Raw genomic sequence first — 57,632 nt, forward strand, 5'->3', positions numbered from 1 at the left:
TATAATTTGGGGGAGGAAATGTATGATAAAATTAATAGCAACAGACTTAGATGGAACTTTGTTAGATGAAAAGAGCGAAATAAATCCAGAATTCTATAAAGTATTTAAAAAATTAAGAGAGAGGGGAATAATGTTTTCTGCTGCAAGTGGCAGGCAGTATCAAAATCTTATAAAAAAATTTGAAGATATAAAAGATGATATGATGTTTATCTCAGAGAATGGAACATTAGTAGTATATAAAGGAGAAGAAATATTATCAAATCCTTTGGATAAAGAGTTAGTAAATGAAATCATAGAGACAACAAGAAGTATAAAAGGGAAAAAAATTGTAATGAGTGGTAAAAAATACGCCTATATAGAGAGCAAAGATGAAGCTTTTATAGAAGAAGTTAATACTTACTATGCAAAGTTTAAAATTGTAGATGACTTGACTGAAGTAGAAGGTGATATATTAAAGATAGCTATACATGATTTCAAAGGTGCAGAACATAACAATAGTATCTACTTTGATAAGTTTTCTGATAGAGCTCAAGTATGTATTTCTGGGGTAGAGTGGCTTGACTTAACTGCAAAAGGTGCGAATAAAGGAAGTGCCATAAAAAAAGTACAAAGAATGTTAGATATAAAATATGAAGAAACTATGGTATTTGGTGACCAATTGAATGATGTGGAAATGATGAAGAGTGCTTATCATAGCTATGCCATGGAGAATGCAAATGAGTATTTGAAAGAAATTGCTAGATTTAGAGCAAAAAGAAATACTGAAAATGGTGTTGTAGATAAGATAAAAGAAGTCATAAAAATTGGATAGCCATCTATGATGGTGGTCTAAATGAAAAAGATTATTTTGGCTGGTATAAATGATAAGTTAAAGGAAGCATATAAATTACAGCTTGAAGAAGTATTGGGAGAAATTGCAGAAATAGAAACTAACTAACTATATGATATGTCTGGTGGATATACATTAGCATGGATGACATACTTAGTATTGACTGTAATTATGGTCGATTTGATATTAATAAGTTTAGTTTTAGGAAAAAAGAGAAATATAAATATCAAAGAGGGTTAAATGATACTAATTGAATAAATAAAAAATATCAATGTAATTTTTGATAAAATAAATTTATTTATATAAAAATTACATTGATATTTAATAAACATCAATAAAGATATTTATTTTTTTATGATACTCAGTATTTTGTCCTCTATTTGAGATGCATTTTCTGCGGAAATCAAATAAACATATTTACCTGCTTTTTCAACAATAGTACTGTTTGCTATTTCAGAATTGTTTTTTTCTCCATGTCCTTCTCCAAAAGGTGCTTGAATCATGTCTCTTTTATAATTTTCTAGAGTTTTATAGATTTTATTTACATCGTCAGTTTTTATGACAATGATATCTTCTAGATATAATTTTTCAGAAGAATTGATTACAAAACCTTGTGTAATGTCTTCTTCTACATCGTTAAAATAATTAAATTCTTTTGCATCAAAAAATTTTGATTCTTTTATAAGCAAATCAGAAGACTTTAATGCTTTTTCAATTTTTGATGTAGAAACGTTTTTATAATCGCTACTTGAAGAACAACTAACCATTCCAAAGGATAAGATTATTGAAAAAAACAACATTAAAATTTTTTTCATGAGAAACCTCCAAGTTTTTTTAACTCTATCTTAATTTAGTTTACTACATAATTATATAAAAATAAATGTATTTAATGTTACAGTTTTGATTAATAATGTAAGAATTTGATAATAATACCTATTAAGAGGTGATTAAAAATGAGAGTACCAAAACATGTAGGAATTATCCCAGATGGAAACAGAAGATGGGCAAGTCAAAATGGAATGACAAAGGATAGAGGATATGAAAGTGGAATAAATCCTGGACTAGAATCTTATAGATTATGTAGAGATTTAGGTTGTGAAGAAGTAACTTTTTATGGATTTACAACTGATAATACAAGACGTCCATCAGTCCAGACAAAAGCGTTTACAAAAGCATGTATTGATGCAGCAAATATATTGATAGAAGAAGGTGCAGCTTTACTAGTTGTTGGAAACACAAAATCTCCAATGTTCCCAGAAGAATTATTACCATATACAAATCGAATTCAAGCTAAAGATGGACAGATAAGAGCAAATTTACTGGTAAATTATGGGTGGTATTGGGATTTAAATAATATATCAGGAGTAGAAAATGTAAATAAGAATAACATACAGGATTACATACAGTCATTTGATGTGTCAAGACTGGATTTGATAATTAGATGGGGAGGAAGACGCAGATTAAGCGGTTTCTTGCCTGTGCAATCAATTTATGCAGACTTTTATGTTATAGATAATTATTGGCCAGATTTCAAAGGTGATGATATAAAAGATGCCTTTAGTTGGTATGATACACAAGATGTCACTTTAGGCGGATAATTAAGAAATTTCAGTTTTTAGATTGTAGAGTATTTTAAATTATTGAAAAAAAAACTTCTTGGTGGTAAAATAACACTAATAATATGAAAAAATGTAAAAATCTATACCAAGAAGGGTGAAGAAATGTCGAAAAGCAATAATAACAATAATTCAAGAAACAAATCTAAAAATACCAGCTATCTAAATAGAAAAAAAAGAAAAATAAATAAAAAAAAGTTAGTAGTACTGATTTGCTTTACAGCGTTATTTTTATTTATTGCATTTAAGGCTACTCAAGGTGTAGTAGCTTTGGTCAAAGGGATGGATAAAAATAATAAAGCAAATCAACAACAAAAAGTTGACTCAGAACAATTTGACCTTGGTGATGAAAACGAAAATAAAAACAAAAAATATACTGTCTTTATAGACCCAGGTCATGGAGGAAATGATAAAGGAACTCAAAGTAAAACTAGTAACAGATATGAAAAAGACCTCACTTTACAAATTTCAAAGAAATTAGCAAATAAATTAGCTAAGCAAAAGGACATTCAAGTAGTTGTATCTAGAACTGATGATACATATGTATCATTGATGGATAGAGTAAACTTAGCAAAAAATAGCTCTGCTGATGTACTTGTTTCTATACACTTAAATGCAGAAAAAAATGGAAATACAGCAACGGGTATAGAAACATGGTATAGAAATAAAGCTACAGATGGCTCAAAAGAATTTGCACAAACAGTTCAAAGTACAATAGCATCTTATGTTAAAGTAAGGGATAGGGGAATAATTGAAAATAATTTTGAAGTACTTAGAGAATCAAATATGCCAGCTATATTAATAGAGTGTGGTTTTTTAACAACGCCTTCAGAAGAGCAAAAAATAATAAATGCGAAATATCAAGAGCAACTTACAGAGGGAATTGTTCAAGGTATACTTTCATATTTGGATTCTAAGGGAAACAAATAATTTAATTATTATCTAAATGTAAAAGTTAAATTAAAAATGCAAAGGTGTGAATTATATTAAAAGTATGATTTCATACTGAAAAGATTATTTAGATTCAAGAACTATGAAACTACAGACTGTTTTATGTATGTCTGTCTTCATAGTTTTTTTTGTCAAAATTAGTTGGTATTTGAAAAAAATAGAGAAATAAAATCGTAGAAATAGAGTTATTTATATGTGATTTTAAGTTAGATTGATTTACTAGCAATTGTGCCTTATAATTAATATATAATATAAAAAAAGTTTGATTGTAAAATAATTTAAAAATAATATAGGGGAATTTATATGAATAAAAAAAGTATAATGAAAATTTGTTGGTTAAATAAAATAGTTTTTATTATAATTGGTGTTTTGGGAATAGTTTTACTTACAAAGCATATTGGAATAGACATTAAGAGTCAAATTTTGCTTTTATTAATCTTATTTAGCATAAGTATGTTTATTTCATACCTTAAGGTTAAGGCATATGAAGACGAAATTAATTTAGATATTAAAAGTAATTTGGATAAACTTATAAACATCACTAAGGATGATGACTTTTTACAACATATTCAAAGCTATATATTTGCTAATAAGAGAGAAAATTGTGTGTTAGCATGCTTTGATTTATGCAGACTTAAACTTATAAATGAGATATATGGTTATAAGCTAGGGGATGAAGCATTAGACAATATCTCAAACAACTTAAAAAATTATTTTGGAAATGAAGCTATTTATGGAAAGTTAAAAAGCGATGTCTTTTTATTAATAATAAAACTTGAAGATAGAGATGAAAAGATTCCTAATTTGGCAAACCTTATTAAAAATAAAATTGTGACCTTGAGTCAGATAGATAGTTTTAAAATGAATATAAACATTGAAGCTTCTATTGGTATTTATAAATTTAATAATGATGAAATTGACATAAAAAAAGCCATAGATAATGCTGATATGGCAAGAATTAAATCAAAAGGATTAAAGCATATAGAATATGTTGAATTTGATGATGCTATGGAAAAAGAAATAAAATCACTTATGAAAATAGAACAAGATTTATTTTTAGCTATTAAAAACAAAGAGTTCATAATTCACTACCAACCTAAATTTGATTCAAGTACAAATAAAATTATAGGTTCAGAAGCATTAATAAGATGGATTCATCCAACCTTAGGTATGGTTGCTCCAAATAATTTTATACCTATAGCTGAGAAAAGTGGTTTGATAAATAATATTGGTAGATGGGTGATTGAAGAAGTTTTTATTACTATTGATAAATGGATTTCAGAAGGGATAAATGTTTTACCAGTTTCAATAAATTTATCTAGAGTAGAACTTTATAAGAATGATTTAGTAGATTTTTTTAAGTCGATGTTTGATACATATAATGTTCCTAGAAAACTTGTAGAAATAGAAATAACAGAAACAACAGCTTTAAATGATGTAAAATTTATTAGTGAGAGACTTTATGAAATTAAATCTTTAGGTATGAATATATCATTGGATGACTTTGGCATAGGGAACTCAAATTTTATCAATCTTAAGGGGATACCAGTAGATGTTATAAAAATTGATAGGTCACTTATATTAGATATAGTAACCAACTCAAAAACAAAGGTTATGATAAAAGCCATTGTTAATCTTTCGCACGATTTAAATCTAGCTGTTATATGTGAAGGTGTAGAGGATATGGAACAAGTTAAAGTTTTAAATAATATGGGATGTAATTTTATACAAGGTTATGTATTTTCTAAGCCAATAGAAGAATGTAGTTACAAGGAACTTCTTACTGGAAGAAGTAATATAAGTTTAGAAGAGAGTCTTTTGAAAGAATATATGGCAGTTGAGGAGGTGGAATAATGATTTCAGAAGACGTAGATTATGCAATAAGAATTGTAAGAGCTATATTTAATAATGGAGAAAATAATCCAATAGATGTCAAAACAATATTAAAGAATGAAGATATACCAATATTAACACTATATAAACTACTTAGAAAACTTTGTGCAAATAATTTACTTACTTTTAATAAAGAAGATGGAAAGAAATACATGTTAAATGTATCATTGGATACAATAAGTTTGAGAACAATTGTAGAAATAATTGATGGGAAAATATATATAAATAAATGTACTAGATATGTATCTAATTGTAGTAATTGTTTAAAAGGTTGCAAGGTAAATCAGGAATTACTAGAGATAGAAAAAGAAATCTATAAACTTTTATCAAGAAAATCTATAAGACAGATATTAGAATAATAAATTTTTAGCTTAGCTAATAGTTGGAGGTTTTCAGTTATGGATGATATATCTCAAGATAATTTTCTATTATCTAAAGAGTATGAGAATAGTTTAGATGTAGATACTAAAAAAGCAGGTGGAATATACTATACACCTAAAATCATTGTCGATTATATTGTTAAAAAAACCTTGAGAAATCACGATATAATTAAAAATCCATATCCGAGAATTCTTGACATATCTTGTGGATGTGGGAACTTTCTTTTAGAAGTATATGATATTTTATATGACTTATTTGAAAAAAATATTTATGAATTAAAAAATAAATATGATGAAAATTATTGGCAGATTGATAATATACACAATCATATATTGAACTATTGTATATATGGTGCTGATATCGATGAAAATGCTATAAATATACTAAAGGATAGCTTAAAAAACAAAAAGACAACGAATGATTTAGAAGATGAAGGTATTAAAATCAACCTATTTTGTTGTGATAGTCTAAAGAAAAACTGGCGATATAAGTTTGATTACATAGTTGGTAATCCTCCGTATATTGGACATAAAAAACTTGAAAAAAAATATAAAAAATTTCTTTTAGAAAAGTACAGTGAAGTTTATAAAGATAAAGCTGACTTATATTTTTGTTTTTATAAAAAGATTATAGATATCTTAAAATGTGGAGGAACTGGAAGTGTTATAACGCCGAGATATTTCTTAGAAAGTTTGTCAGGAAAAGATTTGAGAGATTATATTAAGTCAAATGTTAATATTAAAGAAATAGTAGATTTTTTGGGTGCAAATATATTTAAAAATATAGGTGTTTCTAGTTGTATTCTTACTTTTAATAAAAAAAAATTGAATGATACGCCTATAGATATATTTAGAATAAAGAATGAAGATGTATCTATAAATAAATTTGAAACACTAGAAGAACTTTTAAATAGTAGTAAATTTGAATATTTTAATATAAATCAAAACTTGCTTTCTGATGAATGGATAATTGTAAATAAGGATAATGAATCTTTTTATAATAAAATACAAGAAAAAGGTAAATATAGCCTAGAAGACATAGCTGTAAGCTTTCAAGGCATAATTACAGGATGTGATAAGGCTTTTATTTTAAGTGAAGGGGATTTAAAATTAAATTTTGTAGATGAGAAGCTTTTAAAAGATTGGATAAAAAGCAAAAATATAAACAAGTATGTAGTAGAGAAAAGTAAATATAAGTTAATATACTCAAATGATATAGATGACGAGGTTAAAAACAAAAAAATACTTGATGAAATTATAGGTGTGTATAAGACTAAATTAGAAAACAGAAGAGAATGTAAAAGTGGAATAAGAAAGTGGTATGAGCTTCAATGGGGTAGAGAAAAGCTTTTTTTCGAAAGAAAAAAGATAATGTATCCATATAAATCCAAAGAAAATAGGTTTGCTATAGATTATGATAATAATTTTTCAAGTGCAGATGTATATTCTTTTTTCATAAAAGATGAGTATTTAGATAAATTTTCATATGAATATTTAGTTGGAATTTTAAATTCTAGTGTATATGATAAATACTTTAAAATAACAGCTAAAAAAATGAGTAAAAATATATATGATTATTATCCTAATAAGGTTATGAAGATAAGAATTTTTAGAGATAATAATTATGAAGCAATAGAGGATTTATCAAAACAAATAATATCAATTTTATTAAATGAAACAATAGACAAAGACAGAGTAGAAAAATTGCAGATAAAAATAGATAAATTAGTAATAGATTCTTTGGGAATATAAATAAGTATGGATATGAAAAAATATGTTGAATGTTAATAATTTATCTAAATTGATAAAGAAAAAGTTAACCATATAAAAAATATTAAAAATATATACTTTTGAATATTTTTTTGATAAAATAAAAATAAATTTGTACAATTTTATTTTTCTCCAATAGCTAAAAGTAGTTTTTTGAATTAATATTTGCTGAGGAATATAAATTAGGAACGCTTTAAATAGTAGGTGATAATATGAAAGGATTAGTTTTAGAAGGTGGAGGAACAAAAGGAGCTTATCAAATAGGTGCGTATAAAGCTTTAAGAGAACTTGGTATAGAATTTCAAGGAGTAACAGGAACATCAATTGGGGCTTTGAATGGAGCATATATAATTCAAAACGATATTGAGGTAATGGAAGATATATGGCTAAACTATGATTATACTCATTTTATGAATATTGACAAAGAAAGCTATGAGAGATTTAAAAATGTAGATTTTACTACGAAAAATATCAATGCAGTTTTTGAACTTATAAATAAAGCCAGAAAAAATGAAGGTATAGATATAAGCCCATTAAGACACTTGATGGAAACTACATTAAATGAAGATATAATAAGAAAATCAAAAAAAGACTTTGGACTTGTTACGGTTTGGTGGGATAAAAAAATTAATCCTCATCCATTGTATATAGAAGATATGCCACAAGGTAGATTGGTTGATTATTTAATTGCTAGTTCTAGTTTGCCTATTTTCCAAACAAATGTAATGGATGATAAATTGTATTTGGATGGAATGTTTTGTGATAATATGCCAATAGGGCTTTTAGAAGATAAAGGATATGAAGATGTTGTTGTAATTAGGTTAATTGATGATTTTCTTGGAAAAATGAACCTAAATAAACATCAAAATATAAATATAAAAACCATAATACCATCAGAATATTTAGGCGGTTCTCTTAATAAAGATAGAGATAATGTAGAAAAAAATATTCGATTAGGATATTTAGATACTATGAAAGCTTATGAAAGATGCGATGGTATTAAGTATTACTTTGATGTAGAGTATAAGTATGATGAAGAGTATTGTTTTGATAGATTTAGAAGAATGAGTAATGAAACAATACAATGTATTTGTAACTTATTGAATATAAAAAGAGATGTTTCGCTTAGAACTGTTATGGAAAATGTAATACCAAAGCTTGGTGAGACACTTGGTTTACCCAAAAATTTTTCATATAAAGATTTATTTTACTGTGTATATGAGAAAAAACTTGAAGAAAATAGTATAAATAGGGTAAAATTATATGATTTTAATAAGGTTATAGATGTTGTAAATACAAATATTGATTCTAATAAGAATTTAGCATCAAATTTTGAAGTTAGACCTAAAATCAGTATTAAAAAGAACAAAAACACAAAATTATTGACAAATTGTATTATAAAAGACTTAAAAAGTCAAAGTTAAATAAAAAACAAAAAAAAATTTGTAATTATACTCGAAAAAAGTGTATATTAGTAGTATAATATTTTTGTAGCACTAGTGGGAACAAAAAATGACCATAGGACAAAAAAGTACCACTAAGTGCCATTAAAGTAAAAAATAGGAAAACAATTTTAAAAAATATAAAATGTTAGGTTTATAGGAGGATTTAAAAAATGGAAAAAGTAGTTAGTATCAAAAATGCAAGTGGATTACATGCTAGACCAGCAGGAATGTTTGTTAAGAAGGCTGCTGAGTTTAAATCAACAGTAGAAGTTGTGGCAAAAGACAAAACTGTAAATGCAAAATCAATCATGGGAATAATGAGTTTAGGTTTAGCTCAAGGAGAAGAATTAAAATTAGTTGTAAATGGAGAAGATGAAGAAGTAGCTTTAGCAGCAATGGTTGAATTAGTTGAAAGTGGATTTGGAGAGTAGATATAATAATTTCTAAAAATTTGGTATTTATAATCTAATCATTGCTTAGAGTAAAAGTAACAGAGAAACATTAAAAATATACAGACAAAAGTTTGTAAATATTTAGTTTCTTTGTTACTTTCATGTTTATTTAATCAGAAGATTAAGATTATTATTAATTGGGTATGAAAATATAAATATTTTAAATGATGAAATAAGTAAGATATTTTTAATTATAAATTTGGAATCAAAATACAGAAGATATTTTTAGGAGGTAGGGTTATGGCTTACAAAGGAATAGGAGCTTCTCCTGGTATTGCTTTAGGGAAAGCGTTAGTAGTTGAGCATAGTGAATTAGTAATTGAGAAAAAAACTATAGATAATGTTGAAGCGGAAGTTGCTAAATTAGAAAATGCAGTTGTAGTTTCTAAAGAAGAATTAATAAAAGTTAAGGAAAAAGCTTCTCAAGAATTAGGAGAAGAAGAGGCAGAAATATTTGAAGCACATTTATTAGTTTTAGAAGACCCAGAGTTAATTGGTTCTGCAATTGATAAAATCAAAACTGAAAATGTAAATGCAGAATATGCTTTAAATGAAATAAAAGAAATGTTTGTTAGTATGTTTGAGTCTATGGACAATGAATATATGAAAGAAAGAGCAGCAGACATAAAGGACGTTACAAATAGAATACTTAGACATATACTAGGAATCAAAGTTGTTGATTTATCTGCTTTAAGTGAAGAAGTAGTATTAATAGCACATGATTTAACTCCATCAGATACAGCAACTATGAACAAAAAAATGGTTTTAGGATTTTTAACTGACATAGGTGGAAGAACTTCTCATACAGCTATAATGTCTAGAACTTTAGAAATCGCTGCAATCGTTGGACTAAGTGATATAACTTCAAATGTTAAAGATGGAGATTTTGTAGTTTTCAATGGAGATACTGGTGAAGTAATCGTTAATCCAGATGAAGAAACTATAAGCAAATACACTGAGTTAAAAGCTAAGTATGAAGAGGAAAGAAAAGCATTACAATTATTAAAAGGAAAGCAATCAGTAACTCTTGATGGGAAACACGTTGAATTAGCTGGTAATATAGGAACTCCTAATGATATAGAAGGTCTAATAAAGAATGATGCTGAAGGTGTTGGTCTTTATAGAACAGAATTTTTATATATGGATAGAGATTCTTTCCCAACTGAGGAAATACAATATGAAGCTTATAAAGCTGTATTAGAAGGAATGGAAGGTAAACCTATAGTTATAAGAACATTAGATATAGGTGGAGATAAAGAGTTAAGTTACTTGACTATGGAACCTGAAATGAATCCATTTTTAGGTTACAGAGCAATAAGACTTTGTTTAGATAGAACAGATATATTTAAGACTCAATTAAGAGCTTTATATAGAGCAAGTGTTCATGGAAGATTGAGAATAATGTTCCCTATGATTTCATCTTTAGAAGAATTATTACAAGCTAAAGAAGTTGTAAAAGAAGTTTTAGCAGAACTTGATTCTGAAGGTATAGCTTATGCTAAAGATGTAGAAATTGGTATGATGATAGAAGTGCCATCTGCTGCTGTAATATCTGATGTACTTGCTAAACATGTAGATTTCTTCTCAATAGGAACTAATGATTTAATACAATATACTTGTGCAGTTGATAGAATGAATCAAAAGATAAGCTATCTTTACAATCAATTTAATCCAGCTGTTTTAAGACTTATAAAGACAGTTATAGATAATGCACATAAAGAAGGTAAATGGGCAGGTATGTGTGGAGAATCTGCTGGAGACCAAAAAATGATACCAATACTTTTAGGTATGGGATTAGACGAGTTTTCTATGTCTCCAATATCAATACTTCCTGCTAGAAAATTAATAACTTCAGTTAAAGAAGCTGATATGAAAAAATTAGCTGATGAAGTGCTTAATATGGGTACTGCGGAAGAAATAAAAAGATATATTGAAACAACTTTTAACATGTAATTTATAAATTATATAATATGTAATTTACAAACTTATATTATATAAAATATCCATGTAGATATATTATAAATAATATGAATAACTCAATAAGTAAAGAAAAGCCATAGTTTATTTTATACGCTATGGCTTTTTTATTATTATAAATTAAAATTTATAATACCTTAATTATAGTTTGTGTTTTTTGTAGACTTATTTTTTAGGTAATTGCACCTGAATATGTATTAATGTTATGTGGATGTACTCTTGAAATATGGTAATATATATTAAGGGTGAATGGTTTAAAGAGTATATATTTAACCTCCTATGGCGAAATTCCTCTTCCTCGTCATAGGAGATGGAGGATGTAAGCCTAACCGATAGGTTATTTATTTTACTTGATTTTCAAAAAATGTATTGTATTATAAAATCAGTAGTAAAAACTGAAAGGAAGTAACTACAATGAAATTAGATAGTAATAATCATTAAGTATTTTTGTTACACTATCACTTAGTTATGTGTATAAAATATAGAAGAAAAGTAATAGATAACTCTATATCAGATAGACTAAAAGATATATTTGTAGATATCTCCCCAAATTATGGAGTGGAGTTGCTAGAATGGAATCATGATATTGACCATGTGCACTTGTTATTCAAAGCAAAACCAAATACAGAGATATCTAAACTCCTAAATGCTTATAAATCAGCATCAAGTAGAAGAATAAAGAATGAATTTCCAAGTATTCGTAAGTCTTTATAGAAAGAATACTTTTGGATGTAGCAGACTTATATATAATCTTATGTTATCCGATAGGATTAAAGCATATGAGGAAAACAAGGACTTAGATATTAAAAAAATAAAATATCCTACACCTGCACATTACAAAAAGAAATATGAGTTCCTAAAAGAAGTTGATAGTTTAGCACTAGCAAATGAACAAATGAATTTAGATAAAGCCTATAAAAACTTTTTTAGAGATAAATCAGTAGGTTTTCCTAAATTCAAATCTAAGAAAATGAACTATCATAGTTATACTACTAACAACCAAAAAGGTACTGTAAGGATTGAAAATGGATATATAAAATTACCTAAACTAAAATCGATGGTTAGGATAAAACAACATAGAATGTTTGATGGAGAAATAAAGAGTTGTACTATATCGAGAATACCAGGTAATAGATATTATATTTCTATATTAGCAGAAACTGAAATAGAGAAACTAAAAACTATTGATAAGAAAATAGGTGTAGATGTTGGATTGAAAGAATTTGCAATATGTAGCGATGGATTTAGAGTAGATAATCCTAAACACTTTAGAAAATCAGAGAAAAGATTAACTAAACTACAAAAGGACTTATCAAGAAAACAAAAAGGAAGCAATAATAGATATAAAGCAAGATTGAAGGTAGCAAGGTTGCATCAAAAGATATCAGACCAAAGAGCAGATTTCCTAAATAAGTTATCAACTAAACTAATACACGAAAACCAAGTTATAGTTATTGAGGACTTGAAGGTAAAGAATATGGTGAAAAATCATAAGTTAGCGAAAGCTATAAGCGAAGCAAGTTGGTCGGAGTTCAGAAGAATGTTAGAATATAAAGCTAATTGGTATGGTAGAGAAATAATAGTAGCAGATAAGAATTTCGCATCTAGTCAATTATGTTCTAAATGTGGATATAAAAATCCATTAGTGAAGAACTTAGGACTAAGAGAATGGGAATGTCCAGAGTGTGGAGCATTCCACGATAGAGATATCAATGCAAGTATCAATCTACTAAACTTAGCCATATAAATGGTAATCATAAGGGTTAGGAACTAGCCCAATAGCTTGGAGATACTGATAACAATAGTTATCTTGACCAAGAAGCCACCACTTCAAACATTACCGTAGGTAGTTAAGTGGATGGTAGTTCACTGATACTAGATTTGAAATGAATTTACCAGATTATATTAATAGCGATACAATTGTATATATAGAAAAAATGGATTTAGGAGAAGAAAAAGATAAAAGAAGTTATAATGTAATATTTGCCAATGATGGGGTAGAAAAAGCTGGTGGGAAGTTAGGTTTTTCTGATATTAATATTGATGTTATAAATGATGGTGGAGTGTGGAAAGTATCTGGATTTACGAAATAAATTTAAACTTAAAATTATTAATGTTAAAATTTGATATTGTATTGAAAAATAATTAAAAGTATTTAATAATAGAATTAAGGGTAAAATAAATTAAGAACTTAAGATATTGAATATGAATGTATAATTCTAATGTGATATCCAGATAAATCCTGAATTTAATTTGAGTTTTAATATATATGGTCTAAGGTTTGATTATTAAAGATTTAATTGTAAGTGTTACAGTTGATGATATTGATGTAGAGATTAAAGTTTAGAGTAGAAAGTGCACCTTAAATTTTAAAATGTAAATTTAAAAATGTAAGCTAGTACAATCTAAAAATTATAATCACTCAATAGATTCAGGGATTTATTTGTTTATTATAAATAAGTGGGAGTAGATTTTTCTACTCCCACTTTGTATATTATTATTTAATCAAAAATTATCACATTAAAATCCTAAGATTAGTTGATATTTCCTGCTTTATTAGCAAATAACTCCTTAATAACATTGTTTCTAGTAGCTAAATCTCCATTAGAATTATTTGTTTTTTTCATAATTACAGAATAACGCTTTTTATTTATAAAAAATATTAAAATCTTATCATCATCAAAGTTATATTCTTTGTATCTATCAATAGATTCATAACCTAAATTTAAGATGTTTTTATCTTTTATGCTATCTACATCCAAAACATATGATGGGTCAGCCTTTAGTAATATATTAATTAAACATTTTTCTTCACCAGCACAAAATAAATCAACCTTATTTGATATAGACTTAGATTGTTCTGAAGTTATTTTTACAGGAATAAGATTACTATTGCTATCTCTTAAAAGAGAACCATATGTGTCTTGTTGATATACTAAATTAACTTTTTTCTTAGGAACACTTACCATCTTATCCAAATGTACATAATGATGATTTTCAACAAAGCCTTCATTTAATATTTCAACAAAGTTGTCAATTTTACCTAAACAAAAAGATTCTATAGATTCTTTACAGAATTTATTTGTAAATGGTATAATGTTTACGTTTTCCTCGTCTATATTCCATGCTATAGCATAATCCAATGAATATACTTCTTCCTCTATATCTGCAAAATTATATTGTACTATGTTTCCTTTCAAAATTACTCAACCTCCATCTTATAATATATTTAATATACTTTATAAAACTTATATTATACTTAAATAATATCATAAATTAAATGAATATGATATAGTAAATGATGAAAAAATTGAAAAAAATAACTATAAATGAGTATTAAATATAAATAGTATATACTAATGGGATGAAAAATGTCCACTATTAACTTTATTACCCCGCATGTTTATAATTAAATTATTAATATAAAATAGAATCTATCGACAATGAATGGACTTTTAAAAGAACTTAATATAAAATTAATTAAATAAATACTTAAAAATGATTTACTTTAATGATAAAATCGTATTAAAGGAGGTTAATTTTATGGATATAAAAAATAAAATTAAATCTATGTTTTTGCCAGATAAAGATGACTATTTAGATGATGAAGAATTTGAGGATGATATAAAAATTAATGAGGATAATTCAGAAGAAGATAATAATGTACATTTAAATGACTTAAGCAGAGTGAAATATGACTATAGAGAATTAAAAGACATAGAAAATCAAACTGAAGAAATGTGTTTACTAGCAGTAAGGCAAGATGGTACAATAATAGAATTTGTAAAAGATAAGACTGATAGGGTGTGCATGGAGGCAGTAAAGCAGACTTATAAAGCTCTCAAATACATAACAAATCAAACCGAAGCTATATGTATAGAGGCCGTAAAACAGAATTATAGAGCATTATATTACGTAAACGACAAGACAGAAAATATATTAATTGAAGCTATAAGAAGTGCATCAACTCATGATGTTATGGAAGTTTTTAGATTTGTTGAAGAGCAGACAGAAGAGGTATGCTTAGAATTAATAGAAAGGGCATCAAAAAATGATGTGGCAGAAATATTAAAGGATATAAAAGAACAGACTCCAACAATATGCTTAGAAGCAGTAAAAAAAGATGGAAAGTCTTTAGCTTATGTTAAGGAACAAAATAATAGTATATGTTTAGAAGCAGTAAAGGAAAACTACAGTGCATTGCCTTGTGTAGAAGAACAGACAGAAGAAATATGTATAGAAGCAGTAAAGCAAAATGATTTTGCCTTGTATTATGTAAATGAACAGACAGAAAAAATATGTATAGAAGCAGTAAGACGAAGTTATATGGCTCTTCAATATGTAAATAAGCAGACGGAAGAAATCTGTTTAGAGGCAGTAAGAAATGATGGAAGAGCACTACAATATGTAAAAGAGCAGACAGAGAATATTTGTTTAGAGGCAGTAAGACAAAATGGAAAAGTATTACAATATGTAAAGAAACAGACAGAAGAAATATGTATAGAAGCTATAAGGGGATCATTTAAAGATTTTGAAATAAAAGAAATATTGACCTATATAAAGATACTAACAGAAAAAGTATGTTTAGAGGCAGTAAAGCAAAATGGAAATATTCTTAAATATATAGAAGAGCAAACAGAATCAATGTGTATAGAGGCGGTAAAAGAAAATTACAGTGCTATACAATATGTAAAAGAGCAAACAGAAAAGGTTTGTTTGGAAGCAGTAAATCAAAGTTTTGAGGCACTTAAATATGTAAAAGAACAAACAGAGGATATTTGTTTAAGGGCAGTAAGACAAGATTATAGAATGATAAAATATGTTAAAAATCAAACAGAAAAGATATGTTTAGAAGCAGTAAAACAGAATTATAGAGCTTTGGAATATGTAGAAAATCAAACAGAAAAAGTTTGTTTAGAGGCAGTAAAACAGAATAGAAAAGCACTTCAATATGTGAAGCAAAAACAAAGTTAAACATATATATTACGAAAATAAAAGCAAAACTAAGGTATATCATAAAAATAAATATAAAATTAAGGATTTATAATAAAAATAAAAGCACATAACTTATATGCTATAAGTTATGTGCTTTTATGCATATAAAGCTTAATAAAACTCTTTTATTATAACTTTTTTATTATATAAAAAATAACAAAATGATTATATAGGTCTTTTTTTGACCAGTTTTACAATTTCAATAACTAGTTTTGAAAAATATATTGAATTTTCTCAAAAAAGACGCTATTCTATATATGTAAAATTTTTTTCTGGAGGTAATAATGTTTAAGAGATATGCTGATAAAATGACATCTGTTTTAATTTATAACAACATGATAGATAACCATGAATCTAGGGTGTATTCTTATGGATTTGAAATATTAATTGCTTTTATAGTTAATATAACGACCATACTACTCTTAGGTTTTTTATTTGGGAAATTTACATATATATTATTTTTTTTAATATGTTACTGTCCAATAAGACAATTTTCTGGAGGGTATCATGCAAATAACTATTTTAGATGTCTATTAACCTTTATTTTTATAATCTTATCTACAATATTTATTATAGAAAATCTAAATGTATATTTATTTAAAAATATTATTATGATTATTGCTAGTATTAGTTGGATTGGAATTTGCATCATGTGTCCAGTAGAGCATAAAAGTAATCCTATAAGTGAGATAGAAAAGTTAACTTATAAAAAAATTGCTATATCTATGTCTACAGTAGTCTTGTTAATGACAGTTTCAAGTTTTTCATCAAATGTATTTATGGATTACTTTATATATAGTGCTTTTGCAATGTTTTGGATTTGTATAATGCTAGTATTAGGTAAATTAAAATCTAAAAAGAATATAAGTAAAATGTGTACGAGGGAGAATTAAATTATGAAAAAGTTTATTGTGAAAATTATGAAGTGTGCTAGTTCATTAGCACTGAGTACTGCAATTTTGTCAGCAAATAGCACTTGTCCATGGATTATACATCAACCCAAGGTACCAAAAGAAATTAAGAATTTAAAAAAGATAAATTAAAAACAAGCAATTATTTATATGAAATAATTATAAGAAATATTATGGTTTAATAAATACAAAATAAGCAAATTATTTATATAGAATTATTATAAAAAGAACTTATTATACTTTTAATAAATATAAAATAAGTAATTAGATACAAAAATTTTATTTTATGAGTACATAATATACTTTATTTTGTAATGTATAAGTGTGCTAATTTAGGGGGATATAGTGTATCCATTGAAATGACTTACGAGTAGTAAGTCATTTTTGTATTGTATGTATTTTAAGCAAACTGTATGATATAATGAAGGGTAAAGTTTAATTAAAACAGTAAAAAACTTTAGTATAGATAGTAGTTTAGGAGGTAGGTTATGAGTATAATACATAAATTTTCTATGAATGGATATAATATCGTTTTAGATGTGAATGGAGGAGCTGTTCATGTATTAGATGATGTTGCATACGATTTATTAGATTTTTATAAAGAAAAAAGTAAAGAAGAAGTACTAGATATATTAAAATCTAAATATCAAGAAGAAAAAATAAATGAAGCATATGAAGAAATATTAAATTTAGAAAAAGAAGGTCTTTTATATACAGAAGATACATATCAATATCATCCAAGCTTTGTACATAGAGAGCCTGTAGTAAAAGCATTATGTTTAAATGTAGCACATGATTGTAATTTGAAATGTAAGTATTGCTTTGCAGCTCAAGGGGATTTTGGTGGAGAAAAAGAACTTATGAGTTTTGAAGTCGGTAAAGCAGCAATAGATTATTTGATTGCCAATTCTGGAAGTAGAAAAAACTTAGAGATAGATTTCTTTGGTGGAGAGCCTCTAATGAACTTTGAAGTTGTAAAGCAATTAGTTGAATATGGAAAAAGTATTGAAAAGGATTATAATAAAAATATAAGATTTACAATAACTACAAATGGTGTTCTGTTAAATGATGAAATTATAGATTATATAAATGAAAATATGCATAATGTAGTTTTAAGTTTAGATGGAAGAAAAGAAGTCAATGATAATATGAGACCAACTTTAAATGACAAAGGTAGTTATGATATTACATTGCCAAGATTTAAAAAACTTGTAGAAGGAAGAGCAAAAGATAAGTATTACTATATAAGAGGTACATTCACAAGAGATAACTTAGATTTTTCTAAAGATGTTATGCATTTTGCAGATTTAGGGTTTAAATTAACATCTGTAGAGCCAGTTGTTGGAGATGAAAGTAATCCATATGCACTTAGAGAGGAAGATTTACCAAAAATATTTGATGAATATGAAAAATTTGCGGTGGAGTATGCAGATAGACAGTTACAAGGAGATGGATTTAAATTTTTCCATTTTATGATAGATTTAAATCAAGGACCATGCGTAATAAAGAGAATAACTGGATGTGGTGCTGGAAATGAGTATCTTTCTGTAACACCAAGTGGAGACATATACCCATGTCATCAATTTGTTGGAAATGAAGAATTTAAAATGGCAAATATATTGGATAAAGAAATTGTACTTCCAGAAAAGTTAAAAAATACATTTAGAGAAGCTCATGTATATACTAAGGAAGAGTGTAAAAAATGTTGGAATAAGTTCTATTGTTCAGGTGGATGTCATGCAAATGCAATAAACTTCAACAATGATATATCAAAACCATATGAGTTGGGCTGTGAAATGCAAAGAAAGCGTACAGAATGTTCTATTATGATACAAGCAAAATTAATGTTAGAAGGAGCAAATAATTAAATTTATATCTTAAAGGAGTTGTTTATATATGATTAGAGATTATTTAGAAGATAAACCTTTAATTGATGAAAGTGTCTTTGTAGCAAAATCAGCAGATATAATTGGAAATGTTAAAATCGGTAAAGATTCAAGTGTATGGTACAATGCAGTAGTTAGAGGAGATGAAGGACCAATAACTATTGGAGAAAATACTAATATACAAGACTGTTCAATAGTACATGGAGATGAAAATACTGTAATTGGGAATAATGTAACAGTAGGGCATAGGTCAATAGTTCATGGTTGCAAAATTAGTGACAATGTTTTAATTGGAATGGGTTCAATAATACTAGATAATGCTGAAATAGGAGAATACACTTTAATTGGAGCAGGTACATTAATTACATCTAATAAAAAGTTCCCACCAGGAGTTTTAATAATGGGCTCTCCCGGAAAAGTAGTTAGAGAACTTACTGAAGAAGATAAAAAATATATTGATGAGTCATATCAATGGTATTTAGAAGCAGCACAAAATCAAAAATAACAATTAAAGAGTGGTTGTTTCAAAACATGCTTAAATTTGTTTTGAGGCAACCACTAATTTATTTTATTAGGTTAGTTGGTATTTTAATTTTGAGAAAGCAGTTGTTTAGAATAGGTATGAAATGTCAAAAATAAAAATTAACTGAGTTAAAGAAATTTAATAAAATTACTAGTATATGTGATAAAATTAAATATTAAAGAGGATATAAGATATTAGAGTATCAATTAGTAAAATAATGTCGTAGACAGAGATAAATTAAGGTGTAAGTTTTTGGGTATACCTATTCTAGGAGTGAAAAAATTTGAGAATAAGTTATAGGAATTTAAAGAGATATAGAGAAATTGGATATATTTTGATAAAGTATGGTTTTAGTTTTATTGTAGAAAGATTAAATATAGAGGGCATAGCATATAAAATACCACTATTTGACCCACCAGAAGAAATAAAAAATATGACAACTGGTGAGAGAATGAAAAGAGTCTTAGAAGAACTAGGACCTACATATGTAAAAATAGGTCAAATATTGAGTACAAGAAAAGACTTGTTAGACCAAGATATAATTGATGAAATATCAAAGCTTAGAGATGATGTAGAAAAATTTGATTCAAATATAGCCATTGAAATATTTAAAGAAGAAGTAGGCTTAAGCATAGAAGAAGTATTCTCAGAATTTAAAGAAGAACCAATAGCAGCAGCTTCAATTGGTCAAGTTTATGAAGGAATACTTAAAACAGGAGAAGAAGTGATTGTAAAAATTCAAAGGCCAAATATAGAGAAGATAATAAAATCTGACTTGGAGATTCTTAGAACTATTGCACATACATTAAAAGACTTAAAAAAAGATTTTAATTTAGATTTAGAGCAAATGATAGAAGAATTTCAAACTCAATTAATGAGAGAACTTGACTACAATTTTGAATCTATAAATGCAACTAAATTTTCTAGGATATTTAAAAATAGTGATGAAGTATATATACCAAAAGTATATTCAGAATATAACAGTAAGAGAATTTTAGTAATGGAGAAAGTTAATGGCACAAAGTTAAGTGATGTAGAAAAAATAAGAAAATTAGGCTACAATACAAAAACTATTGTCGAAATAGGTGTTAGGTCTTTTTTTATACAGGTATTGTCACATGGTTTTTTTCATGCAGACCCACATCCAGGTAATATATTTATAGTTGGCAGAAACAAGATAGCATATATAGACTTTGGAATGATTGGAATTATTGATAATAGAACTTTGAACCAATTAAATGAAATTGCATTAGCAGGTGTAGAAAAAAATGTTGATAAAATAATTTACTTATTAATAGAAATGGATGCATTAAATGGAGAAGCTGATGTTAAAGGTCTTAGACAGGATTTATTGTATCTCATACATTACTACTATGATATCTCTATAGAAAAGATAAATGTGACAGATATATTAAATGAATTGTTTAGATTTTTTAGACAGTATAAGATAATTATGCCTGCACAGTTTGTAACACTTGCAAAGACTATTATAACATTAGAGGGTACAAGTAGAACCTTGAATACAGATTTTTCTCTTGGCTCTATGGGAAAAGAGTTTATGAAGCATCATTATAAAAGTAAATTCAATCCTAAGAATGTAGTTTTAAATTCAAGACAAAATGTGGAAGAGATATTGCTTGACGTAAAAACTATTCCAAAACAGTTAAAAGCAATCTTAAGAAATGTAGAAAGAAATAATATAAAAATGCAAATTGAAGATGTTAAAATGACAAAATTAGAAATTTGTATAACAGAATTAACTTCTCAAATGTCATTAAGTTTAGTATTAGCATCCATCATAGTAGGTTCTTCACTTATAATTGCATCACCAAATATAGAAAATAATATATGGATAAAATTTACTGCTATAGCAGGGTTCTTTATTTCTTTTATAATAGGGCTATGCTTAGTTATAAAAAGTATTAGGTCAAAATACAAAAAAGATTAGGGGGAATTAAATTTGAAAAAATGGACACTGAAATATAAAGGGAAGATAGAGGAAAGTGAATTTAGCAAAAAACTTAATATTTCCCCGGAAATCTGCCAAATTTTAAAAAATAGAGGTATATATACTGAAAAAGATTCAGAAATATTCATGAATCCATCTTTAGACTATTTAAGAGACCCTTTATTAATGAAAGATATGCAAAAGGCTGTAGATAGAATAAAGTCAGCTATTGATAAAAAAGAAAAAATTTGGATTTATGGAGATTATGATGTTGATGGTGTATCTTCTACTTCTATTTTATGCTTATATTTTAATAGTATAGGATATCATGTGGATTACTACATTCCAAATAGACTAGAAGAAGGCTATGGTATAAATGAAGAGGCTATAAAGCTTATAAGCTCTAGGGGATGTGACTTGATTATAAGTGTTGATTGTGGAATTACATCAGTATCTGAGGTTAACCTAGCAAATAATTTGGGTATAGATGTTATAATAACAGACCATCATGAATGCCAAAATGAAATTCCCTCAGCTTTTGCAGTAATAAATCCAAAGCAAGAAGATTGTAACTATCCATTTGATGCATTATGTGGATGCGGTGTAGCATTTAAAATGATACAAGCACTTACTCCAGAAGAAGATTTTAAGACTAGTATGTATGATTATTTAGAAATAGTAACATTGGCAACTATTTGTGATATTGTTCCACTTGTGGATGAAAATAGAATAATTGTAAAAAATGGTTTAAAATTAATGAAAGAAGGCAAAAATATTGGATTAAGAGAGCTTATAAAAGTTTGTGGTGTAGAAAGTGAAAAAATAGGTTCTTCTCATATAGGCTTTGCAATTGGGCCTAGAATAAATGCATCAGGACGTTTAGGATATTCTTATTTGGGTGTTGAGTTATTTACTACTCAATCTAAAGATGAAGCTGTTGAAATAGCTAATATATTGGAAGAAAAAAATAATGAAAGACAGATGATTGAGGCTCAGATGTATCATGAAGCTGAGGAAATATTAAAGTCCAATAGTAGATATAATGAAGATAAAGTATTGGTTTTAGCTAAAGAAGGTTGGCAACATGGGATAATAGGAATTGTAGCATCTAAGTTGACTGAAAAATACTATAAACCAACGATTCTTTTAGGTGTAGAAGGTGGAGAAGCTACTGGCTCAGCAAGGTCAATAAAAGGATTTAATATATTTGAGGCTCTTGTAAAGTGCAAAGACTTAATGACTAGGTTTGGTGGACATGAGCAAGCAGCTGGATTGTCTTTAAATTCAGAAAATGTGGAAGCTTTGGCTAATGAAATAAATAAGTTTGCAGATTATAATTTGACTGAAGATGATATGATAGAAAATGTAAATGTTGAATTTGAACTACAAGAAAATGTAATAAGTTTAAATCTTGTGGAGGAATTACATAAGTTAGAACCATTTGGATTAAATAATCCTAATCCTAGATTTATAGTTAGGAACTATATTCTAAAAGACTTAAAAATCATAGGTAAAAATCAACAACATTTGAAATTAAGCATAGAAAATGAAAAGTGCTATGAATGTATAGGATTTAACATGAGTCATTTAAAATCATTATTCAAAGTAGGAGATAAAGTAGATGTATTGTTCCAACTAGATGAGAACAACTATATGGGAAATAGGAAAGTGCAGTTTCTACTTAAAGATATTAGATTAGCTCGACCTAAAAGTGCAAGTAATGACAAACTTTCGCTAAAATTAATGTCAAAAATAATACCAAAAGATTCACAAAGCTTGTATAATATATCTGAGTCTGGTTTTGAATTATTTGATGGAAATACAGATATAAATATATTTGATTATTTTGAAAAAGAGACATTGATAATATCTAATTCTATAAATGGATTCTATAGAGCAATATCAGATGTATCACTTATAGATTTGGATTTTAACATAAATTACAATATTATTGAAGATATTAACAAAAATACTGATAAATTAGAGCTTATATTTTCTCCTAATATTGATAAAATAGACTTAAAAAGATATAATAATATTATTCTTTATGATTATTTATACAATAAAGGCGAATATTCGTATATATATGAGAATAAAAGAGAAGAAAGTGAAATTATAAAATATTATAATAAAACAGACCTATTATATTTAAAGAATGTAGTTAGTAATATAGTTCCATCAAGAGATGAATTTATAACAATTTATAAACAAGCACTTATAAAAAAAGAAATTGATTTGGATATGGTAAATATAAAGGGAACTTTTAATGTAATTCCATTAAAGTTTTTTACGATATTGAATGTGTTTAGAGAATTAAATTTACTTGACTTTAATTTAAATTATGAAAAAAATTCTGTACTCATAAGAATATTGCCAAAACCACAGAAAAAATTAGACTTAAATGAGAGTTTAATACTCAATAATCTAAAAAAATTAGAAAAACAATACAATAGCAGTTATTAGGAGGCGTTTCCCATGGATTTAAAAAACTTTATAAGGAATATTGATGATTTCCCAAAGCCAGGTATAGATTTTAAAGATGTTACAACTCTATTTAAAGACGGCGAGGCATTTAAATATGCAGTAGATTCTATGGCTGAAGAATTGAAAAGCAAGGGTGTGGATTTAGTAGTAGGTCCAGAAGCAAGAGGATTTTTGATGGGTACACCTGTAGCATATGCACTAGGAGTAGGATTTGTTCCAATTAGAAAACCTGGAAAGTTACCAGGAGAAGTTGAGAGTTATGAGTATGGATTAGAGTATGGTACGGATACTTTAGAAATACATAAAGATGCAATTAAAAAAGGTCAAAAAGTGGCAATAGTAGACGATTTATTGGCTACTGGTGGAACTATGGAAGCTGCTGCTAAGCTTGTAGAAAAATTAGGTGGAGAAGTAGTTTCTATGCAATTTTTAATTGAGCTAGAATTCTTAAATGGGAGAGAAAAGTTATCTAACTATGATGTTAATTCTCTTATAAAATACTAGTACTTTTACAATAGTTGGTATAGCACCAACTATTTTCATATATATTAAAATTTTATACAAAATAGGTGGTTATATGCATGATAAAGAATTACAAGAAATAATTGAAAAGATAAAAGTTTATGCACCTAATGCAAATTTTGAAAAGGTTGAAAAAGCCTACAATCTTGCAAAAAAAGCGCATGATGGACAATATAGAAAATCTGGGGAACCATACTTTATTCATCCATTGGCAGTGGCAAATATTTTAATAGAGATGGAATTAGATATTGAAACTATAACAGCAGGTTTGCTTCACGATGTTGTAGAAGATACAGAATATACCTATGAAGACATAACAAAAGAATTTGGAAAAGAAGTAGCGGATTTAGTTGATGGAGTAACAAAACTTGGTCAGATAAAATATCGTTCAAAAGAAGAAACTCAATCTGAAAATTTAAGAAAAATGTTTCTAGCAATGGCAAAAGATATAAGGGTTATACTTATAAAGCTTGCTGATAGATTGCATAATATGAGAACGTTAAAATACATGCCTCCAGAAAAAGCAAAGTATAAAGCAAAAGAAACTTTAGAGATTTATGGAGGTATAGCCCACAGATTAGGTATATCTAAGATAAAGTGGGAATTAGAAGACAGAGCATTAAGGTTTATGGACCCAGAAGGGTACTATGAATTAGTTGATAGAGTGTCAATGAAGAGAAGTCAAAGAGAAGACTATATACAAGGGATTGTTGAGCTTCTTAAAGATAAGTTTAAAGATTTAAGTATACCATGTGATGTATATGGTAGACCAAAGCATTTTTACAGTATTTATAGAAAGATGCAGAAAAAACACAAGACTTTTGAAGAAATTTTTGATTTAACAGCTGTAAGAATACTAGTAGATAATGTGAAAGACTGTTATGCTGTACTTGGTATAGTTCATACATTATGGAGACCTATCCCAGGCAGATTTAAAGACTATATAGCAATGCCAAAGCCAAATATGTACCAATCATTACACACTACTGTTGTAGGGCCTGATGGAGAGCCTTTAGAGATACAAATAAGGACTCATGAAATGCATAATATAGCAGAAAATGGTATTGCAGCACACTGGAAATACAAAGAAGGTATTTCTGGCAAAGAAGTAAAAGTTGAAGAGAAACTTCAGTGGTTAAGACAAATGATGGAGTGGGAAAAAGATTTAAAAGACCCACAAGAATTTATGGATGCACTTAAAGAAGATGTATTTAATAGTCAGGTTTATGTATTTACTCCACGAGGAGATGTAATTGAATTACCAGCAGAATCAACTCCTATAGATTTTGCCTATAGAGTCCATACAAATGTAGGAAATAAATGTGTTGGAGCAAAAATTGATGGAAGAATAGTACCTATTGATTATAAGCTTCAAAATGGTAACATTGTTGAAGTACTTACATCATCTAATTCTAATGGTCCAAGTAGAGACTGGCTTAACATAGTAAAAACACCAAATGCAAAAAGTAGAATTAGACAATTTTTCAAAAAAGAAAGAAGAGAAGAAAATGTTGACCGTGGGAATACCATATTAGAAAGAGAGTTTAAGAAACATGATATACCACAGAAAGACCCTCTTGTTGAAAAATACATGGCATTAGTTGCCAAGAAGTTTAATCAGCCAAGTGTTGAAGACTTAGTTGCCACTGTGGGTTATGGTGGTATAATGTCATCTCAAGTTGTATCTAAAGTAAAAGACTTGTATTTAAAAGAAATTAAAAAAGTAAAAAAAGAACAACAGATGCAAGAAGAAGATTTAAATAAACACAATATGAGCGAAACAGAATACAGCAAAAAGAGAAAGAAAAATTCATCACAAGGTATTGTAGTAAAAGGACTTGATAATATCTTAGTAAGGTTTGCTAAATGTTGTAATCCACTTCCAGGAGATGAGATTGTAGGATATATCACTAAAGGTAGAGGTGTAGCTATACACAGAGCGGATTGCCCAAATGCAAATAACAATGGAGACTTCTTCCAAAATAGATTAGTGGAAGTGTCATGGAGTTCAGCAGGTAAAGGCAAGTTTGAAGCAGAGATTCAAATAAAGGCTGTCGACAGAAGAGGAATTGTTAATGAAATAACTCATATTGTTGCAATGGATAAACTTAGCTTAAATGGAATAAATGCAAGAAAAGGAAAAGATAGTATTGTAAGTATAAATCTACTTGTAGAAGTTAATGACACTGAGGAATTGAAAATTCTAATGAAAAAATTAAAAGCAATTCCTGGTGTAGAAAGTATTTATAGAATGACAAATTAGAGTTAAAATAATAGGGAGGAAAATATGAGAGCAGTAGTACAAAGAGTATCTTCATCTAAAGTTACAGTAGATGAAAACATTATAGGTCAAGTAAATAAGGGGTTGCTAGTACTGTTGGGAGTGACTCATGATGATAAAGCAAGTGATGTAGACTACATGATTGATAAAATATTAAACCTAAGAATTTTTGAAGATGAAAATGATAAGATGAATTTATCTCTAATGGACATAGGTGGAGAACTTTTAGTAGTATCTCAATTTACTTTATATGGAGACTGTAGAAAAGGAAGAAGACCTGGATTTAGTAACGCAGCTAGACCAGAACTTGCAAATGATTTGTATGAAGAATTTGTAAAAAAAGCCAAAGATAAAGGTGTAACAGTAGGTACAGGTCAATTTGCAGCTCATATGATGGTAGAATTAACTAATGATGGACCAGTAACAATACTATTAGACTCAAGTAAATCTTTTTAAGGGGGAAAACTTTAATGGTTATAAAAAAATTTGTAGATAGTTATTTTGGAGTAAACACTTATGTGTTAGGTGATGAAAAAACTAAAAAATGTGCAGTTATAGACCCAGGAGGAAGTTTAGTAGATACATTAAGCTTTGTCAAAGAAAATGGATTGAATGTTGAATATATAATTCTTACTCATGGACATGGTGACCATATAGGGTATGTTAAAGATATTAAAGATAAGACTGGTGCTAAGGTAGTTGCACATACTGATGAAAAAGAATTATTAAATGATAAAAATAAAAACTTAAGTTACACAATGAGATGTGGCGCACAAGAATTTGATGCAGATATATATGTAAATGATAAAGATAAAATGGAACTTGGTGAATTAAAAATGACTTTCTTGCATACACCAGGTCATACACAAGGATGTATGTGTATAAGAGTTGAAGATGACATGTTCACAGGAGATACTTTGTTTGCTGGAAGTATTGGTAGAACTGATTTATATAGTGGAGATTTCCACCAAATGGAGAAATCACTTAAAAAATTATGTAAATATGAAGATGCTGTTAGAGTATATCCTGGTCATGGGCCAACTAGTACTTTAGGTGTTGAAAAGAAGACAAATCCTTACATGTAATTTTATATTAATATTTAAAAATAGTATCAAATATTTAATAAATGTATCAGTGATGGGGTTCTTCTAGTGTTTAAATAGAAGGAGTTAAGTTGATGTTGGATGTTTTTTTAAAAGGACATGATTATAAGTATGAAGTAGCAGAACTTATAAAATTGTTTACTAGTGAATTTAAATTTAATGACTTTGCTGATTGTAGCAATAGTATAGAGTCAAGATATTTAATAAATAGATTGATTTGTGAAAATGATACTTTACTTTCAATTACTGAATATTATGAAGGTGGTAACTTAAAGTATGAATCAATACAAAATATCAAAGATATAAATACGGAGTTTTTAAATGGATTTTGTAATAATAATACGATTGAAGAGTTTTTAGATAGACTAGACAGTGAAAGTAAGAGAAAGATTAGAAAATTATGCAAAGAAAGTATTAAAAAAAGTATGTTTATAGTACTTAAACAAATATTTAATTCTTATGTTCCATGGGGCATTTTGACTGGTATAAGACCAGTCAAAATTGTCCACAATCTGATGGATGAAAGACTAGATGATGATAGTATAAGAACTATTCTAAAAGAGAACTATTTTATAATGGATGAGAAAATAGATTTAGCTCTTGAAATAGCTAAAAGAGAACGCTTATTTATGTATCCGATAGACAAAAATAAAATTTCTCTTTATGTAAGTATTCCATTCTGCCCAACTAGATGTGTATACTGTTCATTTCCTTCAAACTCGTTAAAGCAATTTGGCCATTTAAAAAGAGAATATGTCTATAAATTGATTGAAGAAATTAAAGGGTTTGCCAAAGTTATTGAGGATACTAATAAAGAAATTGAAACTCTATATATCGGTGGTGGAACTCCTACTACATTGGATGAGGAAGAATTGGATTTACTTATAAATGCTCTCTTTAGAGAATTGGACTTAAGCAAAATTAAAGAATTTACGGTAGAAGCAGGTAGACCAGATACTATTACCAAAGAAAAATTAAGTGTATTAAAAAAACACAATGTAAGTAGAATTAGTATAAATCCTCAAACTATGAATGATGATACTTTAGTTAAAATTGGAAGAGAACATAAAGTTTCTGATTTAGTAGAATGTTTTAATATGGCTCGAAATATGGGATTTGACAATATAAATATGGATATAATTTTAGGTCTTATAGATGAAGACTTAGACATGGTAAGAAATACATTAGAGGAAATAAAAAAGCTTTCTCCTGAAAGTCTTACAGTTCATACATTAGCTATAAAAAGAGCTTCTAACCTAAATATAAATATGGATAAGTACAAAGAACATTTAACTCAGTATGAAGAAATGATAAAAATGATAGATTTATCAATGAAATATGCCAAGGATATGGGACTTAATCCATATTATATGTACAGACAAAAACATATGCTAGGTAACTTAGAAAATATAGGTTATGCTAAAGAAGGATATGAGTGTATTTACAATATACAAATTATGGAGGAAAAACAAAGCAACTATGCCTTGGGTGCAGGTGCTATATCAAAATTTGTCTATGTAGATGAAGATAGAATTGAAAGAGTAGAAAATGTAAAGAATGTTGAACAATACATTGATAGAGTAGATGAAATGATAAAAAGGAAGAAAGAAGAGGTATATAAAAATGTTGACTAAAGCTCCTAGAGGAACTAAAGACATAACTCCAAAAGAGGCTTATAAATGGCGTTATGTAGAAAATAAATTTAGAGAAATATGTGCTTTATATGGGTATGAGGAAATGGTAACTCCTATATTTGAACATACAGAACTTTTTAAGAGAAGTGTTGGAGATACTACAGATATAGTTCAAAAAGAAATGTATTCTTTTAAAGATAAAGGGGATAGAGAAATTACTCTAAAGCCAGAAGGTACAGCTGGTGTAGTAAGAGCATTTATAGAGAATAAATTATATGCAGATACTCAACCAACAAAATTATTTTATGTTACACCTTGTTTTAGATACGAAAGACCACAAGCTGGTAGACAGAGACAATTTCATCAATTTGGTATAGAAGCACTTGGAAGTGATACTCCTTCAATGGATGCTGAAATAATAGCACTAGCTGTTCAATTTTTTAATGAAGTTGGATTAAATGATTTGGTAGTGAGTATAAATTCAGTGGGTTGTCCAGTTTGTAGAAAAGAGTACAATGCTTTATTAAAAGAATATCTTGATTCAAAAGCAGATATATTATGTGAAACTTGTAATGAGAGAAGAGAAAAAAATCCAATGAGGGTTATAGACTGTAAAAACCCTACATGTAAAGAAAATATCAAAGATATACCATTTATTGCAGACCATTTGTGTGATGATTGTAAAGTTCACTTTGATAAACTTCAAGAATACTTAAAGGAAATGAATATAAACTTTGTAATTGATAAAACAATAGTTAGAGGGTTAGATTACTATAGAAAAACTGCTTTTGAAATTATATCTAATGATATAGGTGCTCAAAGTACTGTATGTGGTGGAGGCAGATATGATGGTCTTGTTGAACAACTAGGTGGTCCAAAAGGTATAAGTGGAATTGGATTTGGACTAGGGATTGAAAGACTTTTACTTACACTTGAAGGTAATGGAATTGAAATAGAAAACCCTCAATCTACAGACATATTTATAGTAACTATAGGTGAAGAAGCAAATACAAGAAGCTTTAAATTGTTGAAAGATTTAAGACAAAATCATATAAGTGCGGATAAAGACCATATAGAAAGAAGTGTAAAAGCACAATTTAAGTATTCAGATAAAATAAATTCAAAATTTACAATAGTAATTGGTGATGACGAGCTAAAAAATGACACTGCAACATTAAAAAATATGAAAACATCAGAGCAAACTACTGTAAAATTAAGTACATTAGTTGAAGAATTAAAGCAAAAGCTGTAAAATAAGAAAGTATGATGTTTTGTGTATTAGATAAATATATAGCATTAAAATTAAATAAAATGGAGGTAGTATCTTGGAAACTTTAAAGGGTTTAAAGAGAACTCACTACTGTGGAGAGTTGAGAGAAAAAAACATAAATGAAGAAGTTGTACTTATGGGATGGGTACAGAAAAAAAGAAACTTAGGAGGACTTGTATTTGTTGATTTAAGAGATACAAGTGGATTATGCCAAATAGTTTTTGATACAGATGTAGATAAAGAAGCTTTTGAAAAAGCTGAAAAATTAGGTGCTGAGTTTGTAATAGCAGTAAAAGGAAAAGTATGCGAAAGACAGTCTAAAAACCCTAACATGCCAACTGGGGACATAGAGATATTTGCAACTGAACTTATACTTTTAAATAAATCAGAAACTCCACCTATTTATATAAAAGATGATGATGATGTTTCAGAAGCACTAAGACTAAAATATAGATACTTAGACTTGAGAAAATCATCTATGCAAAGAAATTTAAAGTTAAGACATAAAGTAATGAATATTACAAGAAATTACTTATCAAATAATAGATTTTGTGAAATAGAAACACCATTTTTAATTGCTCCAACACCAGAAGGAGCAAGGGATTATCTTGTACCAAGTAGAGTTAATCCAGGTAAATTTTATGCATTACCACAATCACCACAATTATACAAACAATTATTAATGGTAAGTGGTATGGATAGATATTTCCAAATAGTTAAGTGTTTTAGAGATGAAGACCTAAGAGCTGATAGACAACCAGAATTTACACAAATAGACTGTGAAATGTCTTTTGTTGAACAAGAAGATGTTATGAGTATGATTGAAGGATTACTTGAAGTTATATTTAAAGAAGTTTTAAATGTAGAATTGACACTTCCACTTCCTAAAATGACTTATGCAGAAGCTATGGCTAGATATGGTTCAGACAAACCAGACACTAGATTTGGTTATGAACTAACAGATATATCTGATGTCGTTTGTAATTGTGGATTTAAGGTGTTTGCTGATGCTACACAACCAGGAAAAAGCGTTAGAGGTATAAATGTAAAAGGAAAAGCTGACGATTTTACTAGAAAACAAATATCATCATTAGAAGAACATGCTAAAACATATAGAGCAAAAGGGCTTGCTTGGATGAAAGTAGGTCAAGATGGAGTAACTTCTCCAATAGCAAAATTCTTTAGCGAAGATGAAATGAATGCTATACTTACAAGAATGAATGCAGAAGCAGGAGATTTACTTTTATTTGTAGCTGATAAAAACTCAGTAGTATTTGATGCTTTAGGACAAGTTAGACTTGAAGTGGCAAATAGACTTAATATACTAGATAAGAATGTATATAATTTATTATGGGTAACTGAATTCCCTGTTTTTGAAGAAGATGAAGAAACAGGTAAGTTTGCAGCAATGCATCACCCATTTACATCACCTATGGATGAAGATTTAGATAAACTAGAAGATGGAGATAAAGCATCTTTAAGAGCTAAAGCTTATGACATTGTATTAAATGGATATGAAATAGGTGGAGGAAGTGTTAGAATATCAAATTCAGATGTTCAATCAAGAATGTTTAAGGCACTTGGGTTTACAGAAGAAAGAGCTAATGAGAAGTTTGGTTACTTATTAGAAGCATTCAAATATGGAACTCCTCCTCATGCTGGTCTAGCTTTTGGGCTTGATAGACTTGTTATGTTGCTTGCAGGAGCTGAAAATATAAGAGAAGTTATTGCATTCCCTAAAAATCAAAATGCTGTTTGTCCTATGACAAATGCTCCTACAGTAGCAGATGATGAGCAATTGGATGAATTAAGTATAAAAGTTGATATAAAAGATAAAGAATAATATATGAATAAGAAATAATATATAAAAGACTGTCGCACTAAAAATAGGGTGACGTCTTTTTTTTGTACTATTTAATAGTAATAATTGTCAATTAAAAGTAACATTAATTATTATTTACACAATTCTAAAAAAGAATTCTGTTAGATTAATAATCCAAACTATTCCTACCTGATACTACAAACAATAAAATACTATATTAGACAAAAAAATTAAAAAATTACCAAATTAAAAATTATTTAAAAATAAATTGACAACGATTTCGAGTTGTTATAATATGTAATAAAGAACTTGTTATATAATGTTATAAAAATACTACATGAGGGGGTGAGTAAAATGGATGAAAAAAAGCAAAAAAAAGAAATGGACTTAGAGGTAAATTCATTTATTCCTTTGTACCAACAACTATATGACAACATAAAAAAACAAATAGCAGCTGGTATATATAAGCCAGGAGATAAACTTCCATCTGAAGTAGACCTATGTAAGGAGTTTAATATAAGTCGTATAACTGTGAGAAATGCGCTTAATGAACTTGTAAAAGAAGATATATTATGTAAAAAGCGTGGAAAAGGAACTTATGTAACTATTCCAGAGAGAATAGAAGCAACATGTGCAGGAAATAGTTTTACTAATTCTTGTCATCGTATTAATGCAAAACCAAGTACTAAGATAATCTCTATTTTGATAAAAAAAGCTGATAAGCAGGTGGCTGAAGCTTTAAATATTGAACTAGAAGAGAAGATAATATGTATTAAAAGACTTCGATTAATAGATGAAGTACCTGTTATTTTTGAAGTTGATTACTTTAGAATAGATTACATGTTTTTATTAAAAGAAGAGCTGGAAGATAAGTCTTTAATGGAAGTTATATCTAATAATATAAGTACACTACCTAATCGTGTGGAAAATATATTTGAAGTAAAACACTCAAACAAAGAATATTCTGACCACCTTAAATGTGCAAGCAATATGGCATTATTAAAAGTAAGACAATTAGTATATACAGAGAATAATGATGTTTTATATTACAATGAACAATTTATAAGAAGTGATAAGTATAAATATGCAGTATCAGCAGAAATATAATTTACACTTAGGAGAGGAATAAATATGAGAAAAATAATATTAGCGTCTCATGGAGACTTTTCAAAAGGGCTTTTAGATTCAGTAAAAATGATAGTAGGAGATTTAGCAAATTGCGTTAATTCATACAGTTTATATCCTGGACAAAGCGCTTCAGATTTTGCTTTAGAGTTAGAAAAAACAATAGTAGAAGATAAAGAATGTGAATATATAATTTTATCTGATTTATACGGAGCAAGTGTATGTACTGCTATGTTAAGGTTAACTAAGTTACATAATGTTAAGCTATTTTCAGGAATGAATTTAAATATGGTATTAGAGCTTCTTACAAGATTTTCTGATAAATTAACAACTGAAGATGCAGAACAGTTAGCAAAAGAATCTAGAATGGGAATACAAAATGTAACATTACAAATAAATGAAGAAGAAGAGGTATTTTAGTTTATGGACAATAAGGGAATATTATCAGTTTTTAAAAACAAAAAGCCAATTATAGCAATGATACACCTAAAGGGAGATACTTCAGATGATATTTTTGAAAGAGCTAAAAAAGAAATTAGTATCTTAGAAGCAAATGGTGTAGATGGAATAATGTTAGAAAATTACTATGGCAATTACTATGATTTAGAAAGAATACTTGAATATGTATCTAAATCTAATTTGTCAATACCATATGGAGTAAATTGCTTAAATGTTGATACTATGGGATTTGAACTAGCAACAAGATATAATGCAAGCTATGTACAAGTTGACTCTGTAGTAGGTCATGTCAAACCTAGAGATGAGGCTACTTTAGAAGAATTTTTCAAATTACACCGCTCAAAATGTCAAGCTTATTTAATTGGAGGGGTACGTTTTAAGTATCAACCAGTTTTATCAGAAAATACTGTTGAAGAAGATTTAAAGATAGGAATGACAAGATGTGATGCTATAGCAGTTACAGAAAATGCTACAGGGCAAGAAACATCAATGGAAAAAATAGAATTATTCCGCAAAAATGTAGGAGATTTCCCTTTAGTTATTGCAGCTGGAGTTACATTAGAAAATGCAAAAAAGCAGCTTGAGATAGGGGATATGGCAATAATAGGAAGTTACTTCAAAGATAATTACCAAGACTTTGGAGATGTTAGTGCAGAACACGTAAAAACATTTATGGATGAAATAAAAAAAATTAGGGAGGAATTATAATGATTAAATTAGTAAGGGTAGACCACAGACTTATACATGGACAAGTAGCATTTACATGGACAAAGTTTTTAAATACAGATTGTATATTAATAGCAAGTGATGAACTATTAAAGGATGATTTAAGAATGGCAGGGCTTAAAATGGCTAAGCCATCTAATGTCAAACTTGTAATGAAAAGTATAGCAGATTCTATAAAAGCACTTAATTCAGGTGTAACTGACAAATACAATCTTTTGATACTTTGTGAATCTGTAGAAGATGTTTATAGACTATCTAAAGAAGTTAAATCTATTAAATCAATAAACCTTGGTGGAACAAAATCAGATGATAATCGTGAAAATATATCTAAAGCAGTTCATGTATCAAAGGATGATATAAACATGATTAAAGAATTAGATTCAGAAGGTGTAAATGTATTCGTACAATTAGTTCCTGATGATGATGCTACAAATGTAATGAAACTAATATAATTTTAGGGGGATAAAAATGGAATTTACACAAGTTATTCTAATAACTCTAATTGCATTCTTTGCATATATGCATTGTTTTGTAGGTTCTACAATGCATAATAGACCTATAGTTGTTGCACCACTTGTTGGTTTAGCACTAGGAGATTTACGTACAGGTATAGTAATAGGGTCAACATTAGAACTAGTATTTATGGGTGCATTCCCAGTTGGAGCAAGTAATCCTCCTGACTTTGTATCTGGTTCTATTATTGCTACAGCATTTGTAATATTAACTGGTCAAGATGTATCAGCAGCAGTTGTACTTGCAGTTCCTATAGCAACTTTAGTATTACTTATAGACAACTTCTTAATGACAGTAGTACTTACATGGGGAGCTCATCTTGCTGACCGTTATGCAGAAGATGGTAACATTGAAGGCGTAGAACGTATACAATTATTATTTGGTATAGGCAATAAATTAATACTAGCAATAATAGTAGGTACAGGATTCTCATTAGGTGTTCCAGTAATAGAAAAAATACTTTCATTTATACCATCATATGTAATTCATGGTATGGATGTTGCAGCAGGCGTGATACCAGCAATAGGTTTTGCCATGTTAGCTAGAATGATGCTTAATAAGAAAACGATAGCATTCCTATTATTAGGTTTTATAATGGTTGCTTATTTAAAAATAACAGTAACAGGAGTTGCATTATTTGGATTAGCAGTAGCTTTAATATATGTTAACTTTTTAGGAGAAAAGGAGGTAGTAGTAGATGACAACGAATTCTAAGAAATTAGAAACAATTTCGCCAGATAGCAAAATAACAAGAAAAGACTTTTGGAAATGTTTTAGAAGGTCTTTAACATTAGATTCATCTTGGAACTATGAACGTATGCAAAATATAGCATATGCATATACGATGGCACCAATAATCCGTAGATTATATAAAAATGATAAAGAAAAAAAATCTCAAGCTTTAAAAAGACATCTTGAATTTATGTCAGTTACACCTCATATAAGTACTCTTTTAGTTGGTATATCTGGAGCTATGGAAGAAGAAAATGCAAAGAATGAAGAGTTTGATGCAAAGAGTATAAATGCTGTTAAATCAAGTTTAATGGGTCCAGTTTCTGGAATAGGAGATTCATTTTTCTGGGGAACATTAAAGCTTATAGCAGCTGGAGTTGGTATAGCTTTAGCTTCTCAGGGGAATATAATGGGTCCAATTTTATTCCTTCTAATAATAAATATTCCTCACTTTATTATTCGTTATATATGTTTAGATAAAGGATTTAAGTATGGAACTCAATTTTTTAAAGATGTAAGTGGTTCAAATATAGTCTCAAAAGTTATGGAAGCAGCATCAATGCTAGGACTTATGGTAATTGGAGGGATGACCGCCTCTAATGTAATACTAAAACTTAGTGTTAATGTAGGAAGTGGAGAATGGGCAGAGCCTATTCAAACTTACTTAGACCAAATAATGCCATGTATGCTTCCAGCTATGATATTTGGAATTATGTATTGGTTATTAGGAAAAAAAGTCAAGACAACTACGATATTAATTTCAGTTATGATTATTTGTATAATATTAGCTGCAATTGGGGTAGTATAAGTAAAATTATGAATATGATTTTTGATAATCTTTTCTACAATTGAAATATATAAAGGGGGGGCGTACTAAAAAATAGGCGATTCCCCTTTTGAATAAAAAGTAAATACTAAGTTCAAATAAATCACCAATTTTATGCCCATAGTGGCAAGCACCTTTTTCTTTTTTATCCATTAAAGTTATCTTTATCTTTGGTCTTCTAGCCATAATCTTACACATCCTCCTTTGTATTCATATTCAATATAATAAAAATACTGTATTTTAAAATTTTATCATGAATTCGTTTTTAAGTAAATTTTGTTTTAAAAACTATTTTTATAATAATAATCAGAAAATTTAGACTAAATTTGATTAGTAAAGTTGTAATAAATTCACTAAAAATAAGTTAGAATAGGTGAAAATTGAAGTATTTATAAGCCTCATAAAAAATATTTGGGAATAAATTATACACTATAAAATTTTAATAAAATAAGTATAATTCTAATAAAACTGAAATAAATTTAAAATATGTGTGAATAGTCTAAATTTAAATAATAATTTTAGACTATTTATCTATCTATAACTTAAATTATATCAAATTGATAATAAACTATATATTATACTTTTTTGTAGAGTAGAATTATAATTATAGAAAGAAAAAAAACTATCAAGGGTGAAAAAAATGTAGAAAAAAGTAGAAAAGATTCTTTTACAAAGAAAGGGAGGGATAATCTTGCAAGAGAGAGAAGAATTAGTTTTAAATCCAGTTCCAAAAGAGGAAAGAGTTGGATGGTTAGCTCCATTATTTAATATGCTTGGCTCTAATATAGCCATATCAGAATTAATGGTTGGAGGAACCTTAATTTTAGGAATGACTCTTTCCAATATGATTATTACATCAATTATAGGGAACTTAATATTAGTCGCAATTATTATGATACAAGGTTATATTGGTTGTAAAGAAGGGTTAAATACATATGTATTAGCTAAGGGGGCATTTGGAGAGATAGGTGGAAAATATCTAATATCTCTATTGCTTGGAATAACTAGCTTTGGTTGGTTTGGTGTACAAGCAGGAGTTGCGGGATTATCAGTACAAAAAATATTTCCAAGTGTAAACTTAACTCTAGTCACAGTTATACTTGGATTATTAATGGTAGTTTTCGCTTTGTATGGTTTTAAGGCAATGGCTAAGTTTAATTACTTAGTTATACCACCACTTATAATATTAATGGCTTGGGGAGTTTTTAAAGCTTTTTCTACTTATGGAGTTGAAGCTATCTACAATTACACTCCTCAAACAACAATGAGCATGGTTGAAGGATTAAATATGGTTGTTGGTCTTATCATAGTCGGTGCGATTATATCACCTGACCAATTAAGATATACAAGGGGAGTAAAAGATATTTGGATAATTGGTTTTTTAGGATTAGGTATTATTTCATTGTTCCAGCAAGTTGCAGCAGGTGTAATGTCTATGGGTGCTCCTACTTGGGATATAACAGAAGTATTGGCTAATTTAGGATTTGGATGGATAGCATTTGTTATTTTAATACTTGCATCTTGGTCAACCAATGTATCAAATGCCTATTCTGGTGGATTGGCACTAAAAACTATTTTTCCAAATGTAAAGAGAAATGTATTAACTTTAGTTGCAGGTCTAATAGGTACAACAATAGCAGCTACTGGTATAATATTCAAATTCCAATCGTTCTTATCTTTCTTAGGAATAGCAGTTCCAGCTATAGCAGGAATTATGTGGTGTGAATATTATTTTATACAAGGAAGAACTTATAAACACAGAGAAGGAATAAATTGGATTGCAGTAATAAGTTGGTTAATTGGTTTTGCAGCATCATATTATACTTCAAAAATAAGTTTCTTAATACCACCAATAAATGGAATTGTAGTAAGTATGATTCTTTATTATATACTAATGAAATGTTTTGGAAGTAAGGATAAATAAAGGGGGAAATTGTATGAGTCGTAAAGTGAAAATAGGTATAATTCAACAGCATAGTGTACTTGGAGATGTTAAAAAAAATATAGAAAAAGCAGTAGAGATGATAGATGATTTGGGAAATCAAGGTGCAGATATTATTTGTTTGCCAGAATTATTTGCTACAGGATATAACTTAGAATATTTAGGTGGAATTAAAACATTAGACCTAATAAGAGAACATAACAAATACATAGAAAAATCAATGTCAGAAGCAGCTAAAAGAAATAATGTATACCTAATATCTCCATATGGAACTTTAGAAAAGGACTCTACACATGTTTTCAACTCAGCTGTTATATTCGATAGACAAGGTAATATGATGGGAGAATACTGTAAAAATCACCTATGGTCATTAGAAGCAGTATACTTTAAAGCAGGGGAAAAAGTAGATGTATATGATGCTGATTTTGGTAAATTTGGTGTAATGATATGCTATGATGCAGGATTCCCAGAAGTGGCTAGAGAATTGACATTAAAAGGCTCTGAAATAATATTTATACCTTCTGCATGGAGAATACAAGATGAAGATATGTGGGATTTAAACGTATCTCAAAGAGCTTTAGAAAATACTGTGTATACAGTAGGAGTAAATTTAGTAAGTAATGACCCTAATTTGATACTGTTTGGAAAGAGTAAAATATGCAATCCTAGAGGAACTATAATAAGTCAATTAGATACATATAGAGAAAAATATATATTAGCAGAGATTGACCTAGATGAAATAGAAAAATATAGGAACGATATTCCATACTTAAAAGACAGAAAAAATAGTTACAATATATAATTTTACATTATATGTTAAGGTACAATTTTGATAAAAAATAAAATAGGAGGATATGTCAAACGCTAAAGATAAAGTTATTAACTCTGTTTGATATATCCTCTTTAATAATACCAGCTTTGGTTTAAAGGTTTTTGAAATAGTTTATAAGAAAGTCTTTAAATAATAAGACTGCTTTAGATGCATAATTCTCACTAAACCATGAAAGATTTAAATATCTTTTAAATTCAATATCTTTTATATGTAATAGTTTAATTTCAGGGTCTCGAGATAAGCCCCATGATTTTCCACATATAAATCCAACTCCTTGAAGTGATTTTATAAGAGCATAGATTGTATATGGAGAATCGGATTCAAAGGCTATTTTGGGCTTGAAATTAGCTGATTCACATAATATATCTATTATTTCTCTGTAATTCTCACCTTTAGTTATAACTATAAAATTTTCATCTGAAACTTCATTTAGATAAACCTCATCTTTTAAGGATAGAGAGTGGTTTATTGAAACTCCTAATAATATTTCCTCGCAGGTTAATGTTATATTATTTTCTGAGTTTAATTTTGTAAATGAAGAAGATATATACAAATCAAAATCACTTTTCTTATAAGACGATGGTAGAGTATGTGAAACATTAAAGGTAATATTAGGATATAGTTTTCTAAAGTTGCTCAAAAGTGGCGGTAATACATTAGCAGCTGCTGTAGCTAATATTTTTACTTCACCAGAGTTTTCTAAGGAAATATCTTGTAATTCTTTTTTTGACATTTCTACTAAATCTAAAATACTATCCACCCTTTTTAGAAATAATCTACCATATTCATTTAGTACAATATATCTTCCTTTTCTATCAAACAACTGAACCCCAAGTTCTTTTTCTAAAGAAGATATGGTTTTACTTAAAGCTGGTTGTGCTATATTTAGTTTTTGTGATGCTTTTGTTATGTGTTCCATTCTAGCGACAGTTTGAAAATACTTAAGATGCAATAAATCCATAATATAAAATACACCTCTTTTAATATAACTTGAATTATATAAATTTGATAATTAATTATATATTATACATTATAATACAAAGCTTGTATAATAAACTATAATATGGCATAAAGTTATGTAAATATTTACTAATACATTTACATAATCTAACTAATAAAGGAGATATTTAATATGAAATTAACTAAGGAAATATTAGAATATGCTTTAATAGGAGGTACAATTTTAGGTGGAGGAGGAGGAGGTGCAAAGGAAAGTGGAAGAGAGATGGGGGAATATGCCTTACAACATGGATTTCCAAATCTAATAAGTATAGATGAATTACATGATGATGCAATTGTCTTAAATGTATCAGCAGTAGGAGCTCCAGCAGCACCACTCAAGTATGCTGATAATGATGATTATATAAATACAGTCAAGATATTTATTGATAAACTAGGATTAGATATACAAGGTATTATTACAAATGAAAATGGAGGATGTGCAACAATAAATGGATGGCTTCAGTCTTCTGTACTTAAAATACCACTAATAGATGCACCTTGCAATGGTAGAGCCCATCCAACAGGCCTGATGGGGAGCCTTGGATTACATAGAGATAAAACATATAAGTCTTATCAAGCTGTGTCTGGTGGAAATCCAGAACTTGATAATCATATAGAGGGATTTTTAGAGGGGTCTTTAAATAAGACAGCAGGACTTGTTAGACAGTGTGCTGTAGCAGCAGAAGGTTTAGTTGCTGTAGCTAGAAATCCTGTAAAAGCATCTGTTGTAAAAGAAAATGCTGCTATAGGAGGTATAAGCCATGCAATAGATTTGGGTAGAGAGTTTTACTTAGGTTTAGAAATATCAAAAGATAAAGCAATAAACAACGTTGTCGAATTTTTGAATGGAGATGTAGTTTCAGAAGGAACAATAGAAATTTTAGAGTTAGAAACTACAGGTGGATTTGATGTAGGTAAATTGATTGTAAATGGTTATGAGGTAACTTTTTGGAATGAATATATGACAATAGAAAAAGAGAATAATAGAATAGCAACATTTCCAGACTTAATTATGACTTTTGATAAAAACACAGGCATGCCTGTTACATCAGCAGAAATCAGAGAAGGGCAAGAGATAGTTTTAATAAAAACTTCTAAAGAAAATTTAAAACTTTCAATAACAATGACACAAGAAGAATTATTAAAAGATATAGAAGATATATTAAATAAAAAAATAATTGGAGTTAATTAGGATATGTAGTAATTTGATTGATTGAAGAATTAAAATTGATTAAATTTAATGAGCAATATAATACCTATAAAACTATAAATAAAACAAATACTTAGGAAAAAGTTTATAAAAATAAAAAAATAAATAAGATATGAAAGATAATAAGAAAAAGTTTATAAAAATATAGATAAAATAAAAAAATGCTGTAATATTTATAAAAGTAAAAATATTTAAACAAAAACTATAAATAAAAGAAATAAAATTGGATGGTGAGCAAATATGATGTTAAAACAAGTTTTGGAAGTTTATGATATTATTGATAGCGCAGAAGTAGATGGAGAATGTGTAAAAAAATATTTGGAAAGCTATGGTGGGAAGAATATATTAGTAAAAACTTTAGGTACAGAAAAAGGGTCTACTGACTTAGTAAAGCTTACAATACCAGGAAAAAATGGAAAATCATCAGGAGGAACAGCTAAGACATTAGGTGTTTTAGGAAGACTAGGAGGAATTGGAGCAAGACCAGAAATGATAGGTATGGTTTCTGACGCTGATGGAGCTTTAGTAGCAATAGCAGTAGGAGCAAAATTATTGGACATGCAAAATAAGGGAGATTTTATTGATGGAGATGTAATAGTTTCAACTCACATATGTCCAGATGCACCTACTAAAGAACATAAACCAGTTCCATTTATGGATTCTCCAATTGATATGAGAACTATGAATGAAAATGAAGTTGATTTAAGCTGTGATGCTATATTATCAATAGATACAACTAAAGGGAATAGAGTTATAAATACAAGAGGTTTTGCTATATCTCCCACAATAAAAGAAGGGTATATTCTAAAAACAAGTAATGATTTATTAGACATAATGCAGACTACTACAGGAAGACTTCCTTACGTATTTCCAGTGTCAATACAAGATATAACTCCATATGGAAATGGTTTATACCATATAAATAGTATTCTTCAGCCTGCTGTAGCTACAAAAGCACCTGTAGTAGGAGTTGCTATAACAACTGAGACAACAGTTGCTGGATGTGCAACTGGAGCAAGTAATTATTCTGATTTAGAGAGTGCAGGAAGATTTGTTGTTGAAGTAGCAAAACACTATTGTGGTGGAAATTGTGAGTTTTATGATGAACATGAATGGAATATTTTAATGAATAGATATGGAAGCTTAGATAAGTTTCAAACTTTTGGAGAAGAATAAAGTTGTCTTTTATTGATGTTTTAGAATGGATGATATATGCTAAATTATTGTGATATAATATTTAGAGTAAATAAAAATTGTAGATATAATAATTTTAGGGGGAGTTAATATGAAATCAACAAAATTAATATCATCAGTATTGTGTTTATCTCTAGTTTTAAGCTTATCATCAATATCATATGCAAATGAAGTGGGTAGAACGGCAACAGAAAATACTTTAATAGGTAAAGATAGATATCAAACAGCTATTGAAGTAAGTAAAGAGGGTTGGAGTAGCGCAAATGAAGCTGTAATAGTGAATAGTGAATCTATTGTAGATGCATTATCTGTTACACCATTTGCTAAATTAAAGAACGCTCCAATACTACTTACAGAAAAAAATAATTTAAATTTACAAACAAAGAAAGAATTAGAAAGATTAGGTGTTAAAAAAGTTTATATAATTGGACTATCTGGTTCTGTATCAGATAGTGTAGAAAAACAACTAGAATCTAATAACTTAACAGTTGATAGAATTGGTGGTAGTGACAGACATCAGACAGCTTTAAACATAGCTAAAAAGATAGAAGGTTTAAAAGACATATCAGAAATAGCTGTGATAAATGGATATACAGGTCTTGCAGATGCAGTTAGTATAGCTTCTGTAGCTGCTACTAATGGTATGGTTATACTTCCGGTTTCTGATGCATCTGGAGTGTCTAGTTTTAAGGATTTTATAGCTTCTAAAAATATAAGTAAGTCATACATAATAGGCTCTACTAATGCTGTATCAGATAAAATAAAACAAAGTCTACCAAATTCAGAAAGAATAGGTGGAGCAGATAGAAATGAAACAAATGGAAAGGTAATAGAAAAATTTTATACATCAAATGACTTAGATAATGTATTTGTAGCTAAAGATGGAATAAAAAAACAAAATCAACTTATAGATGCTCTAGCAGTAGGTGTATTGGCATCAAAAGAAAATTCTCCAGTACTTATAGTAGGAGATAAATTGAGTGCAACTCAAAAGAGTATATTTACAAATAAAAAGGCGACTGCTATAACTCAAGTTGGTAGTGGTGGAAATGAAAATGCATTTGCAGAACTAAAAGATTTACAAGGGAGTAGTACTGGTAAGAAAGTAATGTATGTAGCTAATACAGATAAAGTAAATGTAAGAAGTGATGCTACAATAGAAGCTTCTGTAGTGGGTTATCTAAACAATGGTGATGAAGTAGAAGTTTTAGAAGTACTAAAAACGGGATGGGTTAAGATAAAATACAATGACGATATTGGATATGTCAGTGGGTCTTATCTAACAAGTAATAAACCTAATAACAGCAGTGAGAATGTTAAGATAAAATATGTAAAAGAAAAAGATGGTCTAAATGTTAGAAAAGGACCAAGTACGGAAGATGAAAAAATAGGACAACTTCCATATGGAAGTAAGGTAGAAACTGTAGAAATGTTTGCTACTGGATGGGTAAAAATAAAATACAATAGTGGATATGGTTATGTAAGTAATGATTACCTATCTGATACACCAGTTATCTAAACTTATAGATAATAAACAATAAAGAGACTGTCTTAATATTAATGACAGTCTCTTTATTGTTATGAAATGTAGATTTTAATAATGATTTATATTTTGATAACCTAACTTTAGAAGTTATTATTGTAGATATTATTAATATATAAATACTTAAAATCCGATGCTTAATACCAAAATTGCATATTAATATGATGAGATAATTTAAATATAAATAATTTTATCTAATTATTATTATAAATTAAGTAGTAATATAAAAGAAATAGCTAAAATGAGTCCTTTTATTTTTGTTTTTTGTATCTATTTGGTATAATAGTATTGAAACATATAATAATTTAGATAAAATTTCTTAAGAGGAATACTATGAGGAGAACATAAAATGAAAAAATGTCTTTACTGTAATAGGGATATAAAGTCACCAAATAATAAATTGGCTATAAAATACGATGACAATACCAATATATATCCATGCCGTACAGAATGTAAGGAAAAAATTGAAGAATATATAATAAAAAAACCTACTTATAAGTTTATAAATATATTGGAGGTTCTTTTAGGTGTAGGTGGAATATTTTGCTTTTTGAGCAAATGGACTATTGCAGCCCAAATTGTACTTGGAATTGACGCATTAGTTATATTTTTATTTCCATTAGCAGGGTTTAAGATGAATGGTAAATTAAGTATGGAGCAAACTAAGCATCAGAGCAGGTCTATAGCAATATCAATTTTAGCATTTATAATAGTAATAACTGTATTATATTTTAAGCAAATTGGTAAGTAAATCATAATTGTATAGAACATCATAAGAGTATGAGGTGAGTTTATGGAAGAAAGAAAATTAGCACCAAACAATGAGCGAGAAGCTCTTATAAAAAGATTAAAAAGAATAGAGGGTCAAGTTAAAGGGATACAAAAGATGGTAGAAGAGGAGCGTTATTGTGTTGATATATTAGTTCAAATATCTGCTATAAGGTCTGCTATAAATAGAGTGGGTACAATTATTTTGGAAAATCATATAAAAGGATGTGTAGCAGAAAGTATCAAACATGATGATAGTGAAAAAACTGAAGAGATGATAAAAGAACTTATGGATACCATAAATAAATTTACAAAATAAGGGGGCGGTTAGATATGAATCAACAAGGATTTATTATGGAGATTGTTGATGATAGAACTGCAAAATTAAAAATGCAAAGACACTCAGCTTGTGCTGCTTGTGGAAAATGTGCTACTGCTGACTCATCAGAGTCAAAAGAGATATTAGTAGAGGTAGACAATACAATTGGTGCGAAGGTTGGTGACCATGTAGAAGTAAGTATGGATAACATGAATGTATTAAAAGCAGCTGTGATGGCTTATATAATACCTCTTGTAGCACTTCTTGTTGGAACAATAGGAACATACTATATATTGGGAGCAATTGGAATGACATCTGGCGTTGAAGCGATAAGTGGATTAGTTGGGATTTGTCTTACAATAATTTGTTATTTGTATTTAAAGAAAAATGATAAAAAATTTAGAGATAGTAGAGAATTTATACCAGTAATCACAAGAATCTTAATTGACCTTTAAAATGATTATAATTTAAAAATAGCAATGTACTCTTATAAACACTTAATGTATATTTATAGGATTTGGGTACATTGCTATTTTTATATTTTTATTTTGATTTTCTTTGAGGAATAAAGTTCTTTCGTATTTTTAAAAGGTTTAATGTTCTTACAAAAGAAGTTACAACCAATACACCAAGCGATATTGCAGCACTTAAAAATAGTGCATCAGTACCTTTTGACATAGCTAAATCATAATTTTTTTGAATTAAAGATAACATTGTATTGTATAATCCAATTCCTGGTATCAGAGGAAGAATACCTGGAATTACAAATACAATAGCTGGTTGCTTTAGTTTTCTAGCCAATATCTCACTACATGCTGAAACCAAAGCGGCAGCTATAAAACCTGCAAAAATTGAGTTTGTAGTGAAATTAAATAAATATACATACACAATCCAACCAACTCCACCAGTTATTCCAGCTGGAAGAAGTAGATAAAGTGGTGCATTAAAAAAAACAGCAAATCCAGCAGTTGCAATGCCTGAAAATAAAAAGTGTAAAATCATTGACATATCAGTCATTAGAAAGGACCTCCAATTCTATACCATGTATCAAGGACAAAACCGACTCCAGAAGCAATTGCAATAATAATCATAGCAGCATCGAAAGCACGAGAAATTCCTGATATTAAATTACCTGATATTAAATCTCTGATGGCTTTTATAAAAGCAACTCCTGGGAGTAGTGGCATTATTGCTCCAACTATAAGCATTTTAGGGTCATTCAAAATACCTATTTCAACTAGTAAAACTCCTGAAAGTGCTATTAAAAAAGAAGATACTAAACATGAAAATGCAGATATTGCACTTATCTTCATGGTTTTATCATAAGTAATTGCAGCAAATATTGCTATTATAAATGTAAGAATAAAATTTAATATATAATTCCCTCCAAGCAAGCAAGCAAAGCAAGCAGATGCAATTCCTGTACAAGAGTAAAACAACCATAAAGGATAAGGTTTTACCTCTTGAATTTCATAAAGACGTGCAATAGCAGTATCAATATCATATTCTTTATCATTTACAAATTCTCGAGAAAAACTGTTTAATAAGGAAATCTTATTTAAGTTTATACCTCTTGATTGAATCGTTTTCATAAACGAAAAACCGTCAAATTTTTCATCTGAAATAATTATTACTGTAGGAGTTGTAAAAATATTTACATGATAAAATCCTCTTGACCTGCATATTCTAAGGACACTGTCTTCAACCCTAGATGTTTCAGCTCCATTTTTTATCATAAGTTCCCCTACAAATAGAGCTAATTTTAGAATATTTTTTTTATATTCAAGTTCCTCATTTTGATTCATAAATACACCTCCAAATTAAAAAACATAATATTGAAATTATATCAAATTTTTAAGTAATATTCCTTATATATATATAAATTATATTATCTTTTTTTTATTTAAAAATAGTCACATCTAAATTATATCCAATTAAAAGAATTAGACAATATTATTTATTATATTTTAACTTAAAATACAGAAAGAAAACATGTAAAAGTAGTAAAACACTTGACTATTAATTTATAAAAGACTATAATAATAAATTATCATATTGATAAAAACGAAAATTATGAAATGTCTGTAAAAGTAAAATTTAAATAATAACTAGGAGGAGTAATATGTTTGAGAACTTGAAAAAAGCGGACCCTGAGATTTATGAAAGTATGAAAAGAGAGTTAAAAAGACAACAAAGGAATATTGAGTTGATAGCATCTGAAAATATAGTATCAGTTCCAGTAATGGAAACTATGGGAAGTCATCTTACTAATAAATATGCAGAAGGTTACTCAGGCAAAAGATATTATGGTGGATGTGAGTACATAGATGAAGTTGAAACTCTTGCAATAGATAGAATTAAAAAGATATTTGGGGCAGAACATGCTAATGTTCAACCTCATTCTGGAGCAAATGCAAATATCGGTGTATATTTTGCTATGCTAAAACCAGGTGATGTTGTTATGGGAATGAATTTATCTCAAGGTGGGCATTTAACTCATGGTGCTCCAGTTAATATTTCTGGTCAATATTATAAATTTTATGAATATGGAATAGATAGAGATAGTGGACTTATAGATTTTGATGATGTTAGAAAAATAGCACATGAAGTAAAACCTAAAATGATAGTTGCAGGAGCAAGTGCATATCCTAGAGAGATAGATTTTAAAAAATTTAGAGAAATAGCTGATGAGGTTGGAGCATTACTTATGGTAGATATGGCTCATATAGCAGGTCTTGTAGCTGCTGGTCTTCATCAAAATCCATGTGAAGTAGCTGATTTTGTTACAACAACAACTCATAAAACTTTAAGAGGACCTCGTGGAGGAGTTATCCTTTGTAAAGAAAAATATGCTAAAGCTATAGACAAAGCAATATTCCCTGGAATTCAAGGGGGACCTCTTGAGCATATAATTGCATCTAAAGCAGTATGTTTTAAAGAAGCTTTAAGTGATGAATTTAAAACATACCAACAACAGGTTGCTAAAAATGCAAAAGCTTTAGCTGAAGAACTTATTAAGAGAGATTTTAAATTGATTTCTGGAGGAACAGATAATCACTTAATATTATTAGATTTAACTAATAAAAATATAACTGGTAAAGCCGCAGAAAAAAGATTAGATGATGCTTACATAACTGCTAATAAAAATACAATACCATTTGATCCAAATGGCGCACTTGTTACAAGTGGAGTAAGACTTGGTACTCCAGCTGTAACTACTAGAGGCATGAAAGAGGAAGATATGGCAGTAATTGCTGAGGCTATAGACCTATGTTTAACTTATGATGAAGAATCTAAGGCAAGAACATTGGTTGTTGGTTTAACTGAAAAATATCCTCTATATGAAGAATATAATATTATGGATTAATTAAAAGTATAATTAAATAAGACATATTTAAAGAATTAAAATGATAGTATTTATGTTTAAGTATGTTTATAAAGACAAAACCCAATTAATTAGGAGATAGCTTCCAATATTAATTGGGTTTTGTCTTTTTTAATTAAAACTTTAAGATTTCTTAAGAATTATACTAGGTTTTTCTAAAGATTTAAAGTTTATACTTATAAATATAGTAATTAAAGGTATTTAAAGGCTTTAATGAGGAGGGAATCTTATGAAAGTATTAATTCTTACAGGAAAATTTGGTATGGGTCATTACTCAGCATCAAACTCTTTAAGTGAAGATATAAAAACAAAATTTAATAATTCTGAAATAATAATTAAGGATATATTTGAATATATTATGCCTAACTACTCAGATAAAATGTATAAAACTTTTTCTATTCTTGTAAATCGGGGAAGTAGTCTTTATAATTTATTTTACAAATGCACTGAAAATGGAAAAAAAGATATAAAATTTACATTTTCAGATTATTTCTTAACTAAATTAGACAAGTTACTTAATGAAATACAACCAACAGTAGTTATTTCAACTTTTCCATTTTGTTCTCAAGTAGTATCAAGATATAAAGAAAAGTATAATTCAAATCTTCCTTTGATAACATGTATAACAGATATAAGTAGTCATTCAGAATGGATTAGTAAAAATACAGATTGTTACTTAGTGGCTAGTGAATCTACTAAAGAAGAACTTATTTTAAAAGGAATAGATGAAGATAAAGTAAAAGTTAATGGGATACCTGTAAAAAAAGAATTTAAAAAAATAGAACATATAAATCATTTAGATAAAAAAAACATCCTCATAATGGGTGGGGGCTTAGGTTTATTGCCTAAGTCAGAACAATTTTATAGAGAACTAAATAGTTTAGAAGGAGTAAAAACTACTGTAATAACTGGTAATAATAAAAAAATGTACTATAAATTGTACAATAGATATGAAAATATTGAGGTTGTAGGCTATACTAATGAAGTATACAACTATATGGAGAGTGCTGACCTTATTATTTCTAAACCAGGTGGAATAACATTATTTGAAACAATTTACTCAGAGCTTCCAATATTAGCATTCAATCCATTTTTGCAACAAGAGATAAATAATGCTGATTTTATACTAAATAATGGAATTGGAAGAATACTTGATAAAAATAAAAAATACTATGTAGATGAGATAAAAGACTTAATCTATGATGATGTTACACTTAAAGAAATGAGTTTGAATATGAAAAAACTTAAAAAACAATTTGATAATAATTCATTAGAAAATATTTTATTTTCATTTGATGGACAAGGAGTGTGTAGAGAATGTATGTAGTAGGTTTAATTATAGTTGTTGCTTTGATTTTTTTAATCCATTCAATTATACCTACATATTATAATAAATTATTAAATAAAGATGTATTGAAAAATATGACTGAGAAGAATGAAATTGCTCTTACATTTGATGATGGACCAGACAAAAGATATACAGAAAAATTGTTGGATGTACTAAAAGAAAATAATATAAAGGCCATGTTTTTCGTAGTGGCAAAGAATGCTGAAAAAGAGCCTGAAATTATAAAAAGAATGTTAAGAGAAAATCACATAGTTGGTTTACATTCACTAGAACATAAGAATGCATGGCTTTATAGTTATAATTATGTTAAAAAAGATTTTATTGAAAGTACAAATACAATGAAAAATTTAGGTGTAGATGTAAACTACTATCGTCCACCATGGGGTCATACTAATATATTTTCATATCAATTTGTTAAAAAATATAACTTAAAGATGACCTTATGGGATGTAATGGCAGAAGATTGGAGTAGAGATAGTACAGTAGAGATTATAGTAAATAAGTTAATAGATAGAACAAAAGAAAATTCTATAATTTGTTTGCATGATGCAGGAGAAAACTCAGGAGGAGCAGTTGGCGCACCTGAACGTACTATCGAAGCATTAAAGATAGCTATTCCAAAACTCAAAGCTAGTGGTTTTAAATTTGTAACACCAGAAAGGATGTAGTTATGATAAGTAAAACTGAAAAGAAAAATAAGTGTCTAGGTAGTGTAACCTTCTTAGTTTTACTAATGGGTATAACTGGATACTTTGTTTTTAGAGGTCAATCAATTGAATCGTTAATAAAATCATTAAAAGGTGCAAGTCCTGTGTTTATATTAATTGGATTTGCAATGATGTTTATATATGTTGCTTGTGAAGGTATAAATATATATTTAGGTATAAAGGCTTTAAATCAAAAAACTACATTTTTAAAATGTATGGGATATGCGTTTGTTGGATTTTATTTTAGTTCAATTACACCTTCAGCGTCTGGAGGTCAACCAGCGCAAGTTTATTACATGAAGAAAGATGATATAAACATATCTTATTCTTCACTTATACTATTAGTTATTGTTGTCATTCACCAAGTTGTTGTATTGGCATATAGCGGAATAATGTTCATTATGGAACGTGAATTTATACTAAACAATGTAAGAGGAATGAGTATTTTATTGATATATGGTGTAATAACGAATGTTGCTCTTGTTGTTGGAGTAATTGCAGTTATATTTTCAAAAAAATTAGTAAATAACTTCATAATATTCATAACGAATTTATTAGGAAAATTAAGAATAATAAAAGATGTTGAAGGTTCACGAAAAGTGATAACTTCTCAAATTGAAGAATATGTTAAAGGTGCTCAATATATAAAACAAAATCCAAAGTTAGTAATTAAGATTTTACTTATAACTATTGTGCAAATAACAGCTATGTTTTTAGTACCATTCTTTGTATATAAAGCTTTCCATCTATCAACATATACTGTGTTTGAAATATTAGCAATACAATCATTACTCAATATTGCTGTTTCATCTTTACCATTACCAGGAGCTGTTGGGGCATCTGAAAATAGTTTTATGACATTATTTAAGATATTTTTCCCAGGGCATTTATTAGTGCCAGCGATGTTACTTAGCAGAGGAATAAGTTTTTATGCATTCGTTGCTATAAGTGGTTTAGTATGTATTGTAGCATATGTTAAATCTTCTGAAAAAGTTAAGTCAGTAAAAGAAGTTGTTTATGTAAGATAGTATTGTATAGTTTATTTTTTACATCAAGGATATGTGTGTACGTTTTGATTAAACTTTGAGCATACTTACAATAGTAGAAAGTATTAAAACGTATGACATTGCTAAGCTTTTACTAATAAAGTATAATATTTTATATAGTTTGAAATATTTAAGAAATATAGTAAAAAAGGAGCTTAGCGATGAATAAAGAGATTCAAAAAAAAATTTTAGTAGCTGATGATAATCCAGAAATTAGGGAAATTGTAGAAATACTTTTAACTGGTGAAGGTTATGAAGTTGTTATGGCGACGAACGGAGAAGAGGCTGTAAATTTAGTAGACAGTACAATTGATTTGATTATTTTGGATGTTGTTATGCCAGTAAAGACAGGGTTTGTTGCATGTAATGAGATTAGAGAAAAAACAACAGCTCCAATATTATTTCTAACTGCGAAAACTCAAGATTCCGACAAGGTTATTGGGTTTTCAGCAGGAGGAGATGACTATTTATCAAAGCCTTTTTCATATTCTGAGTTAATTTCAAGAGTTAAGTCACTACTTAGACGTTATTATATATATCAGGGGAAGGAAAAGAATAAGGAGCAAAATATATTGAAAACAAGAGGTTTAAGTGTAAATTTGGATACTCAAGATGTCATATTGGATGGAGAAACTATATTTTTGACAACTATAGAATATAGCATACTAGTTCTTATGCTAAAAAATAGAAAAAAAGTTTTCTCGTCTGAAAATATATATGAAAGTATTTGGGATGAGCAATATTTTTATACAGCAAATAATACTATAATGGTACATATTAGAAATTTAAGAAAAAAATTAGAGAAAGATCAGAAAAATCCACAATATGTAAAAACTGCATGGGGAAAGGGGTACTATATTGATTAGCAAAATTAAACCATCAAAGTTGGGTGTCATACTATTGATATATGTAGTAATCTCAGCTGGGGTGGCTTTTATTTTAAATATACCATTTTATTCTGCCGTTGAGTCAATAGTAAAGGATGTATCAGAAGGTAGAACCTACTTTAAAAGAGAAGCAGACCAGTTAATGGCTGATTTTCAAATCTATGTGAATGATAAAAATTTAAGTTCAAATGATGGAGAAGATATATCAAATTGGAATAATGACAATTGGTTTGTATCTATGAAAGTATATAAAGGAAATGAGCTTTTTTATGATACACTGTACTATCCAGATGAAGTACCTGATAAGAGTGAAGAAAATGAATTTTATAGTAGCTCTATGGCTAGACATTATGAGATACAATTTTCTGATATTAAAGCTAGTGTAGTTATAGTAGCACTGTTTCGATTTCGATTTCAAAACTTTATAGAAGCTGTTTCTATCACATTTATGGCAATTACATTTATTGTAACATTTTTATTGCTGTTGAGTAGAAAGATTAAATATCTAAGAAAAATAGAGATGGGCATAAAGATAGTAGAAAGTGGTAGTTTAAAGTATAGAATTCCTGTTAAGGGTAACGATGAATTATCATCACTTGCATCTAGTATTAATGAGATGAGTCAGGCACTTGATAATCAGATTATAAAAGAAAGAGAAATGAAGAATAAAAATAAGGATATAGTAACTTCAATATCACATGATGTCAGAACTCCATTGACATCAGTAATTTGTTATTTGGATTTAATTAAAGATCATAAGTATAATAGCCCTGAGCAATTGGAGCAATATATAAAAAATGTGAGATTAAAAGCATATCAGATAAAAGATTTGACAGATGACCTTTTTACACATTTTGTTAATTCGGAAGAAGAAGTTTCTAAAAAATATGAAAAGATTAATGCAAATGAATTTATATTTCAACTGCTTTTAGATAGTTCATATACATTGGAAGAAAAGGGATTTCATATAAAAATAGAAAATGAACTTTATAATCAATATCATATTTATGTAGATGTAACACAATTTAGAAGAATATTTGATAATCTATGTTCCAACATAATAAAGTATGCAAGAAGGGATAGACCAATAGTATTTTTAATTAAAGTTGAAGATGGTAAGCTGTTAATTATACAAAAAAACAAAGTTAGTAACATTCATAAAGATGTAGAAAGTTTTGGAATTGGCATAAAAAACTGTGAAAAGATAATTGCATATCACAATGGAAGTATAAATGTAAACTCAGGTGACAAAGAGTTTTCTATTGAAATATCTATTCCAGTAAATGAATCATAAATGTCTAAATTAAGTACTACACATGCCAATTGTTATGTGCCTATGACCAAGTAACAAGTTTACTTGTAAGACCATATAATATTATTATCTTAAAAAAAGGGGACATAATAATATGGTTTTAACAGGAGCGCATTATATTTACATTGTATTTATGGTAATTATCTTAATTACTATGCTTATGAAAAAAGATACTATAGTACCATGTATATTAGGTGTTTTTTTCATGGGGCTATTCTTTGAAAAAAATATCTTTGGAGCTATAACAGCAGTGTTTAACTCGTTTATTATATCTTTAAATGAGTTGGGACCTATTATTTTAATCATAGCTATTATGGTAGCTTTATCTAAAGCTCTAGAAGCAAATAATGCCATACAGTATATGGTAAGACCATTTTCCAAAGTTATAAAAAATTCTAACACAGCATTTTTTGTAACTGGATTTGTAATGTTGATTCTTTCTTGGTTTTTTTGGCCAACTCCAGCTGTTGCCTTAGTCGGAGCTGTATTTTTACCTGTTGCTATTAGAGCTGGATTACCAGCGATTGGTGTTGCAGTAGCATTAAACTTATTTGGTCATGGTCTTGCCTTATCTACAGACTTTGTTATTCAGGGAGCCCCAAGTATAACAGCTGGTGCCGCAGGAGTAGCAGTATCATATGTCATAAATGATGGTATGATTTTATTTTGGGTAATGGGAATTGTAACGATATCGATGGCGTTTTATACATTAAAAAGAGATATCAATAAAGGAATGTTTAGAGAAGAGCTTAAAGATTTTGAAAGTGAAGAAGTAAAAGAATTTAATGGAAAATCTAAGATAGCAACTATTTTAGTAGCTTTAGGATTTCTTGCTGATATAATTGCTATGTATATGTTTGACCTAAAAGGAGGAGATGCATCAGCTCTTTTAGGAGGAACAGCAGTGTTTCTGATAATTATTATAAACACTATAAATTTCGGTAAAAATAGTCTTGAAAATGTGTGTGAAAATATAATAGATGGTTTTGTGTTTGGTATAAAGATATTTGGAGCTATTATACCAATAGCAGCGTTTTTCTACATGGGAGAAGTTGCACCTTTAACTGGTGTATTTGGAAAGGTATTAGCCCCTGGTTCTCAAGGATTATTATCAGATATAGGGATAGCTCTTTCTCAAACTATACCACTTAATAAATTTGCAGTATCAGGTATAGAAACTGTAGTAGGAGCAATAACTGGGCTTGATGGTTCTGGGTTCTCTGGAATCTCATTAGTTGGTTCACTTGCATCTGTATTTGGAACTGCTATTAATGCAAGTGTTGGTGCATTATCTGCATTAGGTCAAATTAGTGGTATTTGGGTTGGTGGAGGATGTCTAGTTCCTTGGGGGCTTATTTCAGCAGCAGCAATTTGTGGAGTTAGCCCTATTGAATTGGCAAAAAGGAACTTTATTCCTGTGATAACAGGTCTCATTGTAACAACAATAGTAGCAGTATTCATTATTTAGAAAATAAAAGCTAATATTATTTTACTTGTAGATTAACAAAGCTTATGTAAGTTAAAACTTATATAAATTAAAAATAAAAAATCATATAAATTAAAAATAGATGTACAGTTATTATCTACTAAAAGACTTTTGTATCATGTAAAAACTATACATCTATTTTTTTTGGAAGTATTTAATTTGAAGTAGTTTATGTAAATTAATATCTGAATATTACATTTAAAATATAGCTTTTAAATATATTTCTAAATGTTAATAATTTAGAAGCTCAAAATTGTATCCTAGTTTTCTAGCATCTGATATAAAATCACTTAGAATTTCTGTACTAGTTTTAGAAACAGCATGTAGTAATAAGATAGAACCATCATGTAAATTATCCATTATTTTCTTCTTAGCTTCCTCATGTGATGGTTGTTTTTCAGTATCCCAATCTCTATATGCGAAACTCCAAAATATAGTTTTATAACCTAGGTTTTTAGTCATTGCTAAGCTTTTTTCTGAATATTTACCCATAGGAGGTCTGAAAAACTTAACTATGTTTTTTCCAGTTAATTCTTTATAAAGTTTTTCAACATCTTCAAATTCATCATTAAAGCTTTCTAGATTGCTTGTTTTTGTTGGCATAGAAGGATGAGTTTTACTATGACTTCCAACTATGTGACCTTCTGCAACCATTCTTCTTATCAAATCTTCATTTTCCTTTATATATGGAGAGGTAACGAAAAAAATGGCCTTTACTTTATTTTTTTTTAAAACATCTAGTATCTTTGATGTATATCCATTTTCATAACCTTCATCAAATGTAAGATATAATGTTTTTTGACCATCTTTGATGGGTCCATTATATATAGCATTATAGTCAGAAAAATTAAATTTGATGTCAGTATTTACTTCTGGAGTTTGATGTTTAGTATTTGGTATATAAAACCAATCAAGAGCAGTATTATCCAAAGATGACACATCTAACTTTTCATTATCATTGTTCACAGTATTTTTATTTGATGGACTGTCTGTTCCATCTGAAACAGTTACATTGGAAGTATTTTTACTATCATCAGCATTTTGAGAATCTCCTTGTGTTGATATTTCTTTATTCTGTTCTGTGTTTTGTTTTTTTTGTGAGTTTGAACATCCCACAACGAAAAAAATAGATATAGAAAGTATTGTCAAAACGTATAGTATCTTTCTAAGCATTTTTTAGCTCCCTTCTAAATTAATTGTAATTATATATAGTATTATTATAGTTTGAAAGTGTTATTATTAATAGTTACATATTTGAAAATAAAGTCGCAATAGTATTATAAAATATGAATAATTAATAAATTTAAGAAAAAATGTAAAAAAGTAGTTGACCATATTATAATAAGATGTTATTATAATAAATGTGCTCAACAAGGAACCAAAAAATAATGAGTACAAAATGATTTATTTAATAAAATGAACTTTGAAAATTAAACAGTAGGTTAATTTATAAAACAAGAAACAAACCATAAAGCCAGATATTTAGATAACAATAGTATCTGAGCCTGATAAACTTTTATTTGAGAGTTTGATCCTGGCTCAGGATGAACGCTGGCGGCGTGCCTAACACATGCAAGT

General features: G+C 28.3%; 53 protein-coding genes, 1 rRNA gene and 1 pseudogene. 48 read left to right on the forward strand and 7 right to left on the reverse strand.

What is annotated here, in order from left to right; all coding sequences use genetic code 11:
• The first annotated feature begins 22 nt into the window (after positions 1-22).
• Complete coding sequence (locus tag IC219_RS10725; RefSeq protein ID WP_227434469.1) at positions 23-811, forward strand: HAD family hydrolase; 789 nt, start codon at positions 23-25, stop codon at positions 809-811.
• Between the two features lie 362 nt (positions 812-1,173).
• On the opposite strand, the gene IC219_RS10730 is transcribed toward IC219_RS10725, so the two are convergent.
• A complete protein-coding gene (locus tag IC219_RS10730; protein ID WP_227482126.1) occupies positions 1,174-1,644 on the reverse strand; it encodes a DUF4358 domain-containing protein in 471 nt (156 codons plus the stop codon).
• Between the two features lie 138 nt (positions 1,645-1,782).
• Here IC219_RS10730 and IC219_RS10735 point away from each other — a divergent pair, with 138 nt between their 5' ends.
• The 11 genes and pseudogenes from IC219_RS10735 (at position 1,783) to IC219_RS10785 (ending at position 13,406) form a co-directional block, all read left to right on the forward strand.
• A complete protein-coding gene (locus IC219_RS10735) occupies positions 1,783-2,427 on the forward strand; it encodes an undecaprenyl diphosphate synthase family protein (protein WP_227482127.1) in 645 nt (214 codons plus the stop codon).
• Between the two features lie 123 nt (positions 2,428-2,550).
• A complete protein-coding gene (locus IC219_RS10740; RefSeq protein WP_227434472.1) occupies positions 2,551-3,375 on the forward strand; it encodes an N-acetylmuramoyl-L-alanine amidase in 825 nt (274 codons plus the stop codon).
• A 324-nt stretch (positions 3,376-3,699) separates the two neighbouring features.
• On the forward strand, positions 3,700-5,250 hold the full coding sequence (locus tag IC219_RS10745; RefSeq protein WP_227830827.1) for a GGDEF domain-containing phosphodiesterase: 1,551 nt from the start codon (positions 3,700-3,702) through the stop codon (positions 5,248-5,250).
• Complete coding sequence (locus tag IC219_RS10750) at positions 5,250-5,648, forward strand: RrF2 family transcriptional regulator (protein WP_227434474.1); 399 nt, start codon at positions 5,250-5,252, stop codon at positions 5,646-5,648. Before IC219_RS10745 ends, IC219_RS10750 begins: the two co-directional genes overlap by 1 nt.
• Positions 5,649-5,687: 39 nt before the next feature.
• Positions 5,688-7,421 (forward strand): Eco57I restriction-modification methylase domain-containing protein, encoded by a 1,734-nt coding sequence (locus IC219_RS10755; RefSeq protein ID WP_227434475.1) that lies wholly within the window; start codon positions 5,688-5,690, stop codon positions 7,419-7,421.
• 230 nt (positions 7,422-7,651) lie between these two features.
• A complete protein-coding gene (locus IC219_RS10760) occupies positions 7,652-8,863 on the forward strand; it encodes a patatin-like phospholipase family protein (RefSeq protein WP_227830826.1) in 1,212 nt (403 codons plus the stop codon).
• A 191-nt stretch (positions 8,864-9,054) separates the two neighbouring features.
• The gene (locus IC219_RS10765) at positions 9,055-9,315 is read left to right on the forward strand and encodes an HPr family phosphocarrier protein (RefSeq protein ID WP_003422895.1); all 261 of its coding nucleotides are present in this window, start codon (positions 9,055-9,057) and stop codon (positions 9,313-9,315) included.
• A gap of 261 nt (positions 9,316-9,576) precedes the next feature.
• Positions 9,577-11,289 carry a phosphoenolpyruvate--protein phosphotransferase gene (ptsP, locus tag IC219_RS10770; protein WP_227830825.1) on the forward strand — a complete coding sequence of 571 codons (1,713 nt, stop codon included), beginning with the start codon at positions 9,577-9,579 and terminating at the stop codon, positions 11,287-11,289.
• 492 nt (positions 11,290-11,781) lie between these two features.
• Positions 11,782-12,024 (forward strand): annotated as a pseudogene (tnpA, locus tag IC219_RS10775) (IS200/IS605 family transposase); the annotation flags it as partial.
• The gene (gene tnpB / locus IC219_RS10780) at positions 11,996-13,060 is read left to right on the forward strand and encodes an IS200/IS605 family element RNA-guided endonuclease TnpB (RefSeq protein WP_227830824.1); all 1,065 of its coding nucleotides are present in this window, start codon (positions 11,996-11,998) and stop codon (positions 13,058-13,060) included. The pseudogene tnpA and the gene tnpB, both read left to right, overlap by 29 nt.
• Before the next feature lie 139 nt (positions 13,061-13,199).
• The gene (locus IC219_RS10785; RefSeq protein WP_227830823.1) at positions 13,200-13,406 is read left to right on the forward strand and encodes a hypothetical protein; all 207 of its coding nucleotides are present in this window, start codon (positions 13,200-13,202) and stop codon (positions 13,404-13,406) included.
• 441 nt (positions 13,407-13,847) lie between these two features.
• Here the strand turns inward: IC219_RS10785 and IC219_RS10790 are convergent, their stop codons facing one another.
• Complete coding sequence (locus tag IC219_RS10790) at positions 13,848-14,513, reverse strand: hypothetical protein (RefSeq protein ID WP_227434480.1); 666 nt, start codon at positions 14,511-14,513, stop codon at positions 13,848-13,850.
• A gap of 343 nt (positions 14,514-14,856) precedes the next feature.
• Here IC219_RS10790 and IC219_RS10795 point away from each other — a divergent pair, with 343 nt between their 5' ends.
• The 20 genes from IC219_RS10795 (at position 14,857) to IC219_RS10890 (ending at position 37,055) form a co-directional block, all read left to right on the forward strand.
• Positions 14,857-16,287 carry a DUF4116 domain-containing protein gene (locus IC219_RS10795; RefSeq protein WP_227482131.1) on the forward strand — a complete coding sequence of 477 codons (1,431 nt, stop codon included), beginning with the start codon at positions 14,857-14,859 and terminating at the stop codon, positions 16,285-16,287.
• 305 nt (positions 16,288-16,592) lie between these two features.
• Positions 16,593-17,201: an accessory gene regulator ArgB-like protein gene (locus tag IC219_RS10800; protein ID WP_227434482.1), complete on the forward strand. Its 609-nt coding sequence runs from the start codon at positions 16,593-16,595 to the stop codon at positions 17,199-17,201.
• Positions 17,202-17,204: 3 nt separating this feature from the next.
• Positions 17,205-17,351, forward strand: a complete 147-nt coding sequence (locus tag IC219_RS10805; protein ID WP_227434483.1) for a cyclic lactone autoinducer peptide — start codon at positions 17,205-17,207, stop codon at positions 17,349-17,351.
• Between the two features lie 356 nt (positions 17,352-17,707).
• On the forward strand, positions 17,708-19,087 hold the full coding sequence (gene scfB / locus IC219_RS10810; RefSeq protein ID WP_227434484.1) for a thioether cross-link-forming SCIFF peptide maturase: 1,380 nt from the start codon (positions 17,708-17,710) through the stop codon (positions 19,085-19,087).
• Between the two features lie 28 nt (positions 19,088-19,115).
• Complete coding sequence (locus tag IC219_RS10815; RefSeq protein ID WP_227824277.1) at positions 19,116-19,610, forward strand: gamma carbonic anhydrase family protein; 495 nt, start codon at positions 19,116-19,118, stop codon at positions 19,608-19,610.
• A gap of 301 nt (positions 19,611-19,911) precedes the next feature.
• Positions 19,912-21,576: an ABC1 kinase family protein gene (locus IC219_RS10820; RefSeq protein ID WP_227830822.1), complete on the forward strand. Its 1,665-nt coding sequence runs from the start codon at positions 19,912-19,914 to the stop codon at positions 21,574-21,576.
• Positions 21,577-21,588: 12 nt separating this feature from the next.
• Positions 21,589-24,039 carry a single-stranded-DNA-specific exonuclease RecJ gene (recJ, locus tag IC219_RS10825; protein ID WP_227824275.1) on the forward strand — a complete coding sequence of 817 codons (2,451 nt, stop codon included), beginning with the start codon at positions 21,589-21,591 and terminating at the stop codon, positions 24,037-24,039.
• Between the two features lie 12 nt (positions 24,040-24,051).
• On the forward strand, positions 24,052-24,564 hold the full coding sequence (locus tag IC219_RS10830; RefSeq protein ID WP_227434488.1) for an adenine phosphoribosyltransferase: 513 nt from the start codon (positions 24,052-24,054) through the stop codon (positions 24,562-24,564).
• Positions 24,565-24,637: 73 nt separating this feature from the next.
• A complete protein-coding gene (locus IC219_RS10835) occupies positions 24,638-26,845 on the forward strand; it encodes a RelA/SpoT family protein (RefSeq protein ID WP_227434489.1) in 2,208 nt (735 codons plus the stop codon).
• A 24-nt stretch (positions 26,846-26,869) separates the two neighbouring features.
• The gene (dtd, locus tag IC219_RS10840; RefSeq protein ID WP_227830821.1) at positions 26,870-27,319 is read left to right on the forward strand and encodes a D-aminoacyl-tRNA deacylase; all 450 of its coding nucleotides are present in this window, start codon (positions 26,870-26,872) and stop codon (positions 27,317-27,319) included.
• A gap of 14 nt (positions 27,320-27,333) precedes the next feature.
• Positions 27,334-27,948 carry an MBL fold metallo-hydrolase gene (locus tag IC219_RS10845; RefSeq protein WP_227434491.1) on the forward strand — a complete coding sequence of 205 codons (615 nt, stop codon included), beginning with the start codon at positions 27,334-27,336 and terminating at the stop codon, positions 27,946-27,948.
• Between the two features lie 92 nt (positions 27,949-28,040).
• The gene (locus tag IC219_RS10850; RefSeq protein WP_227830820.1) at positions 28,041-29,600 is read left to right on the forward strand and encodes a coproporphyrinogen III oxidase; all 1,560 of its coding nucleotides are present in this window, start codon (positions 28,041-28,043) and stop codon (positions 29,598-29,600) included.
• On the forward strand, positions 29,590-30,852 hold the full coding sequence (hisS, locus tag IC219_RS10855) for a histidine--tRNA ligase (RefSeq protein ID WP_227434493.1): 1,263 nt from the start codon (positions 29,590-29,592) through the stop codon (positions 30,850-30,852). Before IC219_RS10850 ends, hisS begins: the two co-directional genes overlap by 11 nt.
• Positions 30,853-30,925: 73 nt before the next feature.
• Positions 30,926-32,713, forward strand: coding sequence for an aspartate--tRNA ligase (gene aspS, locus IC219_RS10860; protein WP_227830819.1), 1,788 nt, complete (start codon positions 30,926-30,928; stop codon positions 32,711-32,713).
• Positions 32,714-33,046: 333 nt separating this feature from the next.
• Positions 33,047-33,799: a GntR family transcriptional regulator gene (locus IC219_RS10865; RefSeq protein WP_227434495.1), complete on the forward strand. Its 753-nt coding sequence runs from the start codon at positions 33,047-33,049 to the stop codon at positions 33,797-33,799.
• A 24-nt stretch (positions 33,800-33,823) separates the two neighbouring features.
• Entirely contained in the window at positions 33,824-34,237 is a 414-nt protein-coding gene (locus IC219_RS10870) for a PTS sugar transporter subunit IIA (protein ID WP_227434496.1), read from the forward strand.
• Positions 34,238-34,240: 3 nt separating this feature from the next.
• The gene (locus IC219_RS10875; RefSeq protein ID WP_227434497.1) at positions 34,241-34,984 is read left to right on the forward strand and encodes a BtpA/SgcQ family protein; all 744 of its coding nucleotides are present in this window, start codon (positions 34,241-34,243) and stop codon (positions 34,982-34,984) included.
• Entirely contained in the window at positions 34,984-35,454 is a 471-nt protein-coding gene (locus IC219_RS10880) for a PTS sugar transporter subunit IIB (protein ID WP_227434498.1), read from the forward strand. The genes IC219_RS10875 and IC219_RS10880 overlap by 1 nt, the downstream gene beginning before the upstream one ends.
• Before the next feature lie 16 nt (positions 35,455-35,470).
• Positions 35,471-36,229 (forward strand): PTS mannose/fructose/sorbose/N-acetylgalactosamine transporter subunit IIC, encoded by a 759-nt coding sequence (locus IC219_RS10885; protein WP_227434499.1) that lies wholly within the window; start codon positions 35,471-35,473, stop codon positions 36,227-36,229.
• On the forward strand, positions 36,213-37,055 hold the full coding sequence (locus IC219_RS10890; protein ID WP_227434500.1) for a PTS system mannose/fructose/sorbose family transporter subunit IID: 843 nt from the start codon (positions 36,213-36,215) through the stop codon (positions 37,053-37,055). Before IC219_RS10885 ends, IC219_RS10890 begins: the two co-directional genes overlap by 17 nt.
• Before the next feature lie 6 nt (positions 37,056-37,061).
• On the opposite strand, the gene IC219_RS10895 is transcribed toward IC219_RS10890, so the two are convergent.
• Entirely contained in the window at positions 37,062-37,259 is a 198-nt protein-coding gene (locus tag IC219_RS10895) for a hypothetical protein (protein ID WP_227434501.1), read from the reverse strand.
• A gap of 505 nt (positions 37,260-37,764) precedes the next feature.
• Here IC219_RS10895 and IC219_RS10900 point away from each other — a divergent pair.
• Both IC219_RS10900 and IC219_RS10905 read left to right on the forward strand, forming a co-directional pair.
• Positions 37,765-38,997: a cytosine permease gene (locus IC219_RS10900; protein WP_227434502.1), complete on the forward strand. Its 1,233-nt coding sequence runs from the start codon at positions 37,765-37,767 to the stop codon at positions 38,995-38,997.
• Between the two features lie 13 nt (positions 38,998-39,010).
• Positions 39,011-39,817 (forward strand): nitrilase-related carbon-nitrogen hydrolase, encoded by an 807-nt coding sequence (locus tag IC219_RS10905; RefSeq protein ID WP_227830818.1) that lies wholly within the window; start codon positions 39,011-39,013, stop codon positions 39,815-39,817.
• A 121-nt stretch (positions 39,818-39,938) separates the two neighbouring features.
• Here the strand turns inward: IC219_RS10905 and IC219_RS10910 are convergent, their stop codons facing one another.
• Positions 39,939-40,808 carry a LysR family transcriptional regulator gene (locus IC219_RS10910; protein WP_227482138.1) on the reverse strand — a complete coding sequence of 290 codons (870 nt, stop codon included), beginning with the start codon at positions 40,806-40,808 and terminating at the stop codon, positions 39,939-39,941.
• A 171-nt stretch (positions 40,809-40,979) separates the two neighbouring features.
• Here IC219_RS10910 and IC219_RS10915 point away from each other — a divergent pair, with 171 nt between their 5' ends.
• From IC219_RS10915 to IC219_RS10940, 6 genes are all read left to right on the forward strand, one after another.
• On the forward strand, positions 40,980-42,041 hold the full coding sequence (locus IC219_RS10915; protein ID WP_227830817.1) for a DUF917 family protein: 1,062 nt from the start codon (positions 40,980-40,982) through the stop codon (positions 42,039-42,041).
• A gap of 258 nt (positions 42,042-42,299) precedes the next feature.
• Positions 42,300-43,235, forward strand: a complete 936-nt coding sequence (locus IC219_RS10920) for a DUF1177 domain-containing protein (protein WP_227434506.1) — start codon at positions 42,300-42,302, stop codon at positions 43,233-43,235.
• A 109-nt stretch (positions 43,236-43,344) separates the two neighbouring features.
• Positions 43,345-44,772 carry a cell wall-binding repeat-containing protein gene (locus tag IC219_RS10925; RefSeq protein ID WP_227830816.1) on the forward strand — a complete coding sequence of 476 codons (1,428 nt, stop codon included), beginning with the start codon at positions 43,345-43,347 and terminating at the stop codon, positions 44,770-44,772.
• Between the two features lie 373 nt (positions 44,773-45,145).
• Positions 45,146-45,547, forward strand: a complete 402-nt coding sequence (locus IC219_RS10930) for a hypothetical protein (RefSeq protein WP_227434508.1) — start codon at positions 45,146-45,148, stop codon at positions 45,545-45,547.
• A 42-nt stretch (positions 45,548-45,589) separates the two neighbouring features.
• Positions 45,590-45,883 (forward strand): metal-sensitive transcriptional regulator, encoded by a 294-nt coding sequence (locus tag IC219_RS10935; protein ID WP_227434509.1) that lies wholly within the window; start codon positions 45,590-45,592, stop codon positions 45,881-45,883.
• Positions 45,884-45,897: 14 nt separating this feature from the next.
• Positions 45,898-46,338: a SoxR reducing system RseC family protein gene (locus IC219_RS10940; RefSeq protein ID WP_227434510.1), complete on the forward strand. Its 441-nt coding sequence runs from the start codon at positions 45,898-45,900 to the stop codon at positions 46,336-46,338.
• An 88-nt stretch (positions 46,339-46,426) separates the two neighbouring features.
• Here the strand turns inward: IC219_RS10940 and IC219_RS10945 are convergent, their stop codons facing one another.
• On the reverse strand, positions 46,427-46,900 hold the full coding sequence (locus tag IC219_RS10945; RefSeq protein ID WP_227434511.1) for a threonine/serine exporter family protein: 474 nt from the start codon (positions 46,898-46,900) through the stop codon (positions 46,427-46,429).
• Complete coding sequence (locus tag IC219_RS10950; protein WP_227434512.1) at positions 46,900-47,688, reverse strand: threonine/serine exporter family protein; 789 nt, start codon at positions 47,686-47,688, stop codon at positions 46,900-46,902. Before IC219_RS10950 ends, IC219_RS10945 begins: the two co-directional genes overlap by 1 nt.
• A 317-nt stretch (positions 47,689-48,005) precedes the next feature.
• On the opposite strand from IC219_RS10950, the gene glyA reads away from it, so the two are divergent.
• From glyA to IC219_RS10985, 7 genes are all read left to right on the forward strand, one after another.
• On the forward strand, positions 48,006-49,250 hold the full coding sequence (gene glyA / locus IC219_RS10955; RefSeq protein WP_227434513.1) for a serine hydroxymethyltransferase: 1,245 nt from the start codon (positions 48,006-48,008) through the stop codon (positions 49,248-49,250).
• 247 nt (positions 49,251-49,497) lie between these two features.
• A complete protein-coding gene (locus tag IC219_RS10960; protein ID WP_227434514.1) occupies positions 49,498-50,595 on the forward strand; it encodes an MGDG synthase family glycosyltransferase in 1,098 nt (365 codons plus the stop codon).
• Positions 50,586-51,284, forward strand: a complete 699-nt coding sequence (locus tag IC219_RS10965) for a polysaccharide deacetylase family protein (RefSeq protein ID WP_227830815.1) — start codon at positions 50,586-50,588, stop codon at positions 51,282-51,284. Before IC219_RS10960 ends, IC219_RS10965 begins: the two co-directional genes overlap by 10 nt.
• A gap of 2 nt (positions 51,285-51,286) precedes the next feature.
• Positions 51,287-52,351: a lysylphosphatidylglycerol synthase transmembrane domain-containing protein gene (locus IC219_RS10970; RefSeq protein WP_227830814.1), complete on the forward strand. Its 1,065-nt coding sequence runs from the start codon at positions 51,287-51,289 to the stop codon at positions 52,349-52,351.
• A gap of 179 nt (positions 52,352-52,530) precedes the next feature.
• Positions 52,531-53,235, forward strand: a complete 705-nt coding sequence (locus IC219_RS10975) for a response regulator transcription factor (protein ID WP_227434517.1) — start codon at positions 52,531-52,533, stop codon at positions 53,233-53,235.
• Complete coding sequence (locus IC219_RS10980) at positions 53,228-54,550, forward strand: sensor histidine kinase (RefSeq protein ID WP_227830813.1); 1,323 nt, start codon at positions 53,228-53,230, stop codon at positions 54,548-54,550. Before IC219_RS10975 ends, IC219_RS10980 begins: the two co-directional genes overlap by 8 nt.
• A gap of 112 nt (positions 54,551-54,662) precedes the next feature.
• Complete coding sequence (locus tag IC219_RS10985) at positions 54,663-56,036, forward strand: hypothetical protein (protein WP_227830812.1); 1,374 nt, start codon at positions 54,663-54,665, stop codon at positions 56,034-56,036.
• A 249-nt stretch (positions 56,037-56,285) separates the two neighbouring features.
• On the opposite strand, the gene pdaA is transcribed toward IC219_RS10985, so the two are convergent.
• Complete coding sequence (gene pdaA, locus IC219_RS10990) at positions 56,286-57,227, reverse strand: delta-lactam-biosynthetic de-N-acetylase (protein WP_227434520.1); 942 nt, start codon at positions 57,225-57,227, stop codon at positions 56,286-56,288.
• A gap of 343 nt (positions 57,228-57,570) precedes the next feature.
• On the opposite strand from pdaA, the gene IC219_RS10995 reads away from it, so the two are divergent.
• Positions 57,571-57,632 (forward strand): 16S ribosomal RNA (locus IC219_RS10995); the annotation flags it as partial.

The organism is Clostridioides sp. ES-W-0018-02 (genome assembly GCF_020658175.1).
Classification (GTDB): Bacteria; Bacillota; Clostridia; order Peptostreptococcales; family Peptostreptococcaceae; genus Clostridioides.

Coding starts and splice junctions, on each gene's coding strand:
- tnpB (WP_227830824.1), top strand. CDS start 11,996: ATGAATTTCCAAGTATTCGTAAGTCTTTATAGAAAGAATACTTTTGGA.
- IC219_RS10890 (WP_227434500.1), top strand. CDS start 36,213: ATGACAACGAATTCTAAGAAATTAGAAACAATTTCGCCAGATAGCAAA.
- IC219_RS10865 (WP_227434495.1), top strand. CDS start 33,047: ATGGATGAAAAAAAGCAAAAAAAAGAAATGGACTTAGAGGTAAATTCA.
- hisS (WP_227434493.1), top strand. CDS start 29,590: ATGTTGACTAAAGCTCCTAGAGGAACTAAAGACATAACTCCAAAAGAG.
- ptsP (WP_227830825.1), top strand. CDS start 9,577: ATGGCTTACAAAGGAATAGGAGCTTCTCCTGGTATTGCTTTAGGGAAA.
- IC219_RS10785 (WP_227830823.1), top strand. CDS start 13,200: ATGAATTTACCAGATTATATTAATAGCGATACAATTGTATATATAGAA.
- IC219_RS10750 (WP_227434474.1), top strand. CDS start 5,250: ATGATTTCAGAAGACGTAGATTATGCAATAAGAATTGTAAGAGCTATA.
- IC219_RS10935 (WP_227434509.1), top strand. CDS start 45,590: ATGGAAGAAAGAAAATTAGCACCAAACAATGAGCGAGAAGCTCTTATA.
- IC219_RS10870 (WP_227434496.1), top strand. CDS start 33,824: ATGAGAAAAATAATATTAGCGTCTCATGGAGACTTTTCAAAAGGGCTT.
- IC219_RS10985 (WP_227830812.1), top strand. CDS start 54,663: ATGGTTTTAACAGGAGCGCATTATATTTACATTGTATTTATGGTAATT.
- dtd (WP_227830821.1), top strand. CDS start 26,870: ATGAGAGCAGTAGTACAAAGAGTATCTTCATCTAAAGTTACAGTAGAT.
- IC219_RS10920 (WP_227434506.1), top strand. CDS start 42,300: ATGATGTTAAAACAAGTTTTGGAAGTTTATGATATTATTGATAGCGCA.
- IC219_RS10950 (WP_227434512.1), bottom strand. CDS start 47,688: ATGAATCAAAATGAGGAACTTGAATATAAAAAAAATATTCTAAAATTA.
- IC219_RS10835 (WP_227434489.1), top strand. CDS start 24,638: ATGCATGATAAAGAATTACAAGAAATAATTGAAAAGATAAAAGTTTAT.
- IC219_RS10805 (WP_227434483.1), top strand. CDS start 17,205: ATGAAAAAGTTTATTGTGAAAATTATGAAGTGTGCTAGTTCATTAGCA.
- IC219_RS10755 (WP_227434475.1), top strand. CDS start 5,688: ATGGATGATATATCTCAAGATAATTTTCTATTATCTAAAGAGTATGAG.
- IC219_RS10795 (WP_227482131.1), top strand. CDS start 14,857: ATGGATATAAAAAATAAAATTAAATCTATGTTTTTGCCAGATAAAGAT.
- IC219_RS10850 (WP_227830820.1), top strand. CDS start 28,041: ATGTTGGATGTTTTTTTAAAAGGACATGATTATAAGTATGAAGTAGCA.
- scfB (WP_227434484.1), top strand. CDS start 17,708: ATGAGTATAATACATAAATTTTCTATGAATGGATATAATATCGTTTTA.
- IC219_RS10925 (WP_227830816.1), top strand. CDS start 43,345: ATGAAATCAACAAAATTAATATCATCAGTATTGTGTTTATCTCTAGTT.
- IC219_RS10940 (WP_227434510.1), top strand. CDS start 45,898: ATGAATCAACAAGGATTTATTATGGAGATTGTTGATGATAGAACTGCA.
- IC219_RS10745 (WP_227830827.1), top strand. CDS start 3,700: ATGAATAAAAAAAGTATAATGAAAATTTGTTGGTTAAATAAAATAGTT.
- IC219_RS10910 (WP_227482138.1), bottom strand. CDS start 40,808: ATGGATTTATTGCATCTTAAGTATTTTCAAACTGTCGCTAGAATGGAA.
- IC219_RS10760 (WP_227830826.1), top strand. CDS start 7,652: ATGAAAGGATTAGTTTTAGAAGGTGGAGGAACAAAAGGAGCTTATCAA.
- IC219_RS10800 (WP_227434482.1), top strand. CDS start 16,593: ATGTTTAAGAGATATGCTGATAAAATGACATCTGTTTTAATTTATAAC.
- IC219_RS10815 (WP_227824277.1), top strand. CDS start 19,116: ATGATTAGAGATTATTTAGAAGATAAACCTTTAATTGATGAAAGTGTC.
- IC219_RS10945 (WP_227434511.1), bottom strand. CDS start 46,900: ATGACTGATATGTCAATGATTTTACACTTTTTATTTTCAGGCATTGCA.
- glyA (WP_227434513.1), top strand. CDS start 48,006: ATGTTTGAGAACTTGAAAAAAGCGGACCCTGAGATTTATGAAAGTATG.
- IC219_RS10905 (WP_227830818.1), top strand. CDS start 39,011: ATGAGTCGTAAAGTGAAAATAGGTATAATTCAACAGCATAGTGTACTT.
- IC219_RS10895 (WP_227434501.1), bottom strand. CDS start 37,259: ATGGCTAGAAGACCAAAGATAAAGATAACTTTAATGGATAAAAAAGAA.
- IC219_RS10725 (WP_227434469.1), top strand. CDS start 23: ATGATAAAATTAATAGCAACAGACTTAGATGGAACTTTGTTAGATGAA.
- IC219_RS10930 (WP_227434508.1), top strand. CDS start 45,146: ATGAAAAAATGTCTTTACTGTAATAGGGATATAAAGTCACCAAATAAT.
- IC219_RS10965 (WP_227830815.1), top strand. CDS start 50,586: ATGTATGTAGTAGGTTTAATTATAGTTGTTGCTTTGATTTTTTTAATC.
- IC219_RS10845 (WP_227434491.1), top strand. CDS start 27,334: ATGGTTATAAAAAAATTTGTAGATAGTTATTTTGGAGTAAACACTTAT.
- pdaA (WP_227434520.1), bottom strand. CDS start 57,227: ATGCTTAGAAAGATACTATACGTTTTGACAATACTTTCTATATCTATT.
- IC219_RS10735 (WP_227482127.1), top strand. CDS start 1,783: ATGAGAGTACCAAAACATGTAGGAATTATCCCAGATGGAAACAGAAGA.
- IC219_RS10915 (WP_227830817.1), top strand. CDS start 40,980: ATGAAATTAACTAAGGAAATATTAGAATATGCTTTAATAGGAGGTACA.
- IC219_RS10830 (WP_227434488.1), top strand. CDS start 24,052: ATGGATTTAAAAAACTTTATAAGGAATATTGATGATTTCCCAAAGCCA.
- IC219_RS10970 (WP_227830814.1), top strand. CDS start 51,287: ATGATAAGTAAAACTGAAAAGAAAAATAAGTGTCTAGGTAGTGTAACC.
- IC219_RS10885 (WP_227434499.1), top strand. CDS start 35,471: ATGGAATTTACACAAGTTATTCTAATAACTCTAATTGCATTCTTTGCA.
- IC219_RS10740 (WP_227434472.1), top strand. CDS start 2,551: ATGTCGAAAAGCAATAATAACAATAATTCAAGAAACAAATCTAAAAAT.
- IC219_RS10960 (WP_227434514.1), top strand. CDS start 49,498: ATGAAAGTATTAATTCTTACAGGAAAATTTGGTATGGGTCATTACTCA.
- IC219_RS10875 (WP_227434497.1), top strand. CDS start 34,241: ATGGACAATAAGGGAATATTATCAGTTTTTAAAAACAAAAAGCCAATT.
- IC219_RS10880 (WP_227434498.1), top strand. CDS start 34,984: ATGATTAAATTAGTAAGGGTAGACCACAGACTTATACATGGACAAGTA.
- IC219_RS10975 (WP_227434517.1), top strand. CDS start 52,531: ATGAATAAAGAGATTCAAAAAAAAATTTTAGTAGCTGATGATAATCCA.
- IC219_RS10730 (WP_227482126.1), bottom strand. CDS start 1,644: ATGAAAAAAATTTTAATGTTGTTTTTTTCAATAATCTTATCCTTTGGA.
- IC219_RS10765 (WP_003422895.1), top strand. CDS start 9,055: ATGGAAAAAGTAGTTAGTATCAAAAATGCAAGTGGATTACATGCTAGA.